This window comes from Bradyrhizobium sp. WSM3983 (assembly GCF_000473045.1).
GTDB lineage: Bacteria > Pseudomonadota > Alphaproteobacteria > Rhizobiales > Xanthobacteraceae > Bradyrhizobium.
Genome location: NZ_AXAY01000011.1, coordinates 115,344 through 171,091, shown reverse-complemented (window position 1 = coordinate 171,091; position 55,748 = coordinate 115,344). Strand labels below are relative to the sequence as shown.

Below are 55,748 nucleotides of genomic sequence, written 5' to 3'. Positions count from 1 at the left end.
AGCATCCGCTCGGCGACCTCGCGGGCGGTCGGCGCCGCGACCACCCCGTCCATCCAGACGCCGCGCAATTTGGTGTAGCGGTTGAGGGCGGCCTTGAGCAGACCTTCCTTGTTGCCGAAGCAGGCATAAAGGCTCGGCGGGTTGATGCCCATCGCCTCCGTGAGCTGGGCAATCGTGGCGCCCTCATAGCCATGGCGCCAAAACACTTCCATCGCCTGATCCAACGCGACATCAGCGTCGAATTCGCGGGGGCGTCCCATGCCCATATGCCTGTCTCCTTGGAATCGGCGTCATCCCTCAACTAACGCCTGATCCTATCTATTTGTTCTGTCTTTCTTTTCTCTTCCGCCTTCCCATTCTTGCGGTAAGCGGCTACAATTTTCTTAGTGAACGGTACATAAGTATCTTGCGCTGCGATATCCAGCTCCACATCTGTAGTGAACACTACAATTCTGGAGCGCGCCAATGCCCCCCTCCCAAAATACCTCTCGTCCTGGCCGTATCCGCCGCCTTCTCGGCGGCGCTGCGATCGTGGGCGCCCTCGCCGTGGCTGGTTCGATCGCGACCGGCCACTATTTCCGCTCGGCCCAGGCGACCGCACCGGCGGCCGCGGCTGAACAGGCCGTCTCCGTGACCGTCGCGATGATCGAACCGCGGCAAACCGTGCTGTGGGACGATTTCTCTGGCCGGCTCGAGGCCATCAACCGCGTCGAGCTTCGCCCACGCGTTGCCGGCGCAATCCTATCGACCAATTTCACGGAGGGCGCGCTGGTGAAGGCCGGTGACGTCCTGTTCAAGATCGATCCGGCGCCCTACGAGGCCGAGGTCGACAAGGCCAACGCGCAGCTCGAGGCGGCGAAGGCGCGCGTGGTCTTCACCCAGAGCGAGCTCGAGCGCGGCGCGCAGCTGGTCGGCAACGCCGTCGTGACACGGCGCGACTACGACCAGCGCGACAACGCCAATCGCGAAGCCATTGCCAATGTGAAGGCGGCCGAAGCGACGCTCCAGACCGCAAAGCTCAATCTCGATTACACAGAGGTGCGCGCGCCCGTGGACGGCCGCGTCGGCAAGTTCGAGATCACCGTCGGCAATCTCGTCGCCGCCGGCACTGCCTCCCCGGTTCTGACCTCGCTGGTCTCGGTCAATCCGATCTACGCCTCGTTCGACGCGGATGAAGAGGTCGTGCTGCGCGCGCTGAACTCGATCGCGGACGCATCCGGAAAACGCGGCAATCTCGACCAGATCCCGGTCGAGATGGCGACCTCCGGCGGCCTCTCCGCGAAGGGTCACATCCAGCTGATCGACAACCAGGTCAACGGCCAGAGCGGCACCATCCGTGTCCGCGCAGTATTCCCCAATGAGGACGGGCGTCTCATCCCCGGCCAGTTCGCACGCGTGCGGATGGGCCAGCCGAAGCAGCAGACGTTGGTGATGATCGACGAACGCGCGATCGGCACCGACCAGGACAAGAAGTTCGTGATGGCGGTCGGCGACGACAGCCGCGCCGTCTACCGGCCGATCACGCTTGGCGGCTCGGTCGACGGACTGCGCATCGTGACAACAGGCTTGAAAACCGGCGATCGCATCGTCGTCAACGGCCTGCAGCGCGTACGCCCCGGTGCTCTCCTCAAAACGGAGGTGGCAGCGATGGGCGCGCGCGGACAGCAGGCCTCCAACCACAGCAACCAGGACGTGGTGCAACGCTAACTACCTCGTTCCGGGCCACGCGCCCGGAATGACGACGAAATAACGACCAAGACATCGCATCTCGATTCCGGGTTCGCGGGCGCTAGCCGCGTCCCGGGTACGGGAGAGCTGTCTCTCGCGCAGGGGCAAAGCCATGAATCTCTCAAAGTTCTTCATTGATCGTCCGATTTTTGCAGGCGTTCTTTCGGTCCTGATTTTCCTTGCAGGCCTGATCTCGCTGTTCGCGATGCCGATCTCGGAATATCCCGACGTGGTGCCGCCATCGGTGCTGGTGCGCGCCACCTATCCCGGCGCCAATCCCAAGGTGATCGCGGAAACGGTGGCCACGCCGATCGAGGAGCAGATCAACGGCGTCGAAGGCATGCTGTACATGTCGAGCCAGGCAACCACCGACGGCGCAATGACGCTGACGGTGACCTTCCGGCTCGGCACTGACCCCGACAAGGCGACACAGCTGGTGCAGAACCGCGTGCAGCAGGCCGAGCCGCGCCTGCCGGCGGTGGTGCGCCAGCTCGGCATCATCACCAAGAAGTCGTCGCCCGACCTCACCATGGTCGTGCATCTGCACTCGCCGAACAACCGCTACGACATGACTTACTTGCGCAACTATGCGGTGCTCAACGTCAAGGACCGCCTGGCGCGGATCGACGGCGTCGGTGACGTCCAGCTTTACGGCGCCGGCGATTATTCGATGCGGGTCTGGGTCGATCCGCAGAAGGCGGCCGAGCACGGGCTGACCGCAAGCGACATCGTCAAGGCAATCCAGGCGCAGAACGTCGAAGCTGCCGCCGGCGTGGTCGGCTCCTCCCCGAACGTCAAGGGCATCGATCTGCAGCTGTCCGTCAATGCCGAGGGCCGGCTCGCGAACGAAGAGCAGTTCGGTGACATCGTGGTCAAGACCGGCACGCGGGGCGAAGTGGTTCGGTTGCGCGATGTCGCGCGCATTGAGCTCGGTGCCTCCGAGTACGGCCTGCGCTCGCTGCTCGACAACAAGCAGGCGGTCGCGATCCCGATCTTCCAGGCGCCCGGCTCCAATGCGCTTGAGATATCCGACCACGTCCGCGCCACCATGGCCGAGATCAAGAAGAACATGCCTGAGGGCGTGTCCTACCAGATCGTCTATGACCCCACCCAATTCGTGCGGTCTTCGATCGAGGCCGTGATCCACACGTTGCTGGAGGCGATCGCGCTGGTGGTGCTGGTCGTGATCCTGTTCCTGCAGACCTGGCGCGCCTCGATCATTCCGCTGCTCGCCGTGCCGGTGTCGATCGTCGGCACTTTCGCGGTGATGCACGTGTTCGGATTCTCCATCAACGCGCTCAGTCTGTTTGGCTTGGTGCTCGCGATCGGCATCGTCGTCGACGACGCCATCGTCGTGGTCGAGAACGTCGAGCGCAACATCGAGGGCGGGCTGTCGCCGCGCGATGCCACCTATCAAGCCATGCGCGAGGTGTCCGGCCCGATCATCGCGATCGCGATGGTGCTAATCGCCGTGTTCGTGCCGCTGGCCTTCATCTCCGGCCTCACCGGGCAGTTCTACAAGCAGTTCGCGCTGACGATCGCGATCTCGACGGTGATCTCGGCCGTCAACTCGCTGACGTTGTCGCCGGCCCTGTCGGCCCTGCTGCTCAAGGGCCACGACGAGCCGAAAGACCGGCTGACGATCATCCTCGAAAAAGGTCTCGGCTGGTTCTTTCGGGGCTTCAACAAGGCCTTCACGCGCTCATCGGAGAATTACAGCGGCACCGTCACCAAGGTGATCTCGGGCAAGGCCGCCGTGATGGGGCTCTACGTGGTGTTGGTCGGCATCACCGCCTTCCTGTTCCAGCAGGTGCCGAGCGGCTTCGTGCCGGGTCAGGACAAGCAATATCTGGTCGGCTTCTCACGCCTGCCCGACGGCGCCACGCTCGACCGTACCGAAGAGGTGATCCGCAAGATGAGCGACATCGCGCTGACCCAGCCCGGTGTCGAGAGTTCGGTCGCGTTCCCCGGCCTGTCGATCTCCGGCTTCACCAACTCCTCCAACGCCGGCATCGTGTTCTCGACGCTCAAGCCGTTCGACGAGCGCAAAGGGCCGGCACTGAGCGGAAACGCGATCGCGGCCGACCTCAACAAGAAATACTCCGGGATTCAGGAAGCTTTCATCGCCATGTTCCCGCCGCCGCCGGTCAACGGGCTCGGCACCATCGGCGGCTTCAAGCTGCAGATCGAGGACCGCGCCGGTCTCGGCTATGAAGCGCTCAACGACGCCACCAAGGCGTTCATGGCGGCGATGCAGAAGGCACCGGAGATCGCCGGCGTGTTCTCGAGCTTCCAGGTCAACGTGCCCCAGCTCTTCGCCGACATCGACCGCACCAAGGCGCTCCAGCTCGGCGTTCCCGTGACGGAGGTGTTCAATACGCTCCAGATCTACCTGGGCTCCTACTACGTCAACGACTTCAACAAGTTTGGCCGCACCTACTCGGTCTATGTCCAGGCCGATGCGCCGTTCCGCGCACGTGCCGACGACATCAGGCAGTTGAAGGTGCGCTCGTCCTCCGGTGACATGGTGCCGCTCTCGGCGCTGATGACGATCCGCCAGAGTGCGGGTCCTGAACGCGCGATCCGCTACAATGGCTTCCTGTCATCCGACATTAACGCCGCGGCGGCGCCCGGCTTTTCGTCAGGCCAGGCGCAGGAGGTCGCGACGCGGATTGCGGCGGAGACGTTGCCGCCCGGCTTTGCCTTCGAATGGACCGACCTGACCTATCAGGAGTTCATCGCCGGCAATTCCGGCCTCTGGGTGTTCCCGCTGGCGATTCTGCTGGTATTCCTGGTGCTGGCCGCGCTCTACGAGAGCCTGACCTTGCCGCTCTCGATCATCATGATCGTGCCGATGGGCCTGCTCGCCGCAATGTTCGGCGTCTGGATCTCGAAGGGCGATAACAACGTCTTCACCCAGATCGGCTTGATCGTGCTCGTCGGCCTCTCGGCCAAGAACGCGATCCTGATCGTCGAATTCGCGCGCGAGCTCGAATTTGCGGGGCGCACGCCGATCCGGGCCGCGATCGAGGCGAGCCGGCTGCGGCTGCGTCCGATCCTGATGACGTCGATGGCATTCATCATGGGCGTGCTGCCGCTGGTGCTCTCGACCGGCGCCGGCTCCGAGATGCGGCGAGCCATGGGCGTCGCCGTGTTCTCCGGCATGATCGGCGTCACCGTATTCGGCCTGTTCCTGACGCCGGTGTTCTATGTGCTGCTGCGGACCGTCACCGGCATGAAGCCGCTGGTGCATCACGGCAGCGACACCAGTGCAGCACCGGTCCAAGGCCTCAACCACGAAGTCGCTGGCCACTAGATCAGGGAAATCCCTGACAGCAACAACAGGACGAGCACGGTCTTGCGAAAGACCGTCTCGTTGACCCGGTGAAACGCGATTACGCCGAGCGCGGATCCCGCGAACAGCGCCGGCAGGCTGACCGCAAGGTCGACCAAGACCTTCGACGACAGATCCTGATGTCCGACCAGCAGGATGATCGCAAAGAGCTGCATCGCGGCGATGAACGGCTGCACCAGGCCGCGCTGCTCGCCCTTGGGCATGCCGCGCATGTCGCACCAGATCGTCGGGATCGCACCGGGCATGGCGGTCAGGCCACCAACGAGCCCTCCTCCAAATCCAATGAGCGCAACCCAGTGACGACCGACGGCCTCACCGGCAGTCACCAGCGTCGGCCGCAGCAGCATGTAGGCGGCATAGAGCGCAACGACGACGCCAAAGCCGCGCCGAAGCAAATGCGTGTCGGTGCTCTGTAACAGCGAGACCGCAATGGGAACGCCGATCAATCCGCCGATGATCAGGAGCAGGCTTCCCTCCCAACGGATGCTGCGCCGGAGCGCCCACAGATTGGTCGCCTGCACGCCGATGCTGCATGCCATCATCAGGGGCACCGCCTCCAGCGGCTGGAATACGCGCAGCAGGACCGCGCCCGCCACGGCAGAGAACGCGAAGCCCGAGAGCCCCGAGACGAAGGCTCCGGCGAACACGGCAGCGCTGAGTAGCATCAGTGTCGTGATGTCCGGCATGATCCGCCCTCCGCTCAGTCATAGGGAATCGGCGAGACCGGTGCGGAGGCGCTTTCCGGGCAGCTAGCAGGCTCGCGCGGAAACGACACCTGCATCGCATGCGCGTGCGATCGTTCCAGCATGACGAGGCCGACCAGTTGAAGGGTGACGAGCGCTGCGGTGAGCGTCATCGCGACGATGTTGGTGTTACGCACGTTCGAGACTGGGGCGGCTGGCCGAACGCTCGCGCGCATCAGATCGGTGGGCATTTTCTGAAATATCCTTCTCACTGCAGACGGCAATAAATTCATTCAAAGGCAACGCGTCATGCTGCGCCCCGAGGAGATGGCGGTAGCGCCGCAACACGCGCTGCGCCTCGATCGCACGCTGCTGATGCAGCGTTGCGATCATGCGATCGACGACGTCGTGGAACTTCCGAACCAGGCTTCGTGCCGTTGTTCGCATGGCGACCTCCTCTCAGCCTGCAAGCGAATTTGATGGAATTCACTCCCACCCGCTGTGAGTTGCTTCACGCAAGAATCGTACGCGACGGACAAGTAGTCGTGTAAGTTCTCGTAGAAGAGAACGCAGCAAATCGCGTCACCCAAACGAATGACGCGCGATAACATTTCTGATGATGAAATTGCGGGCACGGCGCTGATTCGTTCTTCAGCGCTGACGGTGCGTCAGTGAACCAGCGGGTTGCAAAATCCTGCCGCGAGCTTGACGAGGTCGGCCTGCCGGCTGGTGCCGGTCTTGGCGAACACACGATGCAGATGCGTCTTCACGGTCGTATCTGCGATTCCGAGCGCGTCGGCTGTCTCCGGCACGCCGCCGATTTCGACGATGGACAGCAGAACCCTGAGTTCCGCAGCCGTCAGCTCGAACGTGCGGTCGATCAGAGCGGCGCAAGAGCGCGCATCGAACTTCGCCTTCCAGACGAATAGGGCGCCGATGGCGCCCCCGGCACGCCCTGCGCTCCCCTCCCGCAGAAGCGACGGCAGCGCAATCACATGAGCGATGTGATGCGATCCGTCCCTCGATGCCAGCTGAATTTTGCGGCCCGCTCCCGCCACAGCGGCCACCTCCGCTTCGTCACGAAAGACGATGCGCAGCGCTGCATTCGCCTCAGGCGATCTCGCCAGCAGGCGGCCGTTGACGGACCGCAAGACATCATCGGCATCGAGGATCGCGTCGGCCGCCGGGTTGCTGTGGACGATGTTGCAGGCAGCATCGAGCAGGATCACGCCGGCACTTAGTCGATCCACGATATCCGCAAGCGCAATTGACCTCTGCTGCTTCCGCTCAATCGTCCGGCTGATCATCAAAGCGCGGCTTGCGTGGGGAACGATGAGCTGCATGCGCGCGCGCATCTTCGCGTTCAGCATCTCCTTGCCCGGGATGACCGTCATCAGCATCGGGCACGGCGAGTTCGCCTGTTCCAGTACAGCATTTGCGACGTCGGCGCAGCCTTGGGGGCGCAGCCACTCCTGATAGAAGCGCCCGCGACGATATTCGTCGAAATTCACGAGGTCCGGGATGTTGCGTACCTCACCATAGCGCGGCAACCTGGCGAGCGGGTCATGCTGCGCGTATTCGTCGGCATAGAGCTGGATGAAGTGCGGATCGACCCCGCAATAATAGTGCGTCGATCCGGACTTGCTGACCTTGTCTTTTGAAATCAGGCCGCAAGCCCGGCTGCCGAAGAAACCGTTGAGCATGACGACAACATCGGACCACAATTCAGGATTGAGTCCGGCGTCATATATGCTCTCGATCAACTCGGAGTGTTTTGCGGTCAGCTGCATTGAATGAGCCAATAGTCCGGCGCGTGGATTTGAGACGTTGATGCCCTCAGGCTTTTCCATGGAGTCGGCCGGGACAGCGATAGGTTCAATGGTTTCTCGCCAATTAACCAGCTAGTTGACAAGTGGATTGGAGAATCCGGCCGCGAGCTTGACGAGATCCGCCTGACGCGCGACGCCCGTCTTGGCGAACACGCGATGTAGATGCGTCTTCACCGTCGTCTCTGCGATTCCGAGCGCGATGGACGTCTCCGGAACGCCGCCGACCTCGACGATCGACAGGAACACCCGCAGTTCCGCCGGCGTCAGGTTGAAGGTCCGCGCAATCAGCTCGCCGTAGGATTGCCCGCAGGGCGTGACCTTACGCAGCAGCAGCGCGCCGACCGCATCGAACGACCGCTCGCTGCCGTTCCGCAGCACAGAGGACAGCGGCAGGATGTGCGCCACATAGCGTTCGCTCTTGGACGAAAGTAACGGGATCGCTTGCCCCTCTGCGAGAAGCGAGGCAGCATCGCCGCGGGCCGCGAACGCCTCGCGCAGCGTCTGATTGGCCTCGGTGCCGCTGGTCACGAGCTGGCCGGCAACGATGCGGACCACGTCGTCAGCCTCGAGCAGCGCGTAGCCGCTCGCATTGGCGTGGACCACGTGGCAGCCGGAATCGAGCAGGAAGATGCCGGACGACAGATTGTCCAGGACATCAGCGAGCGCCGTGGCCAGCGTCAGCTTCGAGCTGATGGCGCGATTGACCAGCAGCGCGCGGCTGGCGTGCGGCACGATCATCGACATCCGGTGCTTCATTCGCGCGTCAACCATGCGCCGGCCCGACAGCACCGTCATCATCACCGGGCAGTGCGCGTTCGATTTCTCGAGCACGACATTGGCGGCGTCGTGAGAGCCCTGCGGCCGCAGCCATTCCTGATAGAAGCGCCCGCGGCGATATTCGTCGAAATTGACCAGATCGGGGATGCTTACGATCCGGCCCTGTGGCGGCAGGATCGTCAGCGGATCGAACTTGGAATGGGTCTCCGAATAGAGCTGGATGTAGTGCGGATCGGCCCCGCAATAATAATGCGTGATGCCGAACTTGCTGATCGAATCCTTGGAAAACAGCCCGCAGGCCTGGCCACCGACGAAATCGCGGATGCCCACGACGACGTCGTTCCACAGCGAGGGGTCGAGACCGGCATCGTAAATGGACTCGACCAGATCTGGCAGCTTCCGCGGTCTGGACATGGTGTTGAATGGCTTTGGATGAACAATGCCCGATACCATAACACAACCGGAGCATGCCCTCATCCTCCGATCGGAGGAGGCCGGCGCAGCCAACTGTGAATCGCCACTGGTGCAGAATTGCGACACTGCGCGCATTCACGCCTGGTCCCAGCCCGCTTTCTCGGTGCTCTCCGACCAGACCGCGGCGCGATAGAACTCGCGCCCGCCATCGTCCCTGACGCGGATCCAGGCATCGCGATCGCGCAGATCATCGCGCCAGACGAAGAGGTGCCTTGCCATCTCGTCGGCGACCACGAATGTCGCCTTGGCATGCTCGAACACCATTCCGCCCGGATCGATCTTGACGGTATTGCCGACCAGGAGATCGAAGAAGAAACGGCGCATTCCACACTCCAACCGACGGCGCCGCACGGAACGCTGCGTCATGACCTGCTCCACGCGCCAGAACTCGTAATCGGTTTGCCCGCAACAACGGCACTTCGGCTCAACAAACGAGCAACGGCCATGACTTCACGATCAAGGATCATGTGAACAATTCCCCGCTCCGGATCGAAATCGATCGCACGCTCGAACTCGCACGGATGCGATCACTGCGCCGCGCCGCTCCTGACGTCGCTCGGCGTGGCGCCGTAGGCCCGCCGGAAAGAGCGGTTGAAATAGGAGAGATCGCCGAAGCCGACGTCGTAGGCGATCGAAGAGACCGGACGCTCGGCGAATTCCGGTTCCCGCAACATGCGATGGGCGCGCTTGAGGCGTTGCTCGATCAGGAACGAGGAAAACGTCTTGCCATCGGCCTCGAACAGGCGCTGGAGGTAACGCGGCGTGACGCCGAGCCCCTGCGCAACGCCGGCCACCGACAGGTCCTGCCGCCAGCAATTGTTGACGATCAGGAATTTGGCTTTGCGCAAGCGCGCGGCCTTCGCGCCGCGCCGGCCGGCGCTTTCCCGTACGTCGTCGGTTGGACCGAGCACGAGCGCCAGGAGGTCGTGCAAATGCCCGACGCCGACATCACGCAGCGCGGGCGTTGCCAGGGCATTCTCCCGCACCAACGACGTTGCGTAATCGACGAGAACCCTGATCTCGGTCTGGCGGTCCCGGATGACGCGCATCACCACATCGTCCACATCCATAATGATCGGCGCGAGAACCCGCCGCGGCACCCGCAGCGAGAAGCAGTCTCCGACCTCGAACCGCTCGAAGGTCGTGGCGTCCTCGGCACTGGTCAGCACGGCGTCTCCGGGACCGAGCAGCAAGTCTCGCCCCCGCCCCGTGACCCCGACGGTCCCGGACCGGTTGAAGACCAGCGCAAGACTGTCATCGCCGTCCACAACAAGGTGCTGGGAGCGAACGACCTTGGCGCCGAACAGGGTACCGAGGAGCAATTGCGCATCGGGCAGCGAATGAGACGTGAGGCTTGCCACGATGGGCTTGCCATCCCGAACGTCGAGCTCGGCCTTGAGCACGCCGCGACAGTAGAAGTCGCGCAGCGTCGTAACGCGCTCGCTCTCCGGAATCTCGTTCGACGAAACCCTCAGAATGGAAACATCGTCCTTGCCGCTCACTGCAATCCCTCCAATCGACGAGCAGGCCTGGCCACGCGCTGTTCTCCCCCGCACTCGTATCCGGTGCCGCGTGGTGGCGGGCATCGCCCATCTCATTTCAGAAACTGCCTATACGGAAGTGGCAAATAACAAGCGTCATACGTTCGGAGGACGAATGCAGCTCGGCCTTCACAATGGATTGAGAGCGCGCAACTCGCAGCGCACGATGTGAATTGGATTACACGGCGTTGTCGGGGCCGATCGCCTGCACGAACGGAGCAGCAAAGCCCGCCGCGATCTTCACAAGATCCGCCTGCCTGCCGGCGCCGGTCTTCTCGAAGAGGCGACCGAGATGTGTCTTCACCGTCGTCTCGGCAATTCCGAGCTTTGCCGCGATGTCGGGAACTCCACCGAGCTCGACGATGGCCGTCAGCACGCGCATTTCAGACGGTGTCAGCCTGAATGCTGCAGCGATCGCGTCCGTTGCGAGCTGAGGCGCCATCGAGGCCTTTTGCAGGAACAGCGCCGTCGCAGCAACATCGCGTTGCTGGCGACGTTGCTGCGTCAGTGAAAACGAGTGCGCCAGATAGTGCTGGCCGTCGGTCGACGTCATGAACTCGATCCTGCGGCGATCGGCCGAACGGGTTGCGCCGTCGGCGGCGAGATCAAACAGGCTGCGGAGTATTTTGTCGGCTTGGGTGCTACGCGCCACGATGCGATCGCCGACGATCGCGAGCAGATCGCCGTCAGCGAGCAATTGCCGACACGACGCGTTGGCATGAACGATCCGCCCCTCAGCGTCGAACAGGCAGATCGCCGTGCTTAAGGCGTCGAGAACCTCGGCGAGGTCGGCCATGATGTGGGAGCGCGCCCTGATCTGCCGACCCATGACGCGCGAGCGCTGGATGTGCGGCGCAACCAACCGCATGCGCTCGCGCATCGCGTCATCGACGGTTCCCCGTGACCGGCCGCGCATGACCTGCAAAATCGTCGTGCGCGCATTCGATCGTTCGAGCGTGACGGTCGCGAGGTCGACGGCGCCCTGCGGTTCCACCCACTCGCGATAGAAGCTCGTGGCCACGAAGTCCGAATAGGGCATCACGTCGGCCACGCCGATGGTCTGCTCGACGGCCAGATCGAGGTGGCGATCGAGCAATGGATCGAGCTCGACATATCGATCCCGATAGAGCTCGCGAAAGCGGGAATCCGTTCCATAGTGCTGGTGGATTTCGATCGAGAGCCTGGCTGCGTCGCGCGAGAGAATGGTCACGGCCGAGCCGCCGACGAAAACGGCAACCTGCTCCAGGGCGGCGCTTCGCTGTGCGGGATCGACCGCTGCATCATAGATCTCGCCCACGAGTGAAGAGAACCTGTTCGCCTCGACGATCGTCATCGGCGGGGCAATGCGGTCTGGAGGCTGACGATGAAGACAGACCGGCCGATCGTCGTAGTCGACGACAAGAAAACGTCAGAGAAAAATGCTGGAATCTCGAACATCGTCCTTGCGTAACGTCAACCGCAGGGTGCGGCTTGGACGTTTTCGCCAAAGACTAGGATAAATGCGAACAGCGATCGGGCTGTGTGCGGTGCATCACGCGCCGCTCGCTGCTTGCTCAATCAACCGCGCCTGAGGAGCGTGGCGATTTATTTCCGGTTCTCCTCGCAGAATTTCAGCGCGGCGAGCGCCTCGCCGGCACGTGGGATCTGCATCTCGATGCTATCGTCGTCATCATCCTCGAAATCGAGCGTGAGACGCTTGGCCCTCGACAGGCGATCCATCATGGACTGATCGTACTCGAAGATGCCGCGCACGGTGGTCTTGTCCATGACTTCCCACTTCGCCTTCGACATGATGTCGGAATCATCGGTGCCGACATCGGCTTTCAGGATCTCGCCGACCTTGTCCCACTCCCAGCCGTCATAGATCATCACGATCACGATGGCCTTGTCGGAATAGGTGATCACGATGACGTAGTCGCGGTTCTCGTCGGCCTTGTCCTTGTAGCCGCGGCTGGCGTTGCAATGGGTGTCCTGCGTGCGCTTCTCGATGGTCCAGTCACCGACCTTGGACTGTTGCGCAACCGCTGGTCCGGCACCCAAGGCGGCACCGGCGAGCAACGCAGCGGCAAGGAAGAACCGTTTCATGTCAGCCTCCAGCGTTTTCCCCGGAGCAACTGACCATCTCTCCCGACGAGCCGCAAGGGTTTCAGCCGGCTCGACCCGGCCGATGGTGAACGGCGCGAACCTCCCCTACCCGCGCCGCGGCACGATCGCGATCGGGGTGAAGGTGTAAACCTCCTCGCCGTTCTGGTTGAACATCGTCCATTTCACGAGTGCGATGCCCTGCGGCTTCGACTTCGACGGCGTCAGGCTGATGACCTCGCCGACCAGATGCAGGCGGTCATTCGGTCGCACAGGAATGGTCCAGCGCAGCCCGTCGACGCCGGCGCCGATCAGCGGGTGCGGGCCGAACGGACGGGTCTGGATCGCAAGGTTCATGGCGATCGCCGCGGTGTGCCATCCCGACGCAGCCAGGCCGTTGAACAGGGTCGCCTTGGCGGCCTCGTGGTCGAGATGCATCGGCTGCGGGTCGAACTCGGCGGCAAACCGCTTGATGTCGGCCTCGGTGACCTCGACCTCGGGGGATTTGAAGCGCATGCCGACGGTGAGATCGTCGAACCAGGCGACCTGTGCCATGATTTTGCCTCGAAATGTGATGCGACGCACGCGATAAGCACGCCCAAAGGAATGGAATCGTTAGTGGCATGTAGCGGTTTGGCCGCTCGCAGGCCAGCCCGGGGTTCCCCGCGAAACCTCTTTCCCAAATCGACGAAACACGCCTGAAACAGATGCCCGGTTATCTGGTCATCAAAATCATACAGGGACGTGCGTCATGAAATTCTTCCTCGACCTGATCAGCGAATATGCTTGCTGCCAGCATCTCGTCGCCCAGCCGCTTCGGGAGGACGAGCTATGATCGAGCTGATCTCAACCCTGCTCCTCCTTTGCAGCATCGGCGTTTTCGCCGCGCACGCGCTGGATGCCTACCGCACCACACACTGACCGGCGCTGCCGCCGGCTCCGATCGCTAGAACGGCCGCCGGTAGAAGTGCTCTGAATGCGTTGCCGGCGGAAACCGGTTGGCGAGCGCGAGCGCCCCCTTCTCGTCCGTCTCGAGCGCGATCTTCTGTGCCAGCATCACGTCGCCCGGCACGAGGAAGCCTGATGGGACGAAGCACCACCCCATCGTGGCATTTCCCGCATCGTCGACCTCGTGGACGTTGGCGGCGGTGCCATAGTGAATGCGATAGCGCTTGCCGCTGTCGCAACCGATGACGTCAAAATGCCGGTGCTGCTCGAATTGTGCGCGCTGCTCTGCAGACAGCCAATCGGACAACAGCCGCCGACCGCGCGCCTCGGGCGTGTTCTCGCCGAAGAAGCGACGGTAGAGCTCGCGGAGCGCGTGCAGGCGCGCTCGCGCAGGCGCGCGAAGCCTGAAGGCCGCGATCATGAGCCGTTCAGTTCAGCCGCCGACCAGGCGGGGATAGAACAGCGTTTCCCGCGCGGTCGGGTCGAATGATTTGATACGCGTGACTTCGCCGGGCCCGGTCCGGTACGCGGCAGTAAAACCCGCGCCGGTCAGCTCCCGAAAGCGTTGTTCGGCCCGCGCCAACGCTTCGGCATTTTCAGGATCAAACTCGTGGCGTGTATCGCCGGTCTGGTCCATCACGATCTGGGTAGCCATGTTGAGTCTCCTCATGCCCAGCCCCGAACTTGATCTAAGCAAACGTCGTGCCGTCGGTTCCTGAAAGCAACAACTTTCTCTGACAAACAGGTCACGCCTTGCGGAGCGCCTCAGCGCGCCGCTGCCGCCCCACCGCCCCCGTCGATCTGCCGGCCCATCAGCGCGATGGCCTTCTGGTAGACGCCCGCCGCATTCCAGGCCTGGATGGCGGCGAAATTCGGCTCGCCCGGCTGGTAACCGGCTCCCGCTCGCCAGCCATTGGCCTTGAGGAAGTTCGCCGTCGAGCTCAACGCGTTGGCGGCGACCTCGAGATTGCCGGTGCCATAGGCCAGGATGTTCTTGGGCATGAACTGGGTCTGGCCGACCTCGCCATGCATGGAGCCGCGGGTGGACCCCGACAGCGTACCGCGATCGACCAGCTTCAGCGCCGCATAGAGCTGTTCGGTAAAGAATTCGGGGCGGCGGCAGTCATAGGCGAGCGTCGCGATCGACGAGAGCATGTTCTGGTTGCCGCGCTGGCTGCCGAAACCGGTCTCCATGCCCCAGATCGCTATCAACGGCCCCGCCGGCACGCCGTAGCGCTGCTCGATCGAGGCGAACATCGCCGCCTGTGATTGCTTCAGCGACCGGCCACGCGCGACGATCGTGGTGGCGCCGCGCTTGGCCAAGAACTGGTCAAGCGACAGTGAAAAACTGCGCTGGCTGCGATCGGCGCCAATGGTTGCACTGGCATAATTAGTCTGCATCAGCGCCGAGATCGCGGCCTGACCGATGCCCTTGCCCTGCGCCTCTGCGCTGAATTCACGCTTCCAGGTCTCGAAGCCGCCGGGTCCGTTGCCGCATTGCGCAGCATGGCCGGCGGGCATCAGGGACAACAGCAGCGCGGCCGCGCCGATCATCGCCGTTGCAACGGTCCTGCCCTTGGTCATTCCGCGTTCCCTTCCCTCGATTTTGCGCGACCGGCTCGCGCGCGGGCATGATCCTACGTCAGCCGCGCTCGCTCAAGCCCCGACCGATGCAATCAATGCAAGCAATGCGCTTGACATGGATCAAACGCTTAGCGTCCGCCATCAATCCCGAGCAGGAAATCCACCATGATGCTCTGGTGCTGCTGGTACATGTCGGTGCCGGTCGCGGTGGCGCAACCGAGCGCGCGTGCGGCCGCTATGAACGGCGAAATTTCCGGCTTGGTAATGACGCAGCCGCAATAGGCCGCCCGCATGCCGCGGGGATCGATCCGCGCGGCCGCGACGAAGCCGAGACCGTCCACCATGTCGCCGTGCCACGAACCATCGGCACGCCGGCGCATCAGGTTGACGGTGCGGAGGAAGCGCGCACGCGAAAAGTTCAGGGGCGTATCGCGTCGGGTAATTCCGGCCCTCTCCCGGTACGCGATCATCTTCATCTTTTGGTAGATTCGGGGGCGATATATCCGAGGCATCGCTAATCCCTTATCGAGGACATCATGGCGTTTTCCGGACTGGGCCCGCATCTCGGCAATCTGTCGCGCCTGTCGAACGCGCAGACGCGTTCGATCAGCCCCGAGAATTTCACCGGCGAAAAGGGCAAAGGCGGCATGTCCGTCGACGGGCCTGCGGCGTCCCAGGCTCGCGATCTCGGGCAAGGCTGGAAGGTCTCGCCCTATGTCGTGATCGAACCCGGCGCGACATTCACGCTCGCCGACATCGAAGGCCAGGGCGCCATCCAGCAGATCTGGATGACGCTGGCGCGCGGACGTCTGCGCCATTCGATCCTGCGGGTCTACTGGGATGGCCAGGAGCATCCAAGCGTCGAATGCCCGGCCGGCGACTTCTTCGCCTGCGGATGGGAAGAGTTTGCGCAGGTGTCATCGCTCGCGGTCTGCGTCAATCCCGGACGTGCGTTCAATTGCTATTGGGAAATGCCGTTCCGCAAGCGCGCGCGCTTCACGATGGAGAACAGGAGTGAAGAGGCGCTGACTGTCTACTACCAGATCAACTACACCCTGACCGAGGTGCCCGCGGACTGCGCTTACTTCCACGCGCAATTCCGCCGCACCAATCCGCTGCCCTACAAGGACGTCTACACCATCCTCGACGGCGTCAGCGGGCGCGGCCAGTATGTCGGCACCTACATGGCCTGGGGCGTCAACAACAACGGCTGGTGGGGCGAAGGCGAGATCAAGTTCTTCATCGACGGTGACGGCGAATTCCCCACCATCTGCGGCACCGGCACCGAGGATTATTTCTGCGGCGCCTACAATTTCGATCCCTATGTCGCGCATTCCGGCCGCGGCGCCGTGCGGCAATCACGCTACCAGGAATTCACCACGCCCTATGCCGGCCTGCCGCAGGTGATCCGTCCCGACGGCGTCTACAAATCGCAGCAGCGCTTCGGCATGTACCGCTGGCACATCCCCGACCCCATTCGCTTCCAGAGCGACCTCCGCGTCACCATCCAGGCGCTGGGCTGGCGCACCGGCCTCAAGGAGGCAAAATATCTCCCGCTCCAGGACGACATCGCTTCGGTCGCGTTCTGGTACCAGACGCTGCCGGCCGCACCGTTCCCCAAACTGGCCGACCCGGAATATCTCGAAATCGACTAGCCCGACGCCAGATCGCGCGGTTCGAGCGAAGAAATATTCGAAAGCGTAGGCGAAGTGCCAAACACGTGCCGCACCCTCTTCCTTCTCCCTTGTGGGGCGCAATAATGCACAGGGCAAGCCGCGCAACTAATTCAGAACCTCCACTGTCGCCGACCGCCCTGCGACCAGCGACATGCCCTCAGGCACCGGATCCAGCGTAATGCGCACCGGCACGCGCTGGGCGAGCCGCACCCAGCTGAAGGTCGGGTTGACGTTGGCGAGCAGGCTTGCGCCCTCGGCGCGGTCGCGATCCTCGATGCCGGCGGCGATGCTCTCGACGCGGCCCGTCAGCGTGACCTTCTCGCCCATCAGGCGGACTTGCACCTTGTCGCCGGTGCGAATGCGCGCCAGCTTTGTCTCTTCGAAATAGCCCTCCACATGCAGCGTGTCGCTGTCGACCAGCGCCATCACGCCTTTGCCGGCGGTGACGTAAGCGCCGGGCCGCAGATCCATGTTGGTGATCACGCCGTTTACGGAGGCATGGACCTCGCTGCGATCGAGATTGAGCTGGGCGACCGCGCGGTCGGCGACGGCCTGGTCGAAGGCCGCCTTGGCCTGCAGCTGGGTCGCGAGCACCTGCTCCTGCTTCTGCTGCGAGACCGCGTCGGTCGTCAACGTGCTGTAACGCTTCAGATCGGCATTGGCCTGATCGAGCGTAGCCTGATGCCCGGCGACTGACGCGTCGGCCTGCCGCAGCGCCAGCGCGAACCGTTCGCGGTCGATCTTGAACAGCACGTCGCCGCGATGGACCTTCTGGTTGTCCTTGACCAGCACGTCGGTGACGAAGCCGGAGACGTCAGGCGCGACCTGCACCACGTCGGCGCGCACGCGACCGTCACGCGTCCAGGGCGACTCCATGTAATAGACCCAGAGTTCGCGGCCAACGCCGATTGCGGCGACGACGACGATGACAGTCACCGCGAGGCGGCCGAGCCAGGCAAGATTCCCTTTCATGAGAGATACTCCGAGAGATAGACGACGCCGCCGAGAAGGCAGACGAAAATGGCGAAATCGAACAGTGCGCGGTGCCAGACCAGCCGGTAGAGGTCGAGGCGCTGCATCAGCCGGCGCAGAAGCGCGCTCAGCGCGTAGGCGACTATGATCCAGAGCAGCAGCGCCGGCACGAGCACGCCGTAGATGTCGATCACATATCTCATGCCGCCACACTCGCATCTGCACGCGGCCGATAGGCCGGCGCGTCCGGGAACAAGCCGCGACGGATGCCGACAAGGCCGATCAGGGCGTCTTCACGCGCGCTGTCATTGGGGTCCTTCACCGCCTGCGCCAGCGCCCGATCGACGCTTGTCAATAGGTCGCGCGGCATTCCCCCGCCCGCATAGCTGCGGCAGGCAATGGCGAGCTGGTCGAGCATGTCATCGATGACGGCGATGGTCGATACCGCGAGCCCATATCGCGCGCGGCGCAGGTCGATGATATTGATGCCGATGCGGAGCTGGATAAGGCTGTCGGCGTCGCGCCGGTCGCTCTCCGACAGGAAGGCAATGCGCTGCACGAGAAGACCGAGCCGGTGCAGCATGAGGCCGGCGAACTCGGCACGATCGCGCTTGCCCCGCCGTTCGGCGGCGACCGCGATGGTGATCCAGCTCGACAGCACCAGGCGATTGGCGATCCACTCTGCGCCCACCCCGCGCGCGATCCGAGTCACGAGCTCGGCGACGACCACGCCGACGAAGAAAGCGACGGCGGAATTGGCGTAGGAGGCAAACTCCGCGCTGTAGGTCGATTGCAGCGCCAGCAGCGTCGCGGTGTTGGCCGCGAGCGCCATGCCAGTGCCCGCCGTCGCCGGCCGTGCGATCAGGAAGCCATAGAGCAGGAACGTCGGCGCCAGCGCGAGGACCAGAACCTCGATATGGGAGATCGCTGGCACCACCGCGAACAGATAGATCGCGACGACCACGATCGCGACCAACGACCACACGCCAAAGCTGCGGATGTAGCGCGCCGGCTCGTCCTGGGCTGCGAAGAACGAGCAGGCGATCGCAGTGATCATCGGCGCCGTCGCGCCGTCCGGCCAGCCGGTCCCGATCCAGAACGCGCAGCAGACCAGGATTGCGATGGCGGCACCGGCCGCCGACCACAATGCAAGGCCCCGGTCGCGGTGACGCACTGGGGCCGCACCGGCCTCGGAATGGAAGGCGAGATCAAGGCTCGAAACACCGCGATTTTCGGCAATCGCCTCGGTCAGCGCGCGGCAATCGAACGAGAGGTCGACGAGATCGCCCAGCCGCAACAACAGGCTGGTGGTGATGATCCGCTCCCAGGACGCGCTGTCATCGAGCACCGCCTGGCGGTCCGCGATCATGGCGCGAATCCGCTCGACCGGCTGCCGTGCGCTGACGTCGCTGACGATCCATTGCGCGAGATCCTCCAGCAATCGTTTCAGCTCCGGCTGCCGGCGCAGAGCCTCCTCCCCTAACGCAGCCAGCCGGTCCTCCAGCGAGGCGATCACGGGCAGCAGCATCAGCATGCGCAGCCGGATTTCGCCGAGGCTGGTCACCGCGTTACGATCGGTCAGCCGGTCATATGCCAAATGGGTGGAGAGCGTGTCGATCTCGACGATATCGGTCGCGAGCTTGAGGCGCTTGCCGCGGCGGGTCTCGTTGGTGCCTTCGCGCAGCAGGACGACCTGGCTGAGGCGGCGCGCGTCCGACAGCCAGCTATCGACGCGGTTGGCGACAGCCGGCGCGACGCTGCGCGGAAACACGGTCGTGGAGACCAGGCTGGCGCAAATGATGCCGAGCGAGATCTCCTCCAGCCTTGCGACCGCGGTGTCGAAGATCGCGCCGGGCTCGGACACCGAGGGAAAGCCGATCAGCGCGACGGTGTAGCCGGCCAGCATGAAGACGTAGCTGCGCGGCGTGCCGTCGAGCAGCGACAGATACAGGCAGAGCCCGACCCAGAGCGCGATCGCGAGGCACAGGAGTTCGGGCGCATTGATGAGGTTCGGCACCAGCGCGACCGTCATCGTGGCCCCGACCAGCGTCCCGATGACGCGGAAGAAGGCCTTCGAGCTGGTTGCGCCTGCGAGCGGCTGCGAGGTGATGTAGACGGTCGCCATCGCCCAATAGGGCCGCGGCAGGTCCATGGCGAGCGCAATGACCAGCGCCAGCATCGACGCGGCAAACGTCTTCAAAGCAAAAATGAGGTCCGCGTGGCGGACCAGAAACGGCTCTTCCCCGCGCATGACTATTTCGCCTCTGTGAACGCCTTTGCTTCGAGCAAGCGGCTGGCCCGCCGCTCGATGCGCTGGAGCGTCTCGAAAGTTATCGCAAGTTCCTCTGGCGCGATATCCTTCAGCAGGCTCGCCCGCACCCGCCGCAACACGCGGTTGGTCTCCTCGACCTTGGCCTCACCCGCTTTGGTCAGGTGGAGCGTTTTGGCACGCCGGTCGGTCGGGTCCTCGCGGCGCTCCACCAGGCCCTCGGCCTGAAGCAGGTCGATCAGCCGCACCAGCGACGGCCCTTCGATGCCGAGCTCGTCGGCGAGCACACCTTGGCGGACGTTCTCGCCCTGCCGCGACAGCACCAGCAGCGGAATCGCGGTCGCATAGGACAGGCCGTGGTCGGACAGCGCCTGATCCGACTCGCGCCGCCAGATGCGGGCGAGGCGCGTGATGAGCCGGCCGATTTCGCCGTGGATATGAGCCTGCGAGGAAGACATGCGAACTAGATAGGAGGCTATCTATTAGTTCGCAATCATAAGGCCGATCACGAAATGGCGACCGTGTCGATCCCAGTGGAGTTCCCGAGCGCCATGTACCGCCCGGGCGACACGCCGTGCGCCGGCCGGCGCCCTTGCCTCACTTCACCAGATACACGTCCGGATCGGCACTCGAACTCGGGCTCTTGAAGGCGTTGCGCAGGGCTGCCGACATCGGAACGTTGTAGTTGATGCCGTTCGGCGGGGTCGGCGATTCCAGCCACTTCCTGTAGAGCACCTCGATCTCCGGGCTTGCATAGAGCTCGGCGGTGGCGCGATCGGCCAGCGCCTTGAACGGCGCGTCCTCCCGCCGCAGCATGATCCCGAAGGGCTCGGCCTTCGCAAACGTCTCTTCGCTGATCATGAACAGCGCCGGCTCCTTCGAGCGCGCAATGGCAACCGCGAGCTGAACGTCGTCGAGCGCATAGGCCTGCGCGCGGTCGGTCTCGAGCAACAGGAACGCTTCGGCCTGATCCACGGCCGGCATGATTTTGATGCCGAGATTGCGCTCGGTATTGACCTTGGCGAGCTGGTTCAGGTTGACCGAGCCCGCCACGGCCGTGACCGCCTTGCCCTTGAGATCGTCGATGGTGTTGATCTTGGCGGCCTTCTTGGCGGCAAATCGCGTCGCACTGAGGAAATGCGTGTTGGTGAAGGCGACCTGCTTCTGGCGGTCGGCATTGTTTGTCGTCGCCGAGCAGTGCAGGTCAAGCGTGCCATTGACCATCAGCGGGATGCGGTTCGACGAGGTCACGGCGACATAGTCGACGGCGATCTCGGGCATGGCGAGCTGCTGCTTCACGGCATCCACGATCTTGAGGCAGATATCCATGGCAAAGCCCACCGGCTTCTGGTTACCGTCGAGATAGCTGAAGGGCACGGAGGCTTCCTGATAACCGAGCGTGATCTTCTTGGTCTCCTTGACCTTCTGAAGCGTGCCCGACAGATCCTCGGCGGACGCTGCGCCAGCAAGACAGGTGACGGCCAAGAGAACGGCGGGAAGACGCATCGGGAGGCTCCTGAAAAGGGGTTGCGCCGCCATGCCGGGCGCAATCGAACGGTTGATAGCGCAGGCGCGCGCCAGCCGCCAGACCAGCCTGCGTCTATCAGCTATCACCGCTTTCGATATGGCGGCGGGCCCTTCGTCTCCGCTACATTGCTGCCGCAACCTCGCCGACTGCTATAAGTTCTCTATCCAGATTCCCCGCCATGACCGTCCAGACCGCTTTCGACCTGATCTTCCGCAACGCCCTGCTGCGATCCTCCCCCACGCCCGTCGATATCGGCGTGAAGAGCGGACGTATTGCCGCAATCGAACCCAGGCTGGCCTGCGAGGCCGTCGAGGTCGATGTCGGGAGGCGGCTGGCGCTGCCCGGCTTCGTCGACACCCACATCCATCTCGACAAGGCCTGCCTGCTCGAGCGTTGCGGGCACATCCACGGCACGCTCAGCGATGCCATCCGCGCCGTCTCTGCGATGAAGCGGGATTTTGGCGTCGACGATGTCTATGCGCGCGGCGCAAAAGTGCTCGAACGCGCCATCGTCCACGGCACGACGCGGATGCGCACCCATGTCGAAATCGACCTGCGCATCGGCCTGCGCAGCTTCGAGGCGGTCAAGGCGCTTAAGCGCGACTATGCCTGGGCGATTGATCTGTCGCTCTGCGTCTTCCCGCAGGAAGGCCTGACCAACGACCCCGGCAGCGACGAGCTGCTGGTCCAGGCCTTGCGCGACGGCGCCGACGCGATCGGCGGCTGCCCTTATACCGACACCGATCCGAACGCGCATCTCGCGCGCATCTTCGACCTCGCCCAGCAATTCGATCTCGACGTCGACCTCCATCTCGATTTCGATCTCGATCCCTCCTGGTCGCATCTCGACGAGGTCTGCCGGCAGACTGAGCGACGCAATTACGGGGGACGCGTGGCGATCGGCCATGCCACAAAGCTCTCGGCCTTGCCGCCGGAGCGGCTGAAGGCCGCCACCGCGCAATTGGCGAAGGCCGGCATCGCCGTCACCGTACTGCCGGCGACCGATCTCTATCTGATGGGGCGCGAGGCGACCCACAACGCGCCGCGCGGGCTGACACTCGCGCACAAGCTTGCGGGCGACGGCATCGTGTGCTCGGTCGCGACCAACAACGTGCTCAATCCGTTCACGCCGTTCGGTGATGCCTCGCTGCTGCGGATGGCGAACTTTTACGCCAATGTCGCCCACGTTGCCGTCAGCGATTTCGACATCTGTCTCGATCTCGTCACCGAGCTGCCGGCTCGGCTGATGAACCTCAGGGATTACGGGATCGCGGTCGGCAAGCCCGCCGATCTCGTCGTGCTCGACACGCAGGACAGCCGCTTCGCCATCGCCGAGCTGCCAGATATCCTGATGGGGTTCAAAAGCGGCCGGCAGACCTTTGAGCGGAAGCGGGCAACTCTGCTTCCCCCGCGAAACTGAACAACTCGCGCGATGACAATCGACCAACGGAGCAACCGGATGGCATTCGACAAGATCTTCCTGAACGCGCGCTTCGACGGCGGGGCGCGGCACCACATCGCGATCAAGGACGGCCGCATCGCTGCGCTCATGCCGGCTGATGCGCCCACAGGCGGCGCCGAGACGATCGACCTCGGCAATGCCCTCGTCGTTCCCGGCTTCGTCGAGGGCCATATCCATCTCGACACCAGTTTTTATGGCGACGCCTGGCGTCCGCACAAGCCCTGCACCAACGGGTTCAACGTGCACGAACGCGTGGCCTTCCAGGCGCAGAACATGGCTGAGGCCGCGCCGATGGACGTGCGGGCGCGCAACCAGCTCGATCTCTGCATCGGCCATGGCACCACGCAAATGCGCAGCCATGTCATGGTCGACGGCTCGGTCGGCCTGAAGTCGCTGGAGACGATTTTGCGCGTGCGCGAGGAATATCGCGACCTAATCGACATCCAGCTCGTCGCCTTCCCCCAGAGCGGGATCTTGGCGAGCCCGGGCACCCCGCAATTGCTGGATGAGGCCATCGGCCTCGGCGCGAACCTCGTCGGCGGGCTCGATCCCGCGAGCTTTGACCGCGATGTCGAGAAGCACCTCGACGTCGTGTTCAGCGTCGCCGAGAAGCACGGCGTCGACGTCGATATCCACCTGCACGACATGGGCACGCTGGGCGCTTTCGAGATCGAGCAGATCGCGGCGCGCACGCGCGCGCTCGACATGGAGGGCCATGTCGCCATCAGCCACGCTTACGGCCTCGGCGATATCTCGATGGATCAGCTCAAGACAGTCGCCGACGTCCTCGCCCGCTCCGGCGTCGCGATCATGACGAATGCGCCGGGCGCCCGGCCCTTCCCTCCGATCCTCGCGCTACGCAACGCCGGCGTCACCGTGTTCAGCGGCAATGACAACATCCGCGATTCCTGGTGGCCCTATGGCGACGGCGACATGCTGCGCCGGGCGACGACGCTCGGCTATCGCTCGGGCTTTAACATCGATGAGGAATTGCGTGTCGCGTTCGACGTCGTCACTGAGGCCGGCGCCAAGGCACTGCGGCTCGAAGGCTACGGCCTGCGCGTCGGCGCCAAGGCAGATTTCGTGACGCTGAACGCTGAACACGTTCCGGAGGCGGTGGTCGCGGCGCCGCAGGGCCGCGCTGTCTACAAGGCAGGTATGCTCATCGCAGCCAACGGTACGATGATCGGGAAACAACGCTGATCATCGGACCTTTCGAGCCCGATTCACCGCCAAATCTCCCCTAAATCCGGGTCCGGTAGAATCCCGGACCGTAGCTCCACGCGTTGCGGGAAAGGCCGCATTAACCATACTAGGACGCGCGCACTGACCATCTGCGTTCTCTGGGGAAGTTATGGATACGTTCAGCGCATTCAGCAGCATTGATTATCAATCTATCCAGGCCAACACGCCCGCCGAGACGGCCGTCAAGCGACTGAACGGCATCGGCGAAGTGCTGTCGGGGCTCGATATCCCGGCAATCCACTCGCAGGACGATATGGCCCGCGCGCTGTGGACGCTCGACGCAGCTGACAAGTGCATTCGGATGATCCTGACCGAATTCAGGACCGAGCGCACCAAGGACGTCGTCCGCGAGGCCAAGAGGCTGATCGACTTGATCGAAGCTGCCCGCGACGAAGTCTCGTGCTATCGCGACGGCGGCAGGGTTCTGAGCTGACGCGCGTGTTCAGCGCTTGACCTTCGCCAGGATACGGTCCGCCTCGGTGCGCCAATCGGCGCTGCGGGCGAACTCTTTCGTTTCTCTCGTGCCGAACAACCCCTCGTCGGCGAGATCGGCGACCCAGGCCTGACGCTCGGCCGTGCCCTGCGCCGACCACGGCGTCAACCCCGCCTCGCGCACGGTTTCGGCGACCTCGCGCACTTCCTCGGCGCGGCGGCGGCCATGCTCGATCACGCGCTGGAAAAAATAGGCGCCCTGCTTCTCCCAATTGATCGCGGGAAAGGTTTCAGTGAGCGAAGCCAGCACCGCATCCTCAACGCCATAGGCGCGCGCAGTGGTGAAGCTTTCGATGACCATGGCCTCCAGGCCCTTGATCATGATGCTGCGGCACATCTTCACCGCGGACGAGACACCGAGCTTGTCGCTCGCAACCTTGGCCGCGAAACCGATCGTGTTCAGCAACGGCTCGAGCTCCTTCGCGCCGGGGCCGCCGAGCAGCAGCGGCACCTTGATGCGATAAGGCGGCACCGATGTCATTACCGCACCCTCGACATAGCGTCCCGCGGCGCCGTCGATCAGCGCCGCCGCGCGCTGCTTGGCGCCGGGTGAGGCCGAATTGAAGTCGAGAAACCAGGTGCCTCGGTTGATCGCGGCCGCACAGGCTTTAGCGACCGGGACGGCCTGACTCGCGGTCACGGCTGAGATGATGAAATCGGACTTTGCGGTCAGCTCAGCGTGAGACGCCGCGAGCTTCACGCCGAACTTCGCCGCATGCTCCGTCAACGGCACGCCCTGCTCGCTGCCTAGCTTGATGTCGTAGGCCGCGACTTTGATGTCCTGCTGGCGCAGATCCTCAGCAAGAAATCCTGCCGACCTCACCATAGCCAACCAGCCCGATCTGCCATCGCTTCGGATCTGCCATCAGTTCAGTCCTCGTGTCGTCGCGTCGAAGAGCTCCTCGACCGCATAACGGCGCGGAATCAGCGCCTGCTGGAATGCGTAGTCGACGATCAGCTCCAACGGTTTCCTGTTCGCCTCAATCCCGAACGGGACAAAGTCGGGCGTCGCCGCAGGTCCCGCCAGTTCCTTGTTCCGCTTGAGCAGATCATAGACGCCCGCGACCATTTCGGGGCGCGACTTCGCGAGGCTCTCGGTCACGACCACAAGATGATTGACCGGCACGACGCCGCGGCGCGCGTACCATTTGGCAGCCTCGGCCGCCGGATCAGGGAAGAGCGGCTTCAGCTTGGGATTATCAGAGGTCTCGCCGAGGACCGCATCGACCTCGCCGTCGAGCAGCATCTGCAAGACCTTCTTGTCCTTTGGCGCGCGCTCGGTGGTGTCGACATATTCGGCGACATGGGGATCCTCGAACGTCACCCAGCGGATTTTGTCGAGGTTGACGCCGTAGTCATTGGCGAGGATGCCCCTGATCCAGGCTCCCGTCGTCGTCGTGAAGGAGCGGATGCCGACGCGTTTGCCTTCGAGATCGGACGGCCCCAGCGTTCCCTTTTCAGGATTGTACAACGCATAGGAATGCTGGAAGCGGCCCATCATGGTCGCCGGCAGCAGCACCAGCGGCTTGCCGTGCGCTTTCGCCATCAGAAACGTGACGATCGCCATCTCGCAGACGTCAAACGCCTGCTCGCGCACCATCGGCTTGAACGCCGCGTTGGTCCGCGTGTATTCGACGAAGTCGAGCTCGAAGAGGTCGGAGCGGAGCTCGTCGCTCTTCACCGCCTTGACGTGGGGGTGACTGCCGAGCACGGCCTTCAGCTTGAGACGATCCATCGGTGCGCTCCGCTTCTCAAGAGCATGACCCGGAAAAGTGTGCAGCGGTTTTCCGAAAGAGATCATGCTCAAATAATATTAGACGTCCTCGGGATTGTCGACGTAGACCAGCCCCGCCTTCGCCAGCGCCTCCCGCATGTTGTACATGTCGAGACCGAGCTCGCCCGAGGCGAGGCGCTTGCGCTTGCCGCCTTCGTCGGCGTTGCGCTTCTTCGCCTTCTCGGCGACCTCGGCGGCATAACGCTTCGGCACCACCACGACGCCGTCGTCATCGGCGACGATGATGTCGCCGGGGTCGACATTGACGCCGGCGCAGACCACGGGGACGTTGACCGAGCCGAGCGTGGCCTTGACCGTGCCCTTGGCCGAGACCGCGCGCGACCACACCGGAAACTTCATCTCGTGCAGCACTTTGACGTCGCGGCAGCCGGCATCGATGATCAGCCCCTGCACGCCGCGCGCCTGGAGCGAGGTTGCGAGCAGCTCGCCGAACATGCCGTCGGTATTGTCGGTGGTGCAGCCGACGACGAGAATGTCGCCTTTCTTGCACTGCTCGACGGCGACGTGGATCATCCAGTTGTCGCCGGGCTGCGCCAGCACGGTGACGGCCGGACCGGCAATCGACGCGCCCGCCCAGACGGGCCGCAGATACGGCTTCATGAGGCCGATGCGACCATAGGCCTCGTGCACTGTCGAGACGCCATACTCCGCCATCTCTGCGGGATCGGCACGCTCAATGTTGCGAACGACGACCGGCTTCATGCCAGCACCTCCGCAACCGTCGGGAACAGGCGCTGATAGGCTTCGCCATAGGTCATGGGAATGCCGGTGTTGCGGCTGCCCTGGATGCCGCGATTGAGCGCGACGCGCTCGTAATAGCCCCAGAGATGCTTTTGCGCGGCGAGGATCTGGAACGCCTCGTACTTCTCCTTCCAGACCTCATCGATCTTGAGCAGCACGTCCGGCTTGTAATTGCACTGCTCGGGCTGGTGCGGCTCGAACAGGAACACCGGCGGCGCCGAATACTGGTACTGCGCGCCGGGCTTGTGGCCCATGGCCTGCGCGACCACGCGGGTTTCCTGCGCGAAATGCGCGGCGTTGGGATGATCGAAATTATAGGGGTCTTCCAGTGCGTGCGTCAGCACAAAGCTCGGATTGAGCTCGCGGTAGATGTCGACCATGCGGTCGAAATGCGCTTCCGTCAGCTTCAGCGGATAGTCACCGCAGTCGAAGAATTCAATCTCGGCGCCGAGCAGCTTTGCCGCCCGCTCCGCCTCGTCCTTGCGCCCGGCCTTGACCGATTCCAGCGTCGCGCCTTTCTCCTTCCAGGCGAACTGGCTCTCGCCGCGCTCGCCAAAGGACATGCAGACGATCTTCATGCGATAGCCCTTCTTCGCATGCAGCGCGATGGCACCCCCGGCGCGCCAGACGAAATCGCCGGGATGGGCGGTGATCACGAGGCCTGTTTTCATGGGAGAGCTCCCCTCTTTCGTTCGTCAACATCATAGGCTGCCCGCCTCATGCAGGCAGCAATTTCATAAAGCCGCGGCGGGCGCGGGTTCCTCGCCGTCGAGCACACCCTTCAGGCGCTCGTGATCGAGCGCGCCTTCCCATTTGGCAATCGCGATGGTCGCGACCGCGTTCCCGATCAGATTGGTCGGCGTCAGCCCCTGTGACATCAGGCGATGGATGCCGAGCACCAGCGCGATGCTCGTCACCGGAATGGAGCCAGTCGCAGACAGCGTCGCCGCCAGCACGACAAAGGCAGCGCCCGCGATGCCGGCGGCACCCTTGGACGTCACGAGCAGGATCAGCAGCAGCTCGATCTGCTCTGCGAGCCCGAACGGGGTGTTGGTCGCCTGCGCCAGGAACACCGAAGCGGCGGCGAGATACAGGCACGTACCATCGAGATTGAAGGAGTAGCCGGTCGGGATCACGAGCCCGACCACGCTCTTTTCGCAGCCGGCCTTCTCCAACTTGGTCAGCATCCGCGGCAGCACCGTCTCGGACGACGTCGTGGCAATGCAGATCAGCAGCTCTTCCCAGATGTAGCGGATCAGCTTCAGCAGCGAGAAGCCGCAGAGACGCGCGACGGGGCCGAGGGCCACGAGGATGAAGATCACGCAGGTGAGATAAAATCCGCCCAGCAGCTTGCCCAGCGAGGCCAGCGATCCCACCCCGAACTTGCCGACGGTAAACGCAATGGCGCCGAACGCGCCGACCGGCGCAGCCCACATCACGAAACCGACGACGGCAAACACCATTTTCGCTGCAATGTCGATCAGGTTGACCAGCGGCGCGGCGCGCTCACCGAGCTGCACCAGCGCAAAGCCGCAGAGCACGGAGATGAACAGCACCTGCAGGATATTGCCCTCGGCAAAGGCCCCGATGAACGTCGCGGGCACGATGTTCATCAGGAACGGCACGAAGCCGATCACCGCGGTCTGCTTGACGTAAGGCTCGACCGCGCTGGCATTAATGCTGGCGGGATCGATGTTCATGCCGGCGCCGGGCTTGAGCACGTTCACCGCGATGAGACCGATGATCAGCGCGATCGTGGTCATGATCTCGAAATAGATGATCGCCTTGACCGCAACGCGCCCGACCCGTGCCATGTCCGCCATATGGGCGATGCCGTGGACGACGGTGCAGAAGATGATCGGCGCGATCAGCATCCGGATCGCCTTGATAAAGGCGTCGCCGAGCGGCTGCATCCTGGCGCCCGCCTCGGGACTAGCGATCCCGAGCGCGATGCCGGCCGCCATGGCGATGAGCACCTGGATCCAGAGCTCTCTCCACCAGGCGCGCCCGCGCGGCTTGTCGATCGTCATCGCGGTCATTCGTCGAACCCAAACAGGCGCGCGGGATTGTCGACCAGGATTTTTTGCTGGAACTCCGGCTCCGGCGCGAACAGCGGGATCAGATCGACGAGGTCGCCGTCATTCGGCATCACCTTGACATTGGGATGCGGCCAGTCGGTGCCCCAGATGACGCGGTCGGGCGCGGTCTCGACGATCTTTCGCGCGAACGGCACGGCGTCCGTGAACGGCGGCCCGCTCGATGAGACTCGCTCCGAGCCACAGATCTTGACCCAGCACTTCTCGTCGCGCTGCATCAGTTCGATCAGGATCTTGAACGGTAACTGGTCGAGCCCCTCGGAGGCCTTGACCCGCCCCATATGGTCGATGGTGTAGCTCAGAGGGAGCCTTGCCAGCATGTCGGCATATTCAGGCAGATCGATCGCGTCGAAGTGCAAATCGATATGCCAGCCGAGCGGCGCGACCATAGCGATGACGCGGTTGAACACACTCTTGTCAGGGACGCCGCCGAGATGGCGGACGAAATTGAAGCGGCAGCCGCGGAAGCCGCCCTCGTGCAGCACCCGAAGCCCGCGCTCAGTGATAGTGTCGTCGACATTGGCGACCGCGCGATAAGCACCGTTGCTCTGCCCAATGGCATCGAGCGCCACCGTATTGTCGATACCGTGAACGCTGGCATTGACGATAACCGCGCGCTCCACGCCAAGCTTGGCGTGCAACGCCTTGAAGTCTTCAAGCGGCGCGTCCGGCGGCGTGTAGGATCGGTCAGGTGCGTAAGGGTATTTCGCGCCAGGGCCGAAGATGTGGCAATGCGCGTCGCAGGACAGCTTTGGCAGCTTGAACTTCGGCGTGCGCGTGTTCGGATCGGGCGGCGGAATGGTCGGCGTGTACATCATATTCATCAGTTGAACTTGAAGAGGCGCGCGGGATTGTCGACCAGCAGCTTATGGCTCGGCGCCTTGCGCGCGGCTCCAGCCAGTCCGGTCAAGAGATGCAAGCACTCCCGCCTGTTCATTTCCTCAAACACCCCTTTACAGGTCCGCTTGCGAGCGGAAGCGCTAGGCCGCGCCTCTCTCCGGGCGGTTTCTTTCAAGTCTTGCTGCTTGCAACAGTCCTTCGCCGTGCCGGCGCAGCCTGATCCAGAGCCGGCGCCTGGAATGCGGCAACGGTGGCCTGCACCAGCTGCTCGATGGCATTGGCGGGATCGCCGCCGTCGGCCTCGCCGCGCGACAGACGCGAGACGCGATCCGGCGTCACCAACGAATAATAGAGTGCGCCGAGCAGGAAATGGCTGCGCCACACAATATCGGTGCGCGGAATGTGCGGCAGGCTGTCGTGGATCGCGTCGATGAAGGCGTGGCTGGTGTCGTCAAACGTCTGCGCGATGATTTTTCGTGCGACCTCGTTGCCTTCGGCCGACATCACCGCGCGGAGCCGGGTGAAGCGCGCCCCGCCGCCGGCAAGATCGCTGCCGGAGGTGAAGGCCGGCACAACATAGGCCCGCACGATCGCCTCCAGGCGGTCCTGGAGATCGCGCACGCGCTTGGCGGCGGCGAGCAGCTCCGAGCGGCGCAAATTCATCGGCCCGCAATGCCGCTGGTAGATCTCCAGCAGCAGGCCGTCCTTGGTCTTGAAATGATAGGTCACGCTGCCGGGATTGGCGCCGGCGGCCTGCGCGATGTCGCGGACCGAAACGGCATTGAAGCCGTTGGTGGCGAACAGTTCCTCGGCCGCGGCGAGGATCGCCTCGCGCATGTTCGGCTTGCGGGCCGTTTCCTTGCTGGTGGGCTTGCGTATCATGTGGTTTGTACTATCGTACAAAAGATCAGGTCTCGTCAACAAAAACGATGGCAGCGTCCGGAAGCGGCTCGGCAGACCACCGCACGGACGCGAACGCCTCAAGGAGTGCTGGATAATGCTGGGTTTGAACACGAAGATCGGCGCTTTGATGCTCGGCGCCGGTCTGCTGCTGGCGAGTGCCGCGCAGGCGGCCGACAATTATCCGAGCAAGCCGGTCCACATCCTGGTGCCCTACGCGGCGGGCGGCGCGGTCGACGTGCTGGCGCGCACGCTGAGCCAGGCGCTGGCGAAGACCTGGGGCCAGCAGCCTGTGATCGACAACCGTCCCGGCGCCGGCGGCATCGTCGCCTCGCAGGCGCTGACGCAGGCTGCGCCCGACGGCTACACGCTGATCCTGGTCGCGAGCGGGCATCCGCTCAACCAGTTCATCTATCCGAGCGTACCCTACGACACCTTCAAGGATTTCACGGCCATCTCAGAAGTCGCCTCCTCGCCGCTCGCGATCGTCGTGGCCAAGGATAGTCCCTACAAGACGCTGGGCGATCTCCTCGCTGCCGCCAAGAAAGAGCCGGACAAGCTTTCTTATGGCATGTCCGGCAACGGCACCTCGGCGCATCTCGCCGGCGAGCTTCTGAAATACATGTCCGGCGCCAAGATCGTCGCGATCCCCTACAAGGGCGGCGCACCGGCGCTGACGGCCGTGATCGCCGGTGATATCCCGCTCAGCATCAATCCGCTTGCGGAGGCGATCAGCCAGCTCGAAGGCGGCCCGGTGCGCGCGCTCGCGGTGACCTCGGCCGAGCGCTCCAAGGCGCTGCCGAATGTCCCGACGATCGCCGAGTCCGGTGTCCCCGGCTATGACGTCTCGGTCTGGTGGGGCGTGCTTGGGCCTGCAAGAATGCCGCCGGAGATCGTGGCGAAGTTGGAGACCGATCTGAAGGCCGCGCTGCAGGATGCGAACGTGCTGTCGACGCTCGGCAAGATCGGCGCAGCCCCGGTCGGCTCCTCTGCCAAGGATTTTGATGCCTACATGCACGCCGAGGCGACCAAATGGGAGCCGGTGCTCAAGGCTGCCGACATCCGCGCGCAGTGAGGTTTTTCACATGAGGAACACAAGTTCGACCAGATGCCGGGCGCGAAGATCCTCGACGGTAATTGGGGCGCGGAGCACATGGCCATCGCAGTCCCTGGGGGACGCGAGGCCGCGATACCCTTGCTCAACAGCTTCGTGGCGGAGGAGCAGTCATCCGGTGCGCTGAACACGATCCAGCAGCAGGCGGGTTTGCGCGGCGCTACCAAGGCCCAATAGGAAGCCCCCTCAATTGCGCGCGTTCGCCCGCATCTTTTCCGGCTGCGCGGAGCGCTGGAAGAATTCGGTGTCGTCGCCCACGCCCTGCGGAATCAGGATCGCGCGCTCGCGCGGCAGGGCTTCCGGCATCTCGTCGCGGATGAAGGCGATCAGCTTCTCCCGCATCTCGCAGCGCAGGTCCCAGGACTGCGGCGCATTCCGTGCGCTGATCAGCGCACGCAGCTCAATGGTGCGCGAATCCGCGTCGATCACCTGGAGGTTGACCACCGCGCCGTCCCAGAGCTTGGACTCCTTCACTGCACCCTCGAGCCAGCGGCGGATGCGCGGCACGTCGGCGCGGTAGTCGACGTGCAGCGCGATCACGCCGATCAGGGATGCGGTATCGCGCGTCCAGTTCTGGAACGGCTTTTCGATGAAGTAGGACAGCGGCACCACCATGCGGCGCCAGTCCCACAGCCGGATCACCACATAGGTCGCGGCGATGTCCTCGACCCAGCCCCACTCGTTCTCGATGATGACGGCATCCTCGATCCGGATCGGCTGGGTGATCGCGATCTGCAGGCCCGCGATCAGATTGCTGAGCAGCGGTCGCGCGGCAAGACCGACGATGATACCGGCGGCACCTGCAGATGCGAACAGGCTGACGCCATATTGCCTGACCGAATCGAACGTCATCAGCGCGGCCGAGACCGTGATGATGACGATGACTGTGTCAGTGACGCGCTTGAACACGCGCACCTGGGTGACATGCTTGCGCGCGACGAAGTTCTCGGTGACATCGCGAAAGTTCTGCAAATAGCGCGCCGCGCTCATGTCGACGATCCGGATCGAGATCCAGCCGATCAGCGCGATGAAGGCGACGATGAACAGGCTCCTCAACGGCGTGCGAAAAACGTCATCGAGCGGCGCGAGCGGCAGCACCAACGCGACGGCGGCAAGACACAGCGCGAGCTGGGCCGGTCCGGAGGTTCGCTCGATGAATACTCTCAGCAGCGGAAGCCGGGTTCCAAACGTACGATTGAGCAGCCAGACCGCGAGCCGATAGAACGACAACGCAAGCAGAATCGCCCCGGCGACGAGGGCGAGACCGATAAACCATGACGGTATCCATCCGAACATCTTGTCGATGTCGGCCATGAGGGCCTGCCTGTTCATTCACGTCCCCGGAATTGCATTCGCGTTTCAACGCGTTCCCGGCGGGTTCGCTCCCCACGCGCAGTGCAATGCAGTATCCCTCTGGTGCAACTGTCGCTGAATTGCGCTATTCTGGGCAATCATGACTCGACGAACCGGCAGCGCCGATCTTCCTCTTCACACCGGGCGGGTTCCGCCGTGGCTAGCGAGCCGCATGGCCTCGCTGGGCGCGATCGTCACGCAGGCTGTTGTGCATCATTACGGCCGCGATGCGTTCATGCAGCGCCTCTCGCATCCGTTCTGGTTCCAGTCATTCGGCGCCGTGATGGGGATGGATTGGCACTCCTCAGGCATCACGACCTCCGTGATCGGCGCGCTGAAGCGCGGGCTCGGCCCGCTGCAGGATGAACTCGGCATCTATGTCTGCGGCGGCCGCGGCCAGCATTCGCGCAAGACGCCGGGCGAGCTGTTGCAGCTCGGCGACCGCGTCGGCTTCGACGGCGTGAGCCTCGCGCGCGCCAGCCGTCTTGTCGCGAAGGTCGACAGCGCCGCCGTGCAGGACGGCTTCGATCTCTATCTCCACGGCTTCTTCGTCACCGCCGACGGCAAGTGGACGGTCGTGCAGCAGGGCATGAACGGCGACAAGCGCCAGGCCCGCCGCTATCACTGGCATTCCGAAGCGCTGAAGAGCTTTGTCGAAGCGCCGCACAGCGCAATCGACGGCCCGCAGCAGGGCGAAATCGTCAATCTCACCGACCAGCGCGCCGGCGTCTCGCGCATTGCGCAACTCGAGCTGTTGAGCGATCTCGGCCCCGATCGCATCCTCTCAGAATTTGAGCGGCTAACCGGAACTGCGCCCGAGCCGGCGCAAGCCATGCTGCCGCATCTTATCATGCCCGCGCATCACGATGTCCGGCCCAAGGACGTGTTCGCGCGTCGCCTGCATGGCACACTGGCAGCCGCCGCCGAGCGCGGCCCGATCGACTTCCCCGAGCTGTTGCTGACGCCGGGCGTCGGAGCGCGCACCGTGCGGTCGCTGGCAATGGTCGCCGAAGTCGTGCACGGCGCGCCCTATCGCTTCAAGGATCCCGCGCGCTTCTCGCTCGCCCTTGGCGGCAAGGACCGGCATCCCTACCCCGTTCCGATCAAGGTCTACGACGAGACCATCCGCGTGCTGAAGGGCGCGATCCAGAACGCAAAGCTTGGGCGCGAGGAGGAAATGCAGGCGATCAAGCGCCTCGACGACCAGGCACGGCGGCTCGAGCGCACCGCGCACGGGCCATCGGTCGAGTCGTTCATTGCAGGTGAACGTGCCGCATCACCGGAACTCGACGGCCGCTCCGTGTTCGGCTGGGAGCGCGATCTCGCGCCAACAAAAAAGCGGACCGGCTGAACACCGGTCCGCAAGTCAGCGGGAGGAACGCGCCCCTCAGGTCTCGTCGTCCTCAGTTTTCTCGACGAGCCGGTTGGCTGCGTGGTCCTGATACTGTTCGGTCTGGATGGACTTGCCGTCCATGCCGCGAATGTCCGAATGCTGCTTCTTGTCGCGGTTGGACAGGACCATGTTGTCGCCGATCATGTCCTTCGACACGTCGGTCAATGCGCCGGTGCCGTCGCCCTTGCCATGCATGCCGGATCTGAAGTGCGTCCTGCTACCGTGCCCAGCTGGCATCAGTTTCTCCTCTTGCCGTGATCTTCCGAAAATTTAGTGTTTCTGTTGCGCCGGCATCGGCTTCGGCGGCTTGTGGCCGCTCTGGCCGGGATCGTTGTGCTTGTTATGGTCGCTCTCCTGATTGAGGCCGCCACGACTTACCGGGTATTCGCTGTGCCGAGCTTGAGGCTGCGCACGGTGAACGGCGGTGTCCTCGACGTTGCGGTCTAACGCCCGATCCAGCTCCCGCGCGTCCGGAACATCGGGCTTGCGCTCAAGGATGCGAACCTGCTGCTCGTGGGTCTTTTTGCCTTGCATGCTTGTTCTCCGGAGCTACCGACCTCTTCGGTGCGCGCCACCATGCGCGACGTCCTTGTCGATGCCACCGCCGATGCCGACATCGTTCTCGCGATCACCTTCGATCGTGTTCTCGCCGAGCGCATCCTCGAGATCGTCGGGGGATATCCCCGTCATGGTCGTCCCCTTCGATCCGCCGATCAGGGGATTGTCGCGCATGTCCTTCTCGCTCGGCCTATACAGTTTGGGTTGCTTGCTGCTCATGATTTACCTGCCTCATTTACCTGCCTCCGCCCTTACCGGCGGCGTCGTGGGCGTGATGCGAGTCGTGCTCGCCCCCGCCACCAGAGATGCGACTATGGCTTCGCTGCGCATCGTCCGCTGGCGGCTTCTTCACCTCAAGTGGCGCCTTGGCATTTTCGTGGGACGCGCCTGGCCCGCCCTGGCGGATACTGTTCGGTGTCTTGGTTGATGTCGACATGAAGCACTCTCCTCAGTGGTCTTGCCTCAGCGGTCTTGCTGGTACCCCTGATTGGTCGTGTTCTGCTTGATGTTGCCCTGCTGCCCCTGCTGGTCCGGATTCTGCGCGCGCTGCTGACCATGCGGGGTCTCGTCTGGTGGTATCTGCCTGGTGTCGCCAGTTCCCTTTGGGCTCTGGTTGGCTTTCGGGACGGATGGCATCTTACTGGCCATGGAAACCTCCTTGCGACGCCGTCAGTGCAGCTCCCGGTCAGCGGGCGCGGAGATGTCCTTCAACGCCTCCTGCGCGCATTCATCGTCCGCTCTGCTGATGTCTGCCAGAGCAACGACGCCGACCAGGCGCTTCTGCCGGTTGAGCACCGGAAGACGCCGGACCTGGTGCGTCGCCATCACCTGCGAGGCGCCTTCCACGTCGTCGTCCTCGAAGCAGTAGCAGACGCCCTCGGACATCACCTCACGCACCGAGGTGTTGCCCGGCGATCGCTCCTCGGCGACCGCACGCGTGACGATGTCCCTGTCGGTAACCATGCCGATAAGGCGATCATTCTCGCCCACCGGCAGCGCTCCGACGTTATCGGCACGCATCCAGCGTGAGGCTTCCCGGATGGTCATGTTGGGATCGGCAATGTGGACCGACGGTGTCATGATCTCGTGAACTTGCATGGCTGACTCTCCGGTGATCTTTCGGGATGTCGGTTGGCTAACGCGGGCGTCGCGAAGAAGGTTTCGGTCTATCTAGTGCGACGTATCGCTCTTGTCCGGCTTGCCGAGTTCCATGCTCCAGATCGCCCTCACCTCCTCCGGCAAAGCTTCCCGGACCTTGCCGATCTGGCCCGCAGTCAAATGCCGGGAGAGAACATTGAACACCGCGCGCGGCATCCTTCGTATCGATTGGACGCCCAAACTTCAGTTCCTCCGCGATGAGCAGAAGAAATTCGTCCCGCGAACGCACCCGCCGCGGCATCGCCGACGGCCGGAACTGATCATAATACGCGCCACGGACCAGCAGCGGCAGCTGTGATCCCAGATGCGCGGCACGCTCGACAGGCAGGCGATCACGTATTGCGCGCAGCACAGCGGCCGTCACGCGCCACGATTGCTGATCATCCAGACCGATTTCTTCGCCGATTTCGTTGAGCCAGAGATGAGTCGTCTGTGCTGTCTGATCGAATACTGGAATGGCACTGGAACTCATTGTGAACCTCCACTTCGAATTTCGAGGTTTGGGTCACAACAGGTGCGATCAAGCACCGTTCCTGGTAACGGTCCAACTTCAGATCAAATTTGCCCTCGGAATGATCGCGGTGCCGCACGCCTGCGTTCGTCACGCTGCTGCGTCGAGATTGCCGATGTGCCGATCGTCCACGACCGGAAGCCTTTCGATTGCACGAAGGCCCGGCCTGCGACGCCACCGAATTTGCGAAGGCTCAACGGACAGGCGAAGATTCGGCCAGCGCGTGAACAGCGCCTCCAGCGCGCACGCGCCTTCGATCCGCGCCAGCTGATGTCCGAGGCAGAAATGAATTCCCGTGCCGAAGGAGACGTGACGGTTGGGCTTTCGCGCGAGATCGAGCTGCGCCGGCTGCTCGTGCACCGCCGGGTCCATGTTCGCCGCCGCGAGCATGACCATGACGCGATCGCCCTTCTTCACCCGCACGCCTTCAAGTTCGACGTCCCGCCGCACATAGCGCGGCTTGGAAAATTGCACCGGCGAGACGAAACGCAAGAACTCCTCGACCGCGAACCCGGCGCGGCTCCAGTCCTCTTCCAGCCAGTCACGCAAGCCCGGATTCCTGAGCAGCTCGTAAACCGCGCCGCTGATCAGATGCGTGGTGGTCTCAGAGCCCGCCGCGAGCAGCAGAAAGACCATCGAGACCATCTCGTCCGGCGTGATCTGACCGCCTTCCCGCTCGACCTGGACCAGCTCGGCAATCAGGCCTTCGCCGCCCCGCTCGCGTGCGATCTGCAACTGCTTTTCGAGATAGAAGCGCATCTTGCGGAACGCGAATAACAGCCGAAAGAAGCTGACGACGTTCGTCAGCGACGACATCGCATCGGCCCAGGCGATGAAGCGCGGGCGGTCGGCCATCGGCAGGCCGAGTAGCTCCGAGATCACCGAGAGCGGCAGGATGCGCGCATAGCTCTGGACGAGATCGGCCGGGCTGCCCTTCGCAAACAGCTCATCGGCCAGACCGTCCGCGATGACGCGGATGCGCGGCTCCATCGCAACGATGGCGCGGCGGCGAAAGGCTTCGTCCACGATGCTGCGCAGCCTGGTGTGGTCCGGCTCGTCCATCGTCAGCATGTTGTTGGCGATGGTCCTGACCAACCTCGGCATCCACCAGCGCAGGCCCGCAACGTCGCCATCTTCCTTGCGCAGCGTGAAGATCGTGCTGTCCTTCAGCACCTGCGCGGTGGCGTCGTGGGTCGTGGTGATCCAGACGTCGCCGACAAGGGGAAACCGCGTCGCGACGACGGGACCGGACGCCCGCAGGGCCGCGATGGCGTTGGGCGGATCGCGAAAGAAGGTCTCGCTGGTGAAATCGAGGCGCGGTGCCATGGGATCACCGGACCGGTTGGTGGCGCCTCAACGAGATGGTGAACGACGCCGCAGGCGCAAGGGCCGGAACCAGCCCTCGCGTGCGGCGGAACTAACCCCGTCCCGGTGAGCGCGGACCAGCCTTGCGCTGCTGCTGGTTGGTATAGGCGTCCCAGTGGCTCCAGCTGCCGTTGCTCAGGCTCTGCATGTCGGTGCCGAGTGGCCGGCGCGTGCGCTTGTCGTGGTCGGCGATGGCACGTTCGGACTGCGCGATCTTGCGCTTGAAGTCCGCGATCGTCTTCTGGGTCTGGCCGTCGCGCTTCGAGGACGCGATCTCGCCCATCGTGAAGCGCGCAGTCTCGAGCGCCTTCAACTCGGCGCGGTTCTTCTTCAACTGAACCCGGTGCCAGGCGATGTTGCTGTCGCTGTCCGCAACCATGTGGGAACTCCGCTGATTCGCTCCCATAGTGTATCAAGCGCCGAATCGTCGCCGCAACGCCCCCGCGGTGGCGAAAATACGGTCTATTCCGGGCTTAACGCTCCGCGAAGGCCTTCTCGACCACGAACTGGGCCGGCTCGCCGTGATTGCCTTCGACAAAGCCGCGCTCGCCCAGGAGCGAACGCGTGTCAGCAACCAGCGCCGGGCTGCCGCAGATCATGACGCGGTCATGGGCCGCTTCCAGCCCCGGCAGGCCGATATCGTCGAACAGCTTGCCCGAGGTGATGAGGTCGGTGATGCGGCCGCGATTGCGGAAGGGATCGCGGGTCACGGTCGGGTAGTAAACCAGCTGGTTGCTGATGTACTCGCCGAGCATCTCGTCCTTCGGCAGGTGCTCGGTGATCATCTCGCCATAGGCGAGCTCCTTCACGTGCCGGCAGCCGTGCAGCAGCACGACCTTCTCGAACCGCTCGTAGGTCTCGGGGTCCTTGATCACGCTCAGGAAGGGCGCAAGGCCCGTGCCGGTGCCGATGAGGTAGAGGTTGCGGCCCTCTTCCAGATTGTCGATCACCAGCGTGCCGGTGGCCTTGCGGCTGACGATGATCTCGTCGCCTTCCTTCAGGTGCTGGAGCCGCGAGGTCAGCGGGCCGTCCGGCACCTTGATCGAGAAGAATTCGAGGGTGTCCTCGTAATTGGCGCTGGCGACGCTGTAGGCCCGCAGCAGCGGCTTCTCGCCGACCTTGAGCCCGATCATGGTGAACTCGCCGTTGCGGAAACGGAAGGTCGGGCTGCGGGTGGTCTTGAAGGAGAACAGCGTGTCGGTCCAGTGGTGGACGCTCAAAACGCTTTCCTGATTGAAATTGCTCATCTCACCTATCCGTGTCGCGTCTATGCGGTTTTCGAGGCGGGGCAGCTATGCGTCGTTTGTACACGATCATTCGTATACTAATGAATAATCCTGCTTGATCCCGCGGTCAAGGCTGCCCAAGATCGAAAGCGTTGCAGTTAGGAATGAGGAGCCCCTTCCATGGCGCATGACGCACCCCAGGCCACCGGACCTTCGAAGCTCGTGATCCGCAATATCGGCCTGATCCTGTCCGGCGCGATGGAAAAGCCGATCCTGGATGGCGACACCATCGTCGCCGAGAACGGCAAGATCACCGCGATCGGCCGTTTCAAGGACCTCAACACGGACGACGCGACCACGATCGTCGAGGCCAACGGCACCACGGTCGTGCCGGGCCTGATCGACAGCCACGTCCACCCGGTCGCGGGCGACTGGACGCCGCGCCAGAACCAGATCGGCTGGATCGACAGCAATCTGCATGGCGGCGTCACCACCATGATCTCCGCCGGTGAAGTTCACATGCCGGGTCGGCCCCGCGACGTCGTCGGGCTGAAAGCCATGGCGATCTTCGCCCAGCGCGCATTCTGGAATTTGCGGCCCGGCGGCGTGAAGGTTCACGCCGGCGCGCCCGTGATCGAATGCGAGATGGTCGAGGAGGATTTCAAGGAGCTGGCCGCAGCCGGCGTCAAGCTGCTCGGCGAAGTCGGCCTTGGCGGCGTCAAGGACGGCCCGACTGCGCGAAAGATGGTCGGCTGGGCCCGCAAATACGGCATCCAGAGCACCATCCACACCGGCGGCCCCTCGATCCCAGGCTCCGGCCTGATCGACAAGGACGTGGTGCTGGAGGCCGACACCGACGTGGTCGGACACATCAACGGCGGCCACACCGCCCTGCCCGACGATCAGATCCGCTGTATCTGCGAGGGCTGCAAGCGCGGCTTGGAGCTCGTTCACAACGGCAATGAGCGCTCGGCGCTCTACACGCTGCGCACCGCGCGCGAGATGGGCGATCTGCATCGCGTCATCCTCGGCACCGACGCGCCCGCCGGCTCCGGCGTGCAGCCGCTCGGCATTCTTCGCATGGTCTCGATGCTGTCCTCGCTCGGCGATTTGCCGGCCGAGATCGCGTTCTGTCTTGCCACCGGCAACACCGCGCGGATGCGTCAGCTCGATTGCGGCCTGATCGAGGTCGGCCGCTCCGCCGATTTCGTCATCATGGACAAGGCGCAGCACTCGCCCGGCAAGAACATTCTGGAGAGCGTCCAGCTCGGCGACCTCCCCGGCATCGGCATGACCATCATCGACGGCATCGTGCGCACGCAACGCAGCCGCAATACGCCGCCGGCCGGCAGGGTGCCGGAGGTGGTGGCGAAGTGAGCCACGGAAGAGTGCCGTAGGGTGGGCAAAGCGAAGCGTGCCCACCGTTCTTCCTCAAGCCGCAAAGATGGCGGGCACGGCGCTTCGCGCCTTTGCCCACCCTGCGAGACTGACTTCACCTTAACTTGTTCAACAGTGCCATCAGCAGTTCGCGCTCTTTGGCATCGAGCGGGGCCAGCGTCTCGCGGGTGATCGCAATCGCGTTGGGCGCGAGCTTTTCCGCAAGCTGCTGACCGGCGCGCGTCAGGCTCACCAGCAGCCGCCGGCCGTCCTCGGGATCCTGGCTCGTCTCCGTCAGGCCGCGCGCCGTCAGGCGATCGATCACGCCCTTGATGGTGGCGACATCCATCGCCGTCAGCCGCCCGAGCTGGTTCTGCGAGCACGGCCCTGTCTCGGCGAGCTTTGACAGCGCCGCCCACTGCGTCGGCGTCAGATTGGTGCCGATATCGCGGGAGAAGATCGAGCTGTGGCGCTGCCAGACCTGGCGCAGGATGAAGCCGACCTGCTCGTCGAGCACGTAAGGCGGCCTTCCCTGCTTGACGCTCTTTTTCGCCGTAACGCTTCTTGCCATTCCTGCCCGCCCCTTACAACGACAGATGCGCGTCGCGGATATCCGGACGCGCGTCGAGCTCGGCCATGGTGCCACCAAAGCAGATACGGCCGCGCTCGATGATATAGGCGCGATCGGAGATCAGCCGCGCAAAGTGCAAATTCTGCTCGGAGACGACGATGCTGACGCCCTCCTTCTTCATGGTCAGGATGGCATCGACCATCTGCTCCACGATTTTTGGCGACAGGCCTTCCGAGGGCTCGTCCAGCAGCACCAGCGACGGATTGCCCATCAGCGTGCGCGCGATGGTCAGCATCTGCTGCTCGCCGCCACTCATGCGGCCGCCCGGACGGCCCTTCATCTCGCCGAGATTCGGAAACAGCGTGAACAGCTTTTCGCGCGTCCAGTATGGCGCATTCGGACGCTTCGGCTGGCGGCCGACCTCGAGATTCTCTTCCACCGTCAGGTCCGTGAAGATGCGCCGCTCTTCCGGCACATAGCCGAGCCCCTCGCGCACGATCTCATGCGTCGGTCGCACCGAGACATCCTTGCCCTCGAACGTGATGCGGCCGGTTCGTTGCGCGACGAGGCCTACGATCGAGCGGAACGTGGTCGACTTGCCGGCGCCATTGCGTCCGAGCAACGCCACCACCTCGCCCTCGCCGACCTCGAAGCCGATGTCGAACAGGATGTGCGCCGGGCCGTAATGGCTGTTGAGGTCCTGCACCGTGAGCTTCATGCCGAGGCTCCCTCGCGATGCCCGGCATCGTAGAGGAGTCCCTCGCCGAGATAGATCGCCTGGACCTGCGGATTGCCGCGCACCTCGGCCGGCGAACCCTCGGCGATCAGGGTACCGCGGTTGAGCACGATGATGCGGTCGGCATGCTCGAACACCACGTCCATGTCGTGCTCGGTGAAGAGCACGCCGATCGATTTCTCCCGCGCGATTTGGGCGGTGAGCCGCATCAGCTCGACGCGTTCGCGCGGCGCCATGCCGGCGGTCGGCTCGTCCATCAGCAACAGCTTTGGCTCGTTGGCGAGCGCGACGGCGAGCTCGAGCCGCTTGAGGTCGCCATAGGCAAGCTCGCCGCAGGGACGATCGGCGTAGCCGCCCATGCCGACGAGTTCGAGCAGCCGGGCCGCCTCGCCGCGGTCGACATTCGGCGCCGAGCCCCAGAGATTGAACAGCTGCTTGCCATGCGAGATCAGCGCGACCTGCACATTCTCGCGCACCGTCATGGTCGCGAAGGTCGCCGTGATCTGGAAGGTGCGTCCGACGCCCATGCGCCAGATGTCGCGCGGCTTCTTGCCCGTGGTCTCCTCGCCGAGCAGACGAACATGGCCGGTATCAGGCCGGTTCTGGCCGTTGAGCATGTCGAAGCAGGTGCTCTTGCCCGCGCCGTTCGGGCCGATCAGTGCCAGGATCTCGCCGGCGCGCAGCGAGAACGAGACGCCGCGCACGGCATGAATGCCGCCATAGGATTTGGTCAGGCCTTCGACCGCGAGAAGTGGGGGTGCGACGCTCATTCGGCGGACTCGATCGGCTTGGCCAGCAGGGACGATCCCGGCGGCGAGGACTTCCTGCGGCGCTGCGCCAGCACCTCCAGCATGCCGACGATGCCCTTGGGGAAGACGACGACGATCAGCACGATGAAGCCGCCGAGCACGAGTTTTGACAGATCGGTCTGGCTGACCAGCCAGATGTTGAGGGCCTTGTAGACGATCGCGCCAATCACCCCGCCCGATACCGTCTCGACGCCGCCGAGCAGCACCATGACCAGCGCATCGACAGAGAGCGAGATGCCGAGATTATCCGGGAAGACGCTGCCCTTGAGATAGGCGAACAGCGCGCCGCCGATGCCGGCGGTGGTGCCCGCGATCACGAACGCCGTCCACTGGATGCGCTTGGCGTTGATGCCGACCGCCTCACTGCGCAGCAGCGAGTCACGCGTGGCGCGGAGCGCATAGCCAAACGGCGAGAACACCATCACCCGCAGCGCAATCGTCACGAGCGCCGCGACACCGAGCGCAAGCCAATAGAAATGCGACGGGCTCGCGGCCCAGCTCGCGGGCCAGACGCCCAAAATGCCGTTGTCACCGCCGGTCACGCTCACCCACTGGAACGCGATCGACCACACGATTTGCGCGAAGGCGAGCGTCAACATTGCAAAGTAGACGCCAGAAAGCTGCACGGCAAAGAAGCCGAACACGGCGGCGCCCATGCAGCCGAGCAGCGGCCCGAGCAACAGGCAGACGATCATCGGCAGCCCCGCCATCTTGGCGAGGAACGCGACGCCGTAGGCGCCAAGGCCGAAATAGGCGGCGTGGCCGAACGACGCCAGCCCGCCGACCGACATCAGGAAGTGCAGGCTGACGGCGAAGATCACGAAGATCGCGATCTCGGAGCCTACGGTCAGCGCGTAATTGCCGGCGAACAGGGGCAGTATTGCCGCGACGACGAGTGCCGCGAGCGCCGCCAGCCGCTCGTTCGACGTCAGCGGGCGCCAGGGATTGACCGTGAGGCCCGGCGTCTTGCGCGCGGCCGCTTCCGGCTTGCCGAACAGGCCCCAGGGCCGGACGATCAGCACCACTGCCATCACCAGGAAGACCAGGATGATGGAAATCTTCGGAAAGATCAGGATGCCGAAGGCGTTCAGTTCCGAGACCAGCACGGCCGCGACGAAGGCGCCGACGATGCTGCCGAGGCCGCCGATCACGACCACGACGAAGACCTCGACGATGATGCGCAGGTCCATGGCGTGATGCACGGCATCGCGTGGGATCTGGAGCGCACCGCCCAACGCAGCCAGGAAGACGCCGACGGCGAACACTGATGTGAACAGCCATTTCTGATTGACGCCGAGTGCCGCGACCATATCGCGATCCTGCGTCGCCGCGCGCACCAGCACGCCCCAGCGCGTGCGCTGGAACAGCAGCCAGAGAATGCCAAGCACGATCGGGCCCAGCGCAATCAGGAACAGATCATAGCTCGGGATATTCTGGCCGAAGAAATCGACTGCACCCTTGAAGCCCGGCGCGCGGCGGCCGACGAGATCGTCGGGCCCCCAGATCAGCACCACGAGGTCCTCGACCATCAGCGTGAGACCGAAGGTGCCGAGCAGCTGGAACAGCTCGGGCGCGTGGTAGATGCGGCGGAGCAGCACCATCTCGACGAGGACGCCGATCAGCGCGACAGCCAGCGCGGCCACGACCACCCCGCCCCAGAAGCCGAACGCGCCGGAGAAGCGCTCGGTCAGCGTGAAGGCGATATAGGCGCCGATCATGTAGAAGGCGCCATGCGCGAAATTCACGATCCGTGTCACGCCAAAGATGATCGACAGGCCCGAGGCCACCAGAAACAGCGACGCTGCGCTGGCGAGACCGGTCAGAAACTGTACGACGTAAAAGGCCATTGGCGGTCCGGTTAAGTGAGGTCGTAGGGTGGGTTAGCCCAGCGACTGCGCGGAGCGCAGTTCGCCCGGCGTAACCCACCATCCCTTTTTCGTGTGGCACCGAAGTGATGGGTTACGCCTTCGGCTAACCCACCCTACGGCTGCGGAGGGTGGAGCTAGATCAATCCTTCGGCCGCAGCTTCTCGACTTCGGCATCACCAGGCAGATAGTCCGAGCCCTTCTTGTAGGTGGCGTCCACCATCACGCCCTTACCGTCCTTCTGCGCAGTCTTGCCGACGAAGGCGCCAAGGGTCGACTGGTGATCGATCTTGCGGAAGGTGATCTCGCCGAACGGCGACGGCATGGAGATGCCTTCAGCCGCTGCGATCATCTTGTCGGTGTCGGTCGAGCCGGCCTTGGCCAGGATGGCGGCAGCCGCCTTGATGGTCTGGTAGCCGACGATCGAGCCGAGGCGCGGATAGTCGTTGTACTTGGCCTGATAGGCCTTCAGGAACGCGTCATGCTCGGGCGTCTTGATCGAGTACCAGGGATAGCCGGTGACGATCCAGCCCTCGGGCGTCTCGTCCTTGAGCGGATCGAGATATTCGGGCTCGCCGGTCAGGAAGGAGACGACCTCGCGTCCCTTGAACAGGCCACGGGTATTGCCCTCACGCACGAGCTTGACGAGGTCGGGGCCGAAGGTGACGTTGAGAATGGCTTCCGGATTGGCCTGCGCCACGGCCTGCACCACCGGGCCAGCATCGATCTTGCCCTGCGGCGGCCACTGCTCGTCGACCCACTGGATGTCAGGACGCTTCTCCGACATCAGCTTCTTGAACACCGCGACCGCCGACTGGCCGTATTCGTAGTTCGGCGCGATCGTCGCCCAGCGTTTTGCCGGCAGCTTGCTGGCGGCTTCCACCAGCATCGCTGCCTGCATGTAATTGGAGGGACGCAGGCGGAAGGTGTACTTGTTGCCCTTCGACCAGGTCACGGCGTCCGTCAGCGGCTCGGCCGCGAGGAAAAACACCTTCTTCTGGTTGGCGAAGTCGCTGACGGCGAGACCGATGTTGGACAGGAACGTGCCCGTCAGCATCGCAACGCCCTCGCTCGACACGAGCTCATTGGCCGCGGTCTGTGCATCAGCCGGCTTGCCCCCGTCGTCCTTGGAGATGACGACGAGCTTCTTGCCGTTGATGCCGCCGGCCGCGTTGATCTCTTCGACAGCGAGCTGCCAGCCCTTGCGATAGGGCTCGGTGAAGGATGGCAGCAGCGAGTAGCTGTTGATCTCGCCGATCTTGATGTCCTGCGCCAGGGCCGAATGGCCCATGCTGCCGGCCAGAACCGCAAAGGCCGCGCCGACGAAATAGTTTCTTGCTCGCATCCCAACCTCCAGTTTTGAACTTTATCTCTCGACCACGATCATGCCGGAGAAGCTGTGCCCGCCCCTCCGAACCTTCCGTTATTTCAAACCGTCTTCGCCCTTGATCTCCGCGACCGTCAGCCCGCCCACACGCGGCAAAGGACGGCCGCTGTCGGTGACGGCGACCGCGACCATGATCTCGTTGGCGCGCGGGGCGTCATTGATCTGCACTTCCATGCCGTCGAAATGACTGCGCACGAAGGCCGCATCCTTGTGTCCCAGCGGAATGTCGAGCGTCGTGCCGGGACCGCTGCGCTTCTTCGACGACGGAATCAGCGCCGCACCCTTGCTCAGCACTTTGCGCACCGGCGCACCCATCTTCGGGTGAAGGATCGCGGCGGCATGCTCCAGCTCGCCGTTCTCGCCGACGGCCGCGGCCTTGCCGTAGCTCTGCGCCTTCGCGCCATCGATGCCGAGCGCTGCCACCGCGCGCTTCGACAGCAGCTCGCCAAGCTCCTCGCCGATTGCGATCAGCGGCGAGAGATCCTCGACATATCTCCCGGCAAAGGGATTTTCGATCACGGCGATCGCGGCGGCGCGCCGTGTCGGCGGCGAGACCTGACGGCCCATCTCCATCTGCGTCTCTTCGACGACGGTGACGATCTTGCGGATGATCGCGCTCATGTTTCACTTCCCTGCTCAAGCATGAACCGCGTTCTCCAGCACAAGCGGGCGGGTTCGTTGCTCTTCTATATCCCTAGGTCCGATGACAAGCATATCACCACAAAGCCGCAGCGCGGCACCCTCGATCAGTCCGCGATCGAATAATTGCCGTGCACATTCCGCGCCAAATTCCAGCGCGGCGGCGATCTCGCTCTGCGACAATTCACCGACGTCGCGGGTGACGAGGCGCGCGCCGAGATCGCTGTCGGGCTGAAGCTCGTTTGCGGGCTGCCGGATGACGGCGGGATGCCCGGGCAGATCGACGGCGTTGGCGATGATCGTCGCCGCCGCATCGGCCTGCGAGGCCGTCGCTGCGAGCACCGTCACCGCGTCGGCAATGCCGAGCGAAAAGCTGCGGCCGTGGCGTCCGCTGGTCGCGATGCCGCGCACACGGTCATCCGCATCGACCCTCATGGTGCGCATCACGCCGTCGCGGTCCGGCCGATCCATCAGCCCCACGGAAAAATGCTCGCCCCGCCCGAGATGCAGCGCGATGTCACCGCCATTGTTGACGTAAACCCGGTCAAGCGACGCAGCGTTCAGCATCGCAGCCAGGATCTCATCAGCCACGCTGCCGGCGACAGCGGCCATCGGCGTGATGAAGCAGTCAGCAGCATAAGGCGCGACAGCCGCGTGCATCCGGCGCGCCACCACGCCCTTCAGCAAGGTCACCTCCTCCGCGGCCTTGCGCAATTCCGGCAGTTCCGTACAGAGCTCGTCGAGCAGCCCTGTGAAGCGGCGCAAGGCCGCCTCATACGCCGCGCGCACCTCGTGCTCGCGCCCCCTCGCCTCCACGATCAGATCAATCGGTCCATCCTGCAAATGCAGCCGCCGGCCATCAGACAGCAATGCGATTTGCGGGAGACGTGTCATGCCCGCCGTCCTGGAAGCGGGTTCTGCCAGGGCAACTGACGGACATCGTCACCGCCCCTGACTTCGGAGAGCGGTTTCACATAATCCATGTGCCCGCCGAGCGCGGCGTAGTCGGTCAATTTCATTGTGAATTCGATCGGCGCGACCAGCGCCGGCGTCGGCACATAGCCGAACGCACCTGAAGGCATCTGGGTCACATCGACCATGTAGGTGATGCCGCCGCCCGGCCAGACATAGACCGCCGCACCACCACTGGTGACCCGCGTCAGCGCGTCCTTCACCGAGCGCGTTAGCCGCACCGGATTATCGGTAACGCCGGCGCGCAAGGAACCGCCGGCGCCGGCCATGAACAGCACCGTGCACAGCGCCGGCTCGCAATTCTCCTGGATGCGCTCGACCGAGAATTTCAGGTCGGCCGGCATCTCCGTTTCGACCGGCTTCAACGCCTCATCGAGCACGTAGTAGGAAGAATGCTCGCCGGTCGTGGAGACCATCAGCATCGAGAGGCCAGCCCTGGCCTCCTTCGCGTCGAACGGCCCGAGGATCGCCAGCGGATCGGAGATATTGGTGCCGCCCCAACCGGTGCCGGGCTCGGCGACCTGGAAATAGCGGCCGGGCGTCGAACGCCGGCCCTTCATCTTGATACCGGTGTCGGCAATGTCGAGCAGTTTTCCCGCCTGGTGCTCCGAGAGCACGCCGGTGATGTGGTCGTCGACCACGACGACTTCATCCACCTTGCCATGCCACTGCTTGGCGAACATGCCGATCGTCGCCGAGCCGCAGCCGACGCGCATGCGCTCCTCTTTCGCGCCGTTGACGATCGGCGGCTGGCCGGCCTGCACCACCACGCTGGCGCCGCCGTCGATGGTGAGCTCGACCGCCTTGCAATTGGCGAGGTTCATCAGCGTGTCGCAGGTGACGCGGCCCTCTTTCTTGGAGCCGCCGGTGAGATGATGCACGCCGCCGAGCGACAGCATCTGCGAGCCATACTCGCTGGTCGTGACGTGACCGACCGCCTCGCCCTGCGCGCGCACGGTCGCGGTTTCCGGGCCGAGATAGCGGTCGGTGTCGATCTTCACCTTGATGCCGCAATAGGAGAAGATGCCTTCGGTGACGACCGTCACCATGTCGACGCCGTCGACCTCGGAGGAGACGATGAACGGCGCCGGCTTGTAGTCGGGATAGGTCGTGCCCGCGCCGATCGCGGTCACGAAGGTCGAGGGCTCGTGGACGATCTTGCCGTCCCAGTCTTCGGTGCGGCTGAACGGCACCAGCTTGCCGCCCTGCGACACCGTGCGTTCGAGAATGATGTGTGGATCGACCCGGACAAGCTTGCCGTCGTGGTTGGCATAGCGGTCGCAGGCGCCCGCCGCACCCGGCTTGATGTAGCACATCACCGGACAGGCATCGCAGCGGATCTTGTCGGTGGCAGCGCTCGTCGTTTCAGTCACCATGCGGATCACGACGCGTTATCATTCGTATACGAACGATGGTGCGCGCGGTCCCGATAGCTGTCAAGCGGCGCCGCGTGCGAAAAGGCGCGCCTGCCGCATAAAACCTCATTTGCCTCCCCGCTTTGTCCACAAAACGGGCAGTTGCGTTGCACTGCGGCATGGCCGCTTGCACGTTTGTGTACAAACGGTATCGTCGCGACGTAGAATTTTTGCGACCACGCGCATGCGGAGACCAAGGTTTGCAGAGACCAAGGGTTTGAGAACGAGGATGACGCAGGCACCGATCCGCCTCACCGTGAACGGCAGGATCCACGACGTCACGGCAGACCGCCAGACGCCGCTGCTCTATGTGCTGCGCAACGATCTCGGACTCAACGGCCCGAAATACGGTTGCGGCTTGGGTGAATGCGGCACCTGCACTGTCCTGATCGACGGCACGGCCGCACGCTCTTGTGTGATTCCGATCGGTGGCTGCGCCGGGCGCGACATCGTGACGCTCGAAGGGCTCGGCACCCGCGACAAGCCTGATGCGGTGCAGCAAGCCTTCATCGATGAGCAGGCCGCGCAATGCGGCTATTGCCTCAACGGCATGATCATGACCACCAAGGCGCTGCTCGCGATCAACCCGCAGCCATCAGAGCAGGAAGTGCTCACCGCGCTGCGCTACAATCTCTGCCGCTGCGGCACGCATGTGGAAATCCTGCGTGCCGTGATGCGCGCATCGGGCCAGCTCGCCGAGGCCCGTGATTGATGGCCTCTCCGCACCCGAACGGAGCTGAGCGGGGCTCGCTCGTCGTCGTCCGCACCGTGGACGAAGTCACGTCCGAAACCTTCGTCCGCATCACCGCGGATGGAGCGGTCACGGCCTATAACGGCCATGTCGATCTCGGCACCGGCATCCGCACCGCACTCGGCCAGATCGTCGCCGAAGAGCTCGACGTCTCCTTTGCCCGTGTCATCGTGGTGCTCGGCGACACCGCCATTGTGCCGAACCAGGGCGCGACGATCGCGAGCGAAACCATCCAGATCACTGCCGTCCCGCTGCGCAAGGCCGCAGCCCAGGCGCGGCACTTTTTGATCGCACGCGCGGCGGAGCGGCTCGAATTGCCGACCACTGAGTTGAAGATCGAAGACGGCCTCGTCCGCGGCCATAATCGCAGCATCAGCTACGGCGAATTGATCGGTGGCGAGACCATTCGCCTCGAACTTGCCGATGACGTCGCCGTCAAGGCCGTCGGCGACTACGCCATCGTCGGCCAGTCGATGCCGCGCGTCGACCTGCCTGCCAAGGCCACGGGTGAGCTGACTTTCGTGCACGACATCCGCGTACCCGGCATGCTGCACGGCCGCGTGGTGCGCCCGCCCTACTCCGGCGTGGATGCGGGTCCCTTCGTCGGCACCAGCCTGATCGCGGTTGACGAAGCTTCTGTAAGCAACATTCCCGGCCTCGTGGCCGTGGTCCGCATTGGCGATTTCGTCGGCGTGGTTGCCGAGCGCGAGGAGAATGCGATTCGCGCGGCAGAGCAGCTCGTAGTGAGCTGGAAGCCGACGCCGGCGCTGACCGATCTCGCCGACGTCGAGACCGCGCTGCGCGCCCATCCGTCGACGCCGCGCACGCTGATCGACAAAGGCGACGTCGATGCTGCTATTTCAGGCGCAGCCAAGCCGTTGCGGCGCACTTATGTCTGGCCGTACCAGATGCACGCCTCGATCGGTCCGTCCTGCGCGGTCGCGGACTTCCAGGACGGCAATGTCCGCGTCTGGTCAGGCACGCAGAACCCGCATGTGCTGCGCAGCGACCTCGCCCTGCTGATCGAACGTCCGGAGAGCGAGGTCGAAGTCATCCGGCTCGAGGCCGCTGGCTGCTACGGCCGTAACTGCGCCGATGATGTCACGGCCGATGCACTGCTGCTGTCGCGCGCAGTCGGCCGGCCCGTGCGGGTGCAGTTGACGCGCGAGCAAGAGCACGCCTGGGAGCCCAAGGGCACCGCACAGCTCATCGACGTCAACGGCGGCCTCGATGCCGACGGCGGCATCGCCGGTTACGATCTCACCACACGCTATCCCTCGAACGCGGCGCCGACGCTGGCGTTGCTGCTGACCGGACGGATCTCATCGGAGCCTGCCGTACTCCAGATGGGCGACCGCACCGCGATCCCGCCCTATGATTACGACCACATGCGCGTGGTCGCGCATGACATGGCGCCGATCGTGCGCGCGTCCTGGTTTCGCGGCGTCTCGGCGTTGCCGAACACGTTTGCGCATGAATCCTACATCGACGAGGCCGCGACCGAGGCCGGAATCGATCCCATTGAATATCGCCTGCGCTATCTCAGGGATCAGCGCGCCGTCGATCTCGTCAACGCAGTCGCCGAGCGCGCCGGCTGGACGCCGCGGCCGATCCGCGAGGAAAAGGACGGCGAAATCGTGCACGGGCGCGGCTTTGCCTATGCGCTCTACGTGCACAGCAAGTTTCCAGGCTATGGCGCGGCCTGGTCCGCGTGGGTCGCCGATGTCGCGGTCAACAAGTCCAGCGGCGATGTCAGCGTCACCCGCGTGGTCGCGGGGCAGGATTCCGGGTTGATGATCAATCCGGACGGCGTGCGCCACCAGATCCACGGCAACGTCATCCAGTCCACCAGCCGCGCGTTGATGGAAGAGGTCTCGTTCGAGCGCGGCGCAGTGGCGGCGCGGGAATGGGGCGCCTATCCGATCATCCCGTTCCCCGACGTGCCAGAGATCGACGTGCTGATGCTGCCGCGGCCAGACCAGCCACCGCTCGGCGTCGGCGAGTCCGCGTCGGTCCCGAGCGCGGCGGCCATTGCGAATGCGATCTTCGATGCCACCGGCGTGCGCTTTCGCGAGCCGCCGTTCACGCCGGAACGCATCCTGAGGGGATTGCACGGCGATGTGCCGGCGACGCCGCAAGCCCTGCCCGCACCCGCTGCGCCGCCACCGTCTCGCATCTGGGAAAATCCGTTCGCCAAGCGCACCAGCATTGTCGCGACGATCGCGGCCGTCTGCACCGCCGCGATCGGGATCGGCGCGGCGCTGCTGCCGGGCCGCGACATCGCGCCGATCGCGCGGCCCGACGCATCGGTCTATTCCGCGGCGACGATCGCGCGCGGCCAGCAGCTTGCGGCCCTTGGCAATTGCGCGGAGTGCCACACCAGCCTCACGGGCATGCTCAATGCCGGCGGGCGGGCGCTGGAGACGCCATTCGGCACGATCTATTCGACCAACATCACGCCGGACGTCGAAACCGGCATCGGCGCCTGGTCCTATCCCGCCTTCGAGCGCGCCATGCGCGACGGGCTGCATCGCGACGGATGGCAGCTCTATCCCGCCTTCCCGTACACGCACTTTTCGAAGACTGATGATGCCGACTTGCAGGCGCTCTACGCGTACCTGATGGCCCAGCCTTCGGTGCGCGCGACGGCGCCTGCGAACACGCTCGCCTTCCCCTTCAATCTGCGCCCGCTACTCGCGGGTTGGAACGCTCTCTTCCATCAAACCAGGGAGTTCAAGCCCGATCCCGCAAAATCCGAGGCTTGGAATCGCGGCGCTTATCTCGTCGAGAGTCTTGGCCATTGCAGCGCCTGCCATTCGCCGCGCAACGCGCTCGGCGCCGAGCAGCGGCAGGCCTATCTCGCCGGCGGCTTTGCCGAGGGCTGGGAGGCGCCGCCGCTGACCTCGCTCTCGCACGCGCCGATCCCGTGGGCCGAGGATGAGCTTTTCGCCTATTTGCGCACCGGCCATTCGCGCTATCACGGTGTCGCCGCGGGCCCGATGGCGCCGATCGTTCGGGATCTCAAAGCCTTGCCCGCCCCCGACATCCGCGCGATGGCGGTCTATCTCGGCTCGTTCAACGACACCGCCGCCGATGCGCCCGCACTCGCGACGAAGCTCGAGAGCGCAACGCAGGTCACCGTCACCTCGTCCACCGGCGCGCGGCTCTATCAGGGCGCCTGCGCTGTCTGTCACGAGGTCGGCGGGCTGCCACTGTTCGGCAGCCGGCCCTCGCTCGCGCTCAACAGCAATCTGCACAGCGCGACGTCGGACAACCTCGTGCAAGTGATCCTGCACGGCATCACCGAGCCCGCATCGAGCGATCTCGGCTACATGCCGGCGTTCAAGGGCAGCATGAGCGACGCGCAGGTCGAGGAACTCGTCAGCTTCCTGCGCGGGCAGTTCGCGCCGGACAAGCCGGCGTGGACCGGCGTGCGCGAGACGATCGCCCGCGTGCGCGCTTCAACGCATTAGCCGTGCTTCTTCACGTCCACCGGCGGCGTGCCGTGAGTGTGGAAGGACTCGATCGTCTTCAACCCCCAGGCCTGACCCTTCTTGCGCTCTTCCTCCGTCCACACGATCGGCTTCCAGTCCGGCGCGAGGATGAGGCGCGCGCCGGCATTGGCGACCTCGACGCGGTTGCCGCCGGGCTCGTAGACGTAGAGGAAGAAGGTCTGCTGGATCGCATGCTTGTGCGGGCCGGTCTCGATGTGCACCCCGTTCTCCAGGAAGATATCTGCGGCGCGAAGAATCTCCTCGCGGCTGTCGAGGGCGTAGGTGACGTGGTGGAAGCGGCCGGGCGTGCCGGAATGGTCGAGCGAATAGGCGAAATCGTAGCTCTTGTTGGACATCGTCAGCCACATCGCGGCTTCCCGGCCGTCATTGAGCACGATCTGCTCGGTGAGGCGGCAGCCGAGATAATTCTCGAAGAACTCGCGGTTGGCCCTGATGTCGACGGCGAGGCAGTTGAGATGGTCGAGCCGGCGAACGTTGACGCCGCGTGCCGGAAAACGCTGCGCCTGGTTCTTCAGCGCAGGCTTCAGCTCCGGCGGCGCCTGATACCATTCGGTCTCGTAATAGAGCTCGACGATATGGCCGTCGGGATCGCGGCAGCGGAAAGTCGGCCCCTGCCCCATGTCGCCCTCGATCCAGCCGATGTCGAAGCCCGAGCCTTTGAGTGCGGCGACGCGGCGCTCCAGCGCCTGCTGGCTGCGTGCGCGCAGGGCCATGTGCTCCATGCCTGAGGTCTTCGACGCCGTCAGCTTCAGCGAATAACGCTCGTAATCGTCCCAGCCGCGCAAGTAAACGGACTCGCCCTTCTGCCCGCTCACTGTCATGCCCATGACGTCGACGAAGAATTTCAGGCTCTCGTCGGGCTTTGGCGTCAGCAGTTCCATGTGGCCGAGATGGGCGAGATCGAGGATCGGTTCGGGCTGCATGGGTTTCCTCCAAAGGCGTGGCGATCCGGTTCATGGAATCGCCGCAATCGGGCGCGGGACGCAATGTTCATGGGGGTCCGCAGGCTCATTTGTACTAATGTACAAATGATTAGGTCCCGTCAACAAATCAGCGCGTGCCCATTCGCGGCGAAGGTGATGCTCCGACGTGCCAGCCGCCCCCCGAACGGCCGACGGAGTGCCCGAATGGTAAAATCTTCCTTAATTGGATTTGGGTTCAAAGCCCAACAAAGCAGCATGTTCAGACCGATTCCGGCCGCAAGTATGCATTGGGAACAAATCTCTCGACCGAATTGTCGCGGATTTAACAAAGCCGCCGCGCCTGGCGTTTAACAGTTTGTCCAGCCCCGGCTCGCATAGTCGGGGTTAAACTCCTCGGACTTTCCAGGTTCATCCATCGTGACATCCTTTGGACGCGTGATTTCGGTACGCGGATCGCTTGCCCGGGTCGGGCTCCTGGCGGAAAGCCAGATGCCGATCTCGGAGGTTCGGGCCACCGTCGGCCGCTTCGTCAGCATCCGCTGCGCCAGCTCGGTCATCGTCGCCATGATCACCGAGGTGTCCTGCGAGAATTTGTCGAACCCCGACTACATTGCCATCGCCTCGGTCGACCTGCTCGGCGAGATTCTCAACGCCGCCGACAAGGCCAAATTCCAGCGCGGCGTCACCAATTATCCGACCATCGGCGATTCCGTCGACCTGATCACCAGCCAGGAGCTGCGCACCATCTACGCACCGACCGGTTCGGACCAGATCAATGTCGGCTTCCTCCAGCAGGACCGCTCCGTCGTCGCCTATGTCGATATCGAGGAAATGCTCTCCAAGCATTTCGCGGTGCTGGGGTCGACCGGCGTCGGTAAATCGACCGGCGTCTCGCTGCTGCTCAACGAGATCCTCAAAGCGCGCCCGAACCTGCGCATCTTCCTGCTCGACGTGCACAACGAATATGGCCGCTGCTTCGGCGACCGTGCCCTGGTGCTCAACCCGCGGAATCTGAAGCTGCCGTTCTGGCTGTTCAATTTCGAGGAAATCGTCGACGTGCTGTTCGGCGGCCGCGCCGGCGCGCCCGAGGAAC

The 55,748-nt window shown here is 64.0% G+C and carries 57 protein-coding genes and 3 pseudogenes (2 of these 60 cut by a window edge); 13 read left to right on the top strand and 47 right to left on the bottom strand.

What is annotated here, in order from left to right; all coding sequences use genetic code 11:
* On the bottom strand, positions 1-266 hold the beginning of the coding sequence (locus YUA_RS0119855) for a TetR/AcrR family transcriptional regulator (RefSeq protein ID WP_027532279.1). Its footprint begins 337 nt before the window's first position; only the first 266 of its 603 coding nucleotides appear in the window; its start codon is at positions 264-266; the stop codon falls past the left edge of the window.
* Positions 267-465: 199 nt separating this feature from the next.
* On the opposite strand from YUA_RS0119855, the gene YUA_RS0119850 reads away from it, so the two are divergent.
* Complete coding sequence (locus YUA_RS0119850; RefSeq protein WP_027532278.1) at positions 466-1,707, top strand: efflux RND transporter periplasmic adaptor subunit; 1,242 nt, start codon at positions 466-468, stop codon at positions 1,705-1,707.
* A 133-nt stretch (positions 1,708-1,840) separates the two neighbouring features.
* On the top strand, positions 1,841-5,044 hold the full coding sequence (locus tag YUA_RS0119845) for an efflux RND transporter permease subunit (RefSeq protein WP_027532277.1): 3,204 nt from the start codon (positions 1,841-1,843) through the stop codon (positions 5,042-5,044).
* Here YUA_RS0119845 and YUA_RS0119840 read toward each other — a convergent pair.
* The 14 genes and pseudogenes from YUA_RS0119840 to YUA_RS0119760 all read right to left on the bottom strand — a co-directional run.
* Positions 5,041-5,769 (bottom strand): sulfite exporter TauE/SafE family protein, encoded by a 729-nt coding sequence (locus tag YUA_RS0119840; RefSeq protein WP_027532276.1) that lies wholly within the window; start codon positions 5,767-5,769, stop codon positions 5,041-5,043. The genes YUA_RS0119845 and YUA_RS0119840 overlap by 4 nt on opposite strands.
* 14 nt (positions 5,770-5,783) lie before the next feature.
* Positions 5,784-5,963 carry a hypothetical protein gene (locus YUA_RS0119835; RefSeq protein WP_245285203.1) on the bottom strand — a complete coding sequence of 60 codons (180 nt, stop codon included), beginning with the start codon at positions 5,961-5,963 and terminating at the stop codon, positions 5,784-5,786.
* Entirely contained in the window at positions 5,956-6,213 is a 258-nt protein-coding gene (locus YUA_RS48415) for a hypothetical protein (RefSeq protein WP_084292710.1), read from the bottom strand. The genes YUA_RS0119835 and YUA_RS48415 overlap by 8 nt, the downstream gene beginning before the upstream one ends.
* A gap of 221 nt (positions 6,214-6,434) precedes the next feature.
* Entirely contained in the window at positions 6,435-7,556 is a 1,122-nt protein-coding gene (locus YUA_RS0119825) for a helix-turn-helix transcriptional regulator (RefSeq protein ID WP_027532274.1), read from the bottom strand.
* A gap of 111 nt (positions 7,557-7,667) precedes the next feature.
* The gene (locus YUA_RS0119820; RefSeq protein WP_027532273.1) at positions 7,668-8,786 is read right to left on the bottom strand and encodes a helix-turn-helix transcriptional regulator; all 1,119 of its coding nucleotides are present in this window, start codon (positions 8,784-8,786) and stop codon (positions 7,668-7,670) included.
* Positions 8,787-8,921: 135 nt separating this feature from the next.
* Positions 8,922-9,170 (bottom strand): hypothetical protein, encoded by a 249-nt coding sequence (locus tag YUA_RS0119815; protein WP_027532272.1) that lies wholly within the window; start codon positions 9,168-9,170, stop codon positions 8,922-8,924.
* Between the two features lie 203 nt (positions 9,171-9,373).
* A complete protein-coding gene (locus YUA_RS0119810; RefSeq protein WP_027532271.1) occupies positions 9,374-10,348 on the bottom strand; it encodes an AraC family transcriptional regulator in 975 nt (324 codons plus the stop codon).
* A gap of 217 nt (positions 10,349-10,565) precedes the next feature.
* The gene (locus tag YUA_RS0119805) at positions 10,566-11,720 is read right to left on the bottom strand and encodes a LuxR C-terminal-related transcriptional regulator (protein ID WP_027532270.1); all 1,155 of its coding nucleotides are present in this window, start codon (positions 11,718-11,720) and stop codon (positions 10,566-10,568) included.
* A gap of 251 nt (positions 11,721-11,971) precedes the next feature.
* Positions 11,972-12,472 carry a hypothetical protein gene (locus tag YUA_RS0119795; protein ID WP_027532269.1) on the bottom strand — a complete coding sequence of 167 codons (501 nt, stop codon included), beginning with the start codon at positions 12,470-12,472 and terminating at the stop codon, positions 11,972-11,974.
* 105 nt (positions 12,473-12,577) lie between these two features.
* Positions 12,578-13,024, bottom strand: coding sequence for a MaoC family dehydratase (locus YUA_RS0119790; RefSeq protein WP_027532268.1), 447 nt, complete (start codon positions 13,022-13,024; stop codon positions 12,578-12,580).
* A gap of 391 nt (positions 13,025-13,415) precedes the next feature.
* Entirely contained in the window at positions 13,416-13,838 is a 423-nt protein-coding gene (locus tag YUA_RS0119775) for a hypothetical protein (RefSeq protein ID WP_027532267.1), read from the bottom strand.
* A 12-nt stretch (positions 13,839-13,850) separates the two neighbouring features.
* Positions 13,851-14,072 carry a hypothetical protein gene (locus YUA_RS0119770; protein WP_027532266.1) on the bottom strand — a complete coding sequence of 74 codons (222 nt, stop codon included), beginning with the start codon at positions 14,070-14,072 and terminating at the stop codon, positions 13,851-13,853.
* A 110-nt stretch (positions 14,073-14,182) separates the two neighbouring features.
* Positions 14,183-15,001, bottom strand: a complete 819-nt coding sequence (locus YUA_RS0119765) for a lytic transglycosylase domain-containing protein (protein ID WP_027532265.1) — start codon at positions 14,999-15,001, stop codon at positions 14,183-14,185.
* A gap of 128 nt (positions 15,002-15,129) precedes the next feature.
* A pseudogene (locus YUA_RS0119760) lies at positions 15,130-15,411 on the bottom strand (hypothetical protein); the annotation flags it as partial.
* A gap of 126 nt (positions 15,412-15,537) precedes the next feature.
* Here YUA_RS0119760 and YUA_RS0119755 point away from each other — a divergent pair.
* The gene (locus tag YUA_RS0119755) at positions 15,538-16,656 is read left to right on the top strand and encodes a glycoside hydrolase family 172 protein (RefSeq protein ID WP_027532263.1); all 1,119 of its coding nucleotides are present in this window, start codon (positions 15,538-15,540) and stop codon (positions 16,654-16,656) included.
* 126 nt (positions 16,657-16,782) lie between these two features.
* Here YUA_RS0119755 and YUA_RS0119750 read toward each other — a convergent pair whose 3' ends face one another.
* From YUA_RS0119750 to YUA_RS0119730, 5 genes are all read right to left on the bottom strand, one after another.
* Positions 16,783-17,649, bottom strand: a complete 867-nt coding sequence (locus YUA_RS0119750) for an HlyD family secretion protein (RefSeq protein ID WP_027532262.1) — start codon at positions 17,647-17,649, stop codon at positions 16,783-16,785.
* A complete protein-coding gene (locus tag YUA_RS0119745) occupies positions 17,646-17,852 on the bottom strand; it encodes a DUF1656 domain-containing protein (protein WP_027532261.1) in 207 nt (68 codons plus the stop codon). The genes YUA_RS0119750 and YUA_RS0119745 overlap by 4 nt, the downstream gene beginning before the upstream one ends.
* A complete protein-coding gene (locus YUA_RS0119740) occupies positions 17,849-19,900 on the bottom strand; it encodes an FUSC family protein (RefSeq protein WP_027532260.1) in 2,052 nt (683 codons plus the stop codon). Before YUA_RS0119740 ends, YUA_RS0119745 begins: the two co-directional genes overlap by 4 nt.
* 2 nt (positions 19,901-19,902) lie before the next feature.
* A complete protein-coding gene (locus YUA_RS0119735; RefSeq protein ID WP_027532259.1) occupies positions 19,903-20,376 on the bottom strand; it encodes a MarR family winged helix-turn-helix transcriptional regulator in 474 nt (157 codons plus the stop codon).
* A gap of 139 nt (positions 20,377-20,515) precedes the next feature.
* Positions 20,516-21,424, bottom strand: coding sequence for an amino acid ABC transporter substrate-binding protein (locus YUA_RS0119730; RefSeq protein ID WP_027532258.1), 909 nt, complete (start codon positions 21,422-21,424; stop codon positions 20,516-20,518).
* 200 nt (positions 21,425-21,624) lie between these two features.
* Between YUA_RS0119730 and YUA_RS0119725 the strand changes: the two genes are divergently transcribed.
* From YUA_RS0119725 to YUA_RS0119715, 3 genes are all read left to right on the top strand, one after another.
* The gene (locus tag YUA_RS0119725; RefSeq protein ID WP_027532257.1) at positions 21,625-22,866 is read left to right on the top strand and encodes an amidohydrolase family protein; all 1,242 of its coding nucleotides are present in this window, start codon (positions 21,625-21,627) and stop codon (positions 22,864-22,866) included.
* A 39-nt stretch (positions 22,867-22,905) separates the two neighbouring features.
* A complete protein-coding gene (locus YUA_RS0119720; protein WP_027532256.1) occupies positions 22,906-24,111 on the top strand; it encodes an amidohydrolase family protein in 1,206 nt (401 codons plus the stop codon).
* Positions 24,112-24,262: 151 nt separating this feature from the next.
* Complete coding sequence (locus YUA_RS0119715) at positions 24,263-24,586, top strand: hypothetical protein (protein WP_027532255.1); 324 nt, start codon at positions 24,263-24,265, stop codon at positions 24,584-24,586.
* A gap of 9 nt (positions 24,587-24,595) precedes the next feature.
* On the opposite strand, the pseudogene YUA_RS44470 reads toward YUA_RS0119715, so the two are convergent.
* The 7 genes and pseudogenes from YUA_RS44470 to YUA_RS0119675 all read right to left on the bottom strand — a co-directional run bounded on the left by YUA_RS44470 (position 24,596) and on the right by YUA_RS0119675 (position 30,999).
* Positions 24,596-25,511 (bottom strand): annotated as a pseudogene (locus YUA_RS44470) (DUF1932 domain-containing protein).
* Entirely contained in the window at positions 25,511-26,380 is an 870-nt protein-coding gene (locus YUA_RS0119705; RefSeq protein ID WP_027532254.1) for an ABC transporter substrate-binding protein, read from the bottom strand. Before YUA_RS0119705 ends, YUA_RS44470 begins: the two are co-directional and overlap by 1 nt.
* A gap of 78 nt (positions 26,381-26,458) precedes the next feature.
* Positions 26,459-27,142 carry a 4-carboxy-4-hydroxy-2-oxoadipate aldolase/oxaloacetate decarboxylase gene (locus tag YUA_RS0119700; RefSeq protein WP_027532253.1) on the bottom strand — a complete coding sequence of 228 codons (684 nt, stop codon included), beginning with the start codon at positions 27,140-27,142 and terminating at the stop codon, positions 26,459-26,461.
* A complete protein-coding gene (locus YUA_RS0119695) occupies positions 27,139-27,852 on the bottom strand; it encodes a PIG-L deacetylase family protein (protein WP_027532252.1) in 714 nt (237 codons plus the stop codon). Before YUA_RS0119695 ends, YUA_RS0119700 begins: the two co-directional genes overlap by 4 nt.
* Before the next feature lie 63 nt (positions 27,853-27,915).
* Positions 27,916-29,220, bottom strand: a complete 1,305-nt coding sequence (dctA, locus tag YUA_RS0119690; RefSeq protein ID WP_027532251.1) for a C4-dicarboxylate transporter DctA — start codon at positions 29,218-29,220, stop codon at positions 27,916-27,918.
* Positions 29,217-30,101 (bottom strand): amidohydrolase, encoded by an 885-nt coding sequence (locus tag YUA_RS0119685; protein WP_027532250.1) that lies wholly within the window; start codon positions 30,099-30,101, stop codon positions 29,217-29,219. The genes dctA and YUA_RS0119685 overlap by 4 nt, the downstream gene beginning before the upstream one ends.
* 187 nt (positions 30,102-30,288) lie before the next feature.
* Positions 30,289-30,999: a TetR/AcrR family transcriptional regulator gene (locus tag YUA_RS0119675; protein WP_027532249.1), complete on the bottom strand. Its 711-nt coding sequence runs from the start codon at positions 30,997-30,999 to the stop codon at positions 30,289-30,291.
* Between the two features lie 115 nt (positions 31,000-31,114).
* Here YUA_RS0119675 and YUA_RS0119670 point away from each other — a divergent pair, with 115 nt between their 5' ends.
* Together YUA_RS0119670 and YUA_RS0119665 are read left to right on the top strand one after the other, a co-directional pair.
* Positions 31,115-32,092 (top strand): tripartite tricarboxylate transporter substrate binding protein, encoded by a 978-nt coding sequence (locus YUA_RS0119670; RefSeq protein WP_027532248.1) that lies wholly within the window; start codon positions 31,115-31,117, stop codon positions 32,090-32,092.
* 78 nt (positions 32,093-32,170) lie between these two features.
* Positions 32,171-32,308 (top strand): hypothetical protein, encoded by a 138-nt coding sequence (locus YUA_RS0119665; RefSeq protein WP_245285202.1) that lies wholly within the window; start codon positions 32,171-32,173, stop codon positions 32,306-32,308.
* A 9-nt stretch (positions 32,309-32,317) separates the two neighbouring features.
* On the opposite strand, the gene YUA_RS0119660 is transcribed toward YUA_RS0119665, so the two are convergent.
* Positions 32,318-33,463 (bottom strand): mechanosensitive ion channel family protein, encoded by a 1,146-nt coding sequence (locus YUA_RS0119660; protein WP_027532246.1) that lies wholly within the window; start codon positions 33,461-33,463, stop codon positions 32,318-32,320.
* A gap of 121 nt (positions 33,464-33,584) precedes the next feature.
* Between YUA_RS0119660 and YUA_RS0119655 the strand changes: the two genes are divergently transcribed.
* Complete coding sequence (locus tag YUA_RS0119655) at positions 33,585-34,835, top strand: DUF763 domain-containing protein (RefSeq protein ID WP_027532245.1); 1,251 nt, start codon at positions 33,585-33,587, stop codon at positions 34,833-34,835.
* 36 nt (positions 34,836-34,871) lie between these two features.
* Here YUA_RS0119655 and YUA_RS0119650 read toward each other — a convergent pair whose 3' ends face one another.
* From YUA_RS0119650 to YUA_RS0119605, 10 genes and pseudogenes are all read right to left on the bottom strand, one after another.
* Positions 34,872-35,114 (bottom strand): hypothetical protein, encoded by a 243-nt coding sequence (locus YUA_RS0119650; RefSeq protein ID WP_027532244.1) that lies wholly within the window; start codon positions 35,112-35,114, stop codon positions 34,872-34,874.
* Positions 35,115-35,147: 33 nt separating this feature from the next.
* On the bottom strand, positions 35,148-35,411 hold the full coding sequence (locus YUA_RS0119645; protein ID WP_027532243.1) for a hypothetical protein: 264 nt from the start codon (positions 35,409-35,411) through the stop codon (positions 35,148-35,150).
* Positions 35,412-35,426: 15 nt separating this feature from the next.
* Positions 35,427-35,609, bottom strand: coding sequence for a hypothetical protein (locus YUA_RS44465; RefSeq protein WP_245285201.1), 183 nt, complete (start codon positions 35,607-35,609; stop codon positions 35,427-35,429).
* Positions 35,610-35,670: 61 nt separating this feature from the next.
* Positions 35,671-35,871, bottom strand: a complete 201-nt coding sequence (locus YUA_RS48410; RefSeq protein WP_084292708.1) for a hypothetical protein — start codon at positions 35,869-35,871, stop codon at positions 35,671-35,673.
* A gap of 26 nt (positions 35,872-35,897) precedes the next feature.
* Positions 35,898-36,083 carry a hypothetical protein gene (locus YUA_RS0119635; protein ID WP_027532242.1) on the bottom strand — a complete coding sequence of 62 codons (186 nt, stop codon included), beginning with the start codon at positions 36,081-36,083 and terminating at the stop codon, positions 35,898-35,900.
* A 21-nt stretch (positions 36,084-36,104) separates the two neighbouring features.
* Positions 36,105-36,533, bottom strand: coding sequence for a CBS domain-containing protein (locus YUA_RS0119630; RefSeq protein WP_027532241.1), 429 nt, complete (start codon positions 36,531-36,533; stop codon positions 36,105-36,107).
* Between the two features lie 72 nt (positions 36,534-36,605).
* A pseudogene (locus YUA_RS44460) lies at positions 36,606-37,065 on the bottom strand (DUF2267 domain-containing protein).
* A 129-nt stretch (positions 37,066-37,194) separates the two neighbouring features.
* Positions 37,195-38,430 carry a cytochrome P450 gene (locus YUA_RS44455; RefSeq protein WP_035971289.1) on the bottom strand — a complete coding sequence of 412 codons (1,236 nt, stop codon included), beginning with the start codon at positions 38,428-38,430 and terminating at the stop codon, positions 37,195-37,197.
* Between the two features lie 91 nt (positions 38,431-38,521).
* The gene (locus tag YUA_RS0119610; protein ID WP_027532240.1) at positions 38,522-38,848 is read right to left on the bottom strand and encodes a hypothetical protein; all 327 of its coding nucleotides are present in this window, start codon (positions 38,846-38,848) and stop codon (positions 38,522-38,524) included.
* 94 nt (positions 38,849-38,942) lie between these two features.
* Complete coding sequence (locus YUA_RS0119605; protein WP_027532239.1) at positions 38,943-39,716, bottom strand: ferredoxin--NADP reductase; 774 nt, start codon at positions 39,714-39,716, stop codon at positions 38,943-38,945.
* 159 nt (positions 39,717-39,875) lie between these two features.
* Here YUA_RS0119605 and YUA_RS0119600 point away from each other — a divergent pair, with 159 nt between their 5' ends.
* Positions 39,876-41,072, top strand: coding sequence for an amidohydrolase family protein (locus tag YUA_RS0119600; RefSeq protein WP_027532238.1), 1,197 nt, complete (start codon positions 39,876-39,878; stop codon positions 41,070-41,072).
* Between the two features lie 115 nt (positions 41,073-41,187).
* On the opposite strand, the gene YUA_RS0119595 is transcribed toward YUA_RS0119600, so the two are convergent.
* The 8 genes from YUA_RS0119595 to YUA_RS0119560 form a co-directional block, all read right to left on the bottom strand.
* On the bottom strand, positions 41,188-41,643 hold the full coding sequence (locus YUA_RS0119595) for a MarR family winged helix-turn-helix transcriptional regulator (RefSeq protein WP_027532237.1): 456 nt from the start codon (positions 41,641-41,643) through the stop codon (positions 41,188-41,190).
* Between the two features lie 13 nt (positions 41,644-41,656).
* A complete protein-coding gene (locus tag YUA_RS0119590) occupies positions 41,657-42,361 on the bottom strand; it encodes an ABC transporter ATP-binding protein (protein ID WP_027532236.1) in 705 nt (234 codons plus the stop codon).
* Complete coding sequence (locus YUA_RS0119585; protein ID WP_027532235.1) at positions 42,358-43,149, bottom strand: ABC transporter ATP-binding protein; 792 nt, start codon at positions 43,147-43,149, stop codon at positions 42,358-42,360. Before YUA_RS0119585 ends, YUA_RS0119590 begins: the two co-directional genes overlap by 4 nt.
* Positions 43,146-45,035 (bottom strand): ABC transporter permease, encoded by a 1,890-nt coding sequence (locus tag YUA_RS0119580; RefSeq protein WP_027532234.1) that lies wholly within the window; start codon positions 45,033-45,035, stop codon positions 43,146-43,148. The genes YUA_RS0119585 and YUA_RS0119580 overlap by 4 nt, the downstream gene beginning before the upstream one ends.
* A 160-nt stretch (positions 45,036-45,195) precedes the next feature.
* Positions 45,196-46,398 carry an ABC transporter substrate-binding protein gene (locus tag YUA_RS0119575; RefSeq protein ID WP_027532233.1) on the bottom strand — a complete coding sequence of 401 codons (1,203 nt, stop codon included), beginning with the start codon at positions 46,396-46,398 and terminating at the stop codon, positions 45,196-45,198.
* 78 nt (positions 46,399-46,476) lie between these two features.
* The gene (locus YUA_RS0119570) at positions 46,477-47,061 is read right to left on the bottom strand and encodes an amino acid synthesis family protein (RefSeq protein ID WP_027532232.1); all 585 of its coding nucleotides are present in this window, start codon (positions 47,059-47,061) and stop codon (positions 46,477-46,479) included.
* 15 nt (positions 47,062-47,076) lie between these two features.
* Positions 47,077-47,973, bottom strand: a complete 897-nt coding sequence (locus YUA_RS0119565; protein ID WP_027532231.1) for a UPF0280 family protein — start codon at positions 47,971-47,973, stop codon at positions 47,077-47,079.
* Positions 47,970-49,427, bottom strand: a complete 1,458-nt coding sequence (locus tag YUA_RS0119560; protein ID WP_027532230.1) for a hypothetical protein — start codon at positions 49,425-49,427, stop codon at positions 47,970-47,972. The genes YUA_RS0119565 and YUA_RS0119560 overlap by 4 nt, the downstream gene beginning before the upstream one ends.
* A 268-nt stretch (positions 49,428-49,695) precedes the next feature.
* Here YUA_RS0119560 and YUA_RS0119555 point away from each other — a divergent pair, with 268 nt between their 5' ends.
* Positions 49,696-50,178, top strand: a complete 483-nt coding sequence (locus YUA_RS0119555; RefSeq protein ID WP_027532229.1) for a (2Fe-2S)-binding protein — start codon at positions 49,696-49,698, stop codon at positions 50,176-50,178.
* Entirely contained in the window at positions 50,178-53,690 is a 3,513-nt protein-coding gene (locus YUA_RS0119550) for a molybdopterin cofactor-binding domain-containing protein (RefSeq protein WP_027532228.1), read from the top strand. The genes YUA_RS0119555 and YUA_RS0119550 overlap by 1 nt, the downstream gene beginning before the upstream one ends.
* On the opposite strand, the gene YUA_RS0119545 is transcribed toward YUA_RS0119550, so the two are convergent.
* A complete protein-coding gene (locus YUA_RS0119545) occupies positions 53,687-54,655 on the bottom strand; it encodes a catechol 2,3-dioxygenase (RefSeq protein ID WP_027532227.1) in 969 nt (322 codons plus the stop codon). The two genes, YUA_RS0119550 and YUA_RS0119545, sit on opposite strands and share 4 nt — an antisense overlap.
* Positions 54,656-55,072: 417 nt before the next feature.
* Between YUA_RS0119545 and YUA_RS0119540 the strand changes: the two genes are divergently transcribed.
* On the top strand, positions 55,073-55,748 hold the start of the coding sequence (locus YUA_RS0119540; protein WP_027532226.1) for an ATP-binding protein. Its footprint extends 1,061 nt past the window's final position; only the first 676 of its 1,737 coding nucleotides appear in the window; the start codon lies at positions 55,073-55,075; the stop codon falls past the right edge of the window.

Coding starts and splice junctions, on each gene's coding strand:
- YUA_RS0119850 (WP_027532278.1), top strand. CDS start 466: ATGCCCCCCTCCCAAAATACCTCTCGTCCTGGCCGTATCCGCCGCCTT.
- YUA_RS0119845 (WP_027532277.1), top strand. CDS start 1,841: ATGAATCTCTCAAAGTTCTTCATTGATCGTCCGATTTTTGCAGGCGTT.
- YUA_RS0119840 (WP_027532276.1), bottom strand. CDS start 5,769: ATGCCGGACATCACGACACTGATGCTACTCAGCGCTGCCGTGTTCGCC.
- YUA_RS48415 (WP_084292710.1), bottom strand. CDS start 6,213: ATGCGAACAACGGCACGAAGCCTGGTTCGGAAGTTCCACGACGTCGTC.
- YUA_RS0119825 (WP_027532274.1), bottom strand. CDS start 7,556: ATGCAGCTGACCGCAAAACACTCCGAGTTGATCGAGAGCATATATGAC.
- YUA_RS0119820 (WP_027532273.1), bottom strand. CDS start 8,786: ATGTCCAGACCGCGGAAGCTGCCAGATCTGGTCGAGTCCATTTACGAT.
- YUA_RS0119815 (WP_027532272.1), bottom strand. CDS start 9,170: ATGCGCCGTTTCTTCTTCGATCTCCTGGTCGGCAATACCGTCAAGATC.
- YUA_RS0119805 (WP_027532270.1), bottom strand. CDS start 11,720: ATGACGATCGTCGAGGCGAACAGGTTCTCTTCACTCGTGGGCGAGATC.
- YUA_RS0119795 (WP_027532269.1), bottom strand. CDS start 12,472: ATGAAACGGTTCTTCCTTGCCGCTGCGTTGCTCGCCGGTGCCGCCTTG.
- YUA_RS0119790 (WP_027532268.1), bottom strand. CDS start 13,024: ATGGCACAGGTCGCCTGGTTCGACGATCTCACCGTCGGCATGCGCTTC.
- YUA_RS0119775 (WP_027532267.1), bottom strand. CDS start 13,838: ATGATCGCGGCCTTCAGGCTTCGCGCGCCTGCGCGAGCGCGCCTGCAC.
- YUA_RS0119770 (WP_027532266.1), bottom strand. CDS start 14,072: ATGGCTACCCAGATCGTGATGGACCAGACCGGCGATACACGCCACGAG.
- YUA_RS0119765 (WP_027532265.1), bottom strand. CDS start 15,001: ATGACCAAGGGCAGGACCGTTGCAACGGCGATGATCGGCGCGGCCGCG.
- YUA_RS0119755 (WP_027532263.1), top strand. CDS start 15,538: ATGGCGTTTTCCGGACTGGGCCCGCATCTCGGCAATCTGTCGCGCCTG.
- YUA_RS0119750 (WP_027532262.1), bottom strand. CDS start 17,649: ATGAAAGGGAATCTTGCCTGGCTCGGCCGCCTCGCGGTGACTGTCATC.
- YUA_RS0119745 (WP_027532261.1), bottom strand. CDS start 17,852: ATGAGATATGTGATCGACATCTACGGCGTGCTCGTGCCGGCGCTGCTG.
- YUA_RS0119740 (WP_027532260.1), bottom strand. CDS start 19,900: ATGCGCGGGGAAGAGCCGTTTCTGGTCCGCCACGCGGACCTCATTTTT.
- YUA_RS0119735 (WP_027532259.1), bottom strand. CDS start 20,376: ATGTCTTCCTCGCAGGCTCATATCCACGGCGAAATCGGCCGGCTCATC.
- YUA_RS0119730 (WP_027532258.1), bottom strand. CDS start 21,424: ATGCGTCTTCCCGCCGTTCTCTTGGCCGTCACCTGTCTTGCTGGCGCA.
- YUA_RS0119725 (WP_027532257.1), top strand. CDS start 21,625: ATGACCGTCCAGACCGCTTTCGACCTGATCTTCCGCAACGCCCTGCTG.
- YUA_RS0119720 (WP_027532256.1), top strand. CDS start 22,906: ATGGCATTCGACAAGATCTTCCTGAACGCGCGCTTCGACGGCGGGGCG.
- YUA_RS0119715 (WP_027532255.1), top strand. CDS start 24,263: ATGGATACGTTCAGCGCATTCAGCAGCATTGATTATCAATCTATCCAG.
- YUA_RS0119705 (WP_027532254.1), bottom strand. CDS start 26,380: ATGGATCGTCTCAAGCTGAAGGCCGTGCTCGGCAGTCACCCCCACGTC.
- YUA_RS0119700 (WP_027532253.1), bottom strand. CDS start 27,142: ATGAAGCCGGTCGTCGTTCGCAACATTGAGCGTGCCGATCCCGCAGAG.
- YUA_RS0119695 (WP_027532252.1), bottom strand. CDS start 27,852: ATGAAAACAGGCCTCGTGATCACCGCCCATCCCGGCGATTTCGTCTGG.
- dctA (WP_027532251.1), bottom strand. CDS start 29,220: ATGACCGCGATGACGATCGACAAGCCGCGCGGGCGCGCCTGGTGGAGA.
- YUA_RS0119685 (WP_027532250.1), bottom strand. CDS start 30,101: ATGAATATGATGTACACGCCGACCATTCCGCCGCCCGATCCGAACACG.
- YUA_RS0119675 (WP_027532249.1), bottom strand. CDS start 30,999: ATGATACGCAAGCCCACCAGCAAGGAAACGGCCCGCAAGCCGAACATG.
- YUA_RS0119670 (WP_027532248.1), top strand. CDS start 31,115: ATGCTGGGTTTGAACACGAAGATCGGCGCTTTGATGCTCGGCGCCGGT.
- YUA_RS0119665 (WP_245285202.1), top strand. CDS start 32,171: ATGGCCATCGCAGTCCCTGGGGGACGCGAGGCCGCGATACCCTTGCTC.
- YUA_RS0119660 (WP_027532246.1), bottom strand. CDS start 33,463: ATGAACAGGCAGGCCCTCATGGCCGACATCGACAAGATGTTCGGATGG.
- YUA_RS0119655 (WP_027532245.1), top strand. CDS start 33,585: ATGACTCGACGAACCGGCAGCGCCGATCTTCCTCTTCACACCGGGCGG.
- YUA_RS0119650 (WP_027532244.1), bottom strand. CDS start 35,114: ATGCCAGCTGGGCACGGTAGCAGGACGCACTTCAGATCCGGCATGCAT.
- YUA_RS0119645 (WP_027532243.1), bottom strand. CDS start 35,411: ATGCAAGGCAAAAAGACCCACGAGCAGCAGGTTCGCATCCTTGAGCGC.
- YUA_RS44465 (WP_245285201.1), bottom strand. CDS start 35,609: ATGCGCGACAATCCCCTGATCGGCGGATCGAAGGGGACGACCATGACG.
- YUA_RS48410 (WP_084292708.1), bottom strand. CDS start 35,871: ATGTCGACATCAACCAAGACACCGAACAGTATCCGCCAGGGCGGGCCA.
- YUA_RS0119635 (WP_027532242.1), bottom strand. CDS start 36,083: ATGGCCAGTAAGATGCCATCCGTCCCGAAAGCCAACCAGAGCCCAAAG.
- YUA_RS0119630 (WP_027532241.1), bottom strand. CDS start 36,533: ATGCAAGTTCACGAGATCATGACACCGTCGGTCCACATTGCCGATCCC.
- YUA_RS44455 (WP_035971289.1), bottom strand. CDS start 38,430: ATGGCACCGCGCCTCGATTTCACCAGCGAGACCTTCTTTCGCGATCCG.
- YUA_RS0119610 (WP_027532240.1), bottom strand. CDS start 38,848: ATGGTTGCGGACAGCGACAGCAACATCGCCTGGCACCGGGTTCAGTTG.
- YUA_RS0119605 (WP_027532239.1), bottom strand. CDS start 39,716: ATGAGCAATTTCAATCAGGAAAGCGTTTTGAGCGTCCACCACTGGACC.
- YUA_RS0119600 (WP_027532238.1), top strand. CDS start 39,876: ATGGCGCATGACGCACCCCAGGCCACCGGACCTTCGAAGCTCGTGATC.
- YUA_RS0119595 (WP_027532237.1), bottom strand. CDS start 41,643: ATGGCAAGAAGCGTTACGGCGAAAAAGAGCGTCAAGCAGGGAAGGCCG.
- YUA_RS0119590 (WP_027532236.1), bottom strand. CDS start 42,361: ATGAAGCTCACGGTGCAGGACCTCAACAGCCATTACGGCCCGGCGCAC.
- YUA_RS0119585 (WP_027532235.1), bottom strand. CDS start 43,149: ATGAGCGTCGCACCCCCACTTCTCGCGGTCGAAGGCCTGACCAAATCC.
- YUA_RS0119580 (WP_027532234.1), bottom strand. CDS start 45,035: ATGGCCTTTTACGTCGTACAGTTTCTGACCGGTCTCGCCAGCGCAGCG.
- YUA_RS0119575 (WP_027532233.1), bottom strand. CDS start 46,398: ATGCGAGCAAGAAACTATTTCGTCGGCGCGGCCTTTGCGGTTCTGGCC.
- YUA_RS0119570 (WP_027532232.1), bottom strand. CDS start 47,061: ATGAGCGCGATCATCCGCAAGATCGTCACCGTCGTCGAAGAGACGCAG.
- YUA_RS0119565 (WP_027532231.1), bottom strand. CDS start 47,973: ATGACACGTCTCCCGCAAATCGCATTGCTGTCTGATGGCCGGCGGCTG.
- YUA_RS0119560 (WP_027532230.1), bottom strand. CDS start 49,427: ATGGTGACTGAAACGACGAGCGCTGCCACCGACAAGATCCGCTGCGAT.
- YUA_RS0119555 (WP_027532229.1), top strand. CDS start 49,696: ATGACGCAGGCACCGATCCGCCTCACCGTGAACGGCAGGATCCACGAC.
- YUA_RS0119550 (WP_027532228.1), top strand. CDS start 50,178: ATGGCCTCTCCGCACCCGAACGGAGCTGAGCGGGGCTCGCTCGTCGTC.
- YUA_RS0119545 (WP_027532227.1), bottom strand. CDS start 54,655: ATGCAGCCCGAACCGATCCTCGATCTCGCCCATCTCGGCCACATGGAA.